This window comes from Planomonospora antibiotica (assembly GCF_014647955.1).
GTDB lineage: Bacteria > Actinomycetota > Actinomycetes > Streptosporangiales > Streptosporangiaceae > Planomonospora > Planomonospora parontospora.
On record NZ_BMQE01000052.1, the window covers coordinates 1 to 41,777 of the forward strand.

General features: G+C 73.2%; 38 protein-coding genes. 12 read left to right on the forward strand and 26 right to left on the reverse strand.

What is annotated here, in order from left to right; translation table 11 throughout:
- The 7 genes from IEZ06_RS30435 to wecB all read right to left on the reverse strand — a co-directional run.
- Positions 1-1,369 (reverse strand): methyl-accepting chemotaxis protein (locus tag IEZ06_RS30435; RefSeq protein WP_189240135.1); only part of this gene is annotated, 1,369 nt, incomplete at its 3' end.
- 256 nt (positions 1,370-1,625) lie between these two features.
- Positions 1,626-3,284 (reverse strand): methyl-accepting chemotaxis protein, encoded by a 1,659-nt coding sequence (locus tag IEZ06_RS30440; protein WP_229798926.1) that lies wholly within the window; start codon positions 3,282-3,284, stop codon positions 1,626-1,628.
- A gap of 107 nt (positions 3,285-3,391) precedes the next feature.
- Complete coding sequence (locus IEZ06_RS30445) at positions 3,392-3,754, reverse strand: hypothetical protein (protein ID WP_189240136.1); 363 nt, start codon at positions 3,752-3,754, stop codon at positions 3,392-3,394.
- Positions 3,741-4,379, reverse strand: a complete 639-nt coding sequence (locus IEZ06_RS30450) for a PilZ domain-containing protein (RefSeq protein WP_189240137.1) — start codon at positions 4,377-4,379, stop codon at positions 3,741-3,743. Before IEZ06_RS30450 ends, IEZ06_RS30445 begins: the two co-directional genes overlap by 14 nt.
- Positions 4,376-5,722, reverse strand: a complete 1,347-nt coding sequence (locus IEZ06_RS30455) for a hypothetical protein (protein WP_189240138.1) — start codon at positions 5,720-5,722, stop codon at positions 4,376-4,378. The genes IEZ06_RS30450 and IEZ06_RS30455 overlap by 4 nt, the downstream gene beginning before the upstream one ends.
- Positions 5,700-7,721 (reverse strand): flagellar biosynthesis protein FlhA, encoded by a 2,022-nt coding sequence (gene flhA / locus IEZ06_RS30460; protein WP_203872284.1) that lies wholly within the window; start codon positions 7,719-7,721, stop codon positions 5,700-5,702. Before flhA ends, IEZ06_RS30455 begins: the two co-directional genes overlap by 23 nt.
- 216 nt (positions 7,722-7,937) lie before the next feature.
- Positions 7,938-9,110, reverse strand: coding sequence for a non-hydrolyzing UDP-N-acetylglucosamine 2-epimerase (wecB, locus tag IEZ06_RS30465; RefSeq protein WP_189240140.1), 1,173 nt, complete (start codon positions 9,108-9,110; stop codon positions 7,938-7,940).
- Positions 9,111-9,302: 192 nt separating this feature from the next.
- Between wecB and IEZ06_RS30470 the strand changes: the two genes are divergently transcribed.
- From IEZ06_RS30470 to IEZ06_RS30485, 4 genes are all read left to right on the forward strand, one after another.
- Complete coding sequence (locus tag IEZ06_RS30470; protein WP_189240141.1) at positions 9,303-10,958, forward strand: histidine kinase N-terminal 7TM domain-containing diguanylate cyclase; 1,656 nt, start codon at positions 9,303-9,305, stop codon at positions 10,956-10,958.
- Positions 10,959-11,167: 209 nt separating this feature from the next.
- Positions 11,168-12,832, forward strand: a complete 1,665-nt coding sequence (locus tag IEZ06_RS30475) for a methyl-accepting chemotaxis protein (RefSeq protein ID WP_189240142.1) — start codon at positions 11,168-11,170, stop codon at positions 12,830-12,832.
- A gap of 47 nt (positions 12,833-12,879) precedes the next feature.
- Complete coding sequence (locus IEZ06_RS30480; protein ID WP_189240143.1) at positions 12,880-13,968, forward strand: sugar ABC transporter substrate-binding protein; 1,089 nt, start codon at positions 12,880-12,882, stop codon at positions 13,966-13,968.
- 449 nt (positions 13,969-14,417) lie between these two features.
- Complete coding sequence (locus IEZ06_RS30485; protein WP_189240144.1) at positions 14,418-15,302, forward strand: hypothetical protein; 885 nt, start codon at positions 14,418-14,420, stop codon at positions 15,300-15,302.
- Positions 15,303-15,374: 72 nt separating this feature from the next.
- Here IEZ06_RS30485 and IEZ06_RS30490 read toward each other — a convergent pair whose 3' ends face one another.
- Both IEZ06_RS30490 and IEZ06_RS30495 read right to left on the reverse strand, forming a co-directional pair.
- Positions 15,375-15,803, reverse strand: a complete 429-nt coding sequence (locus tag IEZ06_RS30490) for a hypothetical protein (protein ID WP_189240145.1) — start codon at positions 15,801-15,803, stop codon at positions 15,375-15,377.
- Positions 15,800-16,036: a hypothetical protein gene (locus IEZ06_RS30495; RefSeq protein WP_189240146.1), complete on the reverse strand. Its 237-nt coding sequence runs from the start codon at positions 16,034-16,036 to the stop codon at positions 15,800-15,802. Before IEZ06_RS30495 ends, IEZ06_RS30490 begins: the two co-directional genes overlap by 4 nt.
- Before the next feature lie 557 nt (positions 16,037-16,593).
- On the opposite strand from IEZ06_RS30495, the gene IEZ06_RS30500 reads away from it, so the two are divergent.
- Positions 16,594-16,965: a hypothetical protein gene (locus IEZ06_RS30500; protein ID WP_189240147.1), complete on the forward strand. Its 372-nt coding sequence runs from the start codon at positions 16,594-16,596 to the stop codon at positions 16,963-16,965.
- A gap of 128 nt (positions 16,966-17,093) precedes the next feature.
- On the opposite strand, the gene IEZ06_RS30505 is transcribed toward IEZ06_RS30500, so the two are convergent.
- From IEZ06_RS30505 to IEZ06_RS30530, 6 genes are read right to left on the reverse strand one after another with little or no spacing between them, the layout of a single operon-like run.
- On the reverse strand, positions 17,094-17,573 hold the full coding sequence (locus IEZ06_RS30505) for a hypothetical protein (protein WP_189240148.1): 480 nt from the start codon (positions 17,571-17,573) through the stop codon (positions 17,094-17,096).
- Between the two features lie 9 nt (positions 17,574-17,582).
- On the reverse strand, positions 17,583-17,945 hold the full coding sequence (locus IEZ06_RS30510) for a response regulator (RefSeq protein ID WP_068903974.1): 363 nt from the start codon (positions 17,943-17,945) through the stop codon (positions 17,583-17,585).
- 5 nt (positions 17,946-17,950) lie between these two features.
- Positions 17,951-18,424, reverse strand: a complete 474-nt coding sequence (locus IEZ06_RS30515) for a chemotaxis protein CheX (RefSeq protein ID WP_189240149.1) — start codon at positions 18,422-18,424, stop codon at positions 17,951-17,953.
- A complete protein-coding gene (locus tag IEZ06_RS30520) occupies positions 18,424-18,819 on the reverse strand; it encodes a response regulator (protein WP_196470351.1) in 396 nt (131 codons plus the stop codon). The genes IEZ06_RS30515 and IEZ06_RS30520 overlap by 1 nt, the downstream gene beginning before the upstream one ends.
- Positions 18,816-19,658: a CheR family methyltransferase gene (locus tag IEZ06_RS30525; RefSeq protein WP_189240150.1), complete on the reverse strand. Its 843-nt coding sequence runs from the start codon at positions 19,656-19,658 to the stop codon at positions 18,816-18,818. Before IEZ06_RS30525 ends, IEZ06_RS30520 begins: the two co-directional genes overlap by 4 nt.
- Before the next feature lie 4 nt (positions 19,659-19,662).
- Complete coding sequence (locus IEZ06_RS30530; RefSeq protein WP_189240151.1) at positions 19,663-20,757, reverse strand: protein-glutamate methylesterase/protein-glutamine glutaminase; 1,095 nt, start codon at positions 20,755-20,757, stop codon at positions 19,663-19,665.
- Between the two features lie 215 nt (positions 20,758-20,972).
- Between IEZ06_RS30530 and IEZ06_RS30535 the strand changes: the two genes are divergently transcribed.
- Positions 20,973-22,181 (forward strand): sensor histidine kinase, encoded by a 1,209-nt coding sequence (locus IEZ06_RS30535; protein ID WP_229798929.1) that lies wholly within the window; start codon positions 20,973-20,975, stop codon positions 22,179-22,181.
- On the opposite strand, the gene IEZ06_RS30540 is transcribed toward IEZ06_RS30535, so the two are convergent.
- From IEZ06_RS30540 to gsmA, 4 genes are all read right to left on the reverse strand, one after another.
- Entirely contained in the window at positions 22,118-23,482 is a 1,365-nt protein-coding gene (locus IEZ06_RS30540; protein WP_203872285.1) for an MFS transporter, read from the reverse strand. The genes IEZ06_RS30535 and IEZ06_RS30540 overlap by 64 nt on opposite strands.
- A gap of 353 nt (positions 23,483-23,835) precedes the next feature.
- Positions 23,836-26,280, reverse strand: coding sequence for a putative bifunctional diguanylate cyclase/phosphodiesterase (locus tag IEZ06_RS30545; protein ID WP_189240153.1), 2,445 nt, complete (start codon positions 26,278-26,280; stop codon positions 23,836-23,838).
- 164 nt (positions 26,281-26,444) lie between these two features.
- On the reverse strand, positions 26,445-28,892 hold the full coding sequence (locus tag IEZ06_RS30550; RefSeq protein WP_189240154.1) for a putative bifunctional diguanylate cyclase/phosphodiesterase: 2,448 nt from the start codon (positions 28,890-28,892) through the stop codon (positions 26,445-26,447).
- 196 nt (positions 28,893-29,088) lie between these two features.
- Entirely contained in the window at positions 29,089-30,255 is a 1,167-nt protein-coding gene (gsmA, locus tag IEZ06_RS37375) for a sporangiospore maturation cell wall hydrolase GsmA (protein WP_189240155.1), read from the reverse strand.
- Between the two features lie 210 nt (positions 30,256-30,465).
- On the opposite strand from gsmA, the gene IEZ06_RS30560 reads away from it, so the two are divergent.
- Together IEZ06_RS30560 and IEZ06_RS30565 are read left to right on the forward strand one after the other, a co-directional pair.
- Positions 30,466-31,599, forward strand: a complete 1,134-nt coding sequence (locus tag IEZ06_RS30560) for a sensor histidine kinase (protein WP_189240156.1) — start codon at positions 30,466-30,468, stop codon at positions 31,597-31,599.
- Positions 31,596-32,315 (forward strand): response regulator transcription factor, encoded by a 720-nt coding sequence (locus IEZ06_RS30565; protein WP_189240157.1) that lies wholly within the window; start codon positions 31,596-31,598, stop codon positions 32,313-32,315. The genes IEZ06_RS30560 and IEZ06_RS30565 overlap by 4 nt, the downstream gene beginning before the upstream one ends.
- 77 nt (positions 32,316-32,392) lie before the next feature.
- Here IEZ06_RS30565 and IEZ06_RS30570 read toward each other — a convergent pair whose 3' ends face one another.
- A complete protein-coding gene (locus tag IEZ06_RS30570; protein WP_189240158.1) occupies positions 32,393-32,803 on the reverse strand; it encodes a transcriptional regulator in 411 nt (136 codons plus the stop codon).
- Complete coding sequence (locus tag IEZ06_RS30575) at positions 32,800-33,033, reverse strand: hypothetical protein (RefSeq protein ID WP_189240159.1); 234 nt, start codon at positions 33,031-33,033, stop codon at positions 32,800-32,802. The genes IEZ06_RS30570 and IEZ06_RS30575 overlap by 4 nt, the downstream gene beginning before the upstream one ends.
- A gap of 250 nt (positions 33,034-33,283) precedes the next feature.
- On the opposite strand from IEZ06_RS30575, the gene IEZ06_RS30580 reads away from it, so the two are divergent.
- Positions 33,284-34,234 (forward strand): matrixin family metalloprotease, encoded by a 951-nt coding sequence (locus tag IEZ06_RS30580; protein WP_189240160.1) that lies wholly within the window; start codon positions 33,284-33,286, stop codon positions 34,232-34,234.
- Between the two features lie 90 nt (positions 34,235-34,324).
- Here IEZ06_RS30580 and IEZ06_RS30585 read toward each other — a convergent pair whose 3' ends face one another.
- The 5 genes from IEZ06_RS30585 to IEZ06_RS30605 are packed head-to-tail and all read right to left on the reverse strand — an operon-like array spanning position 34,325 to position 39,752.
- The gene (locus tag IEZ06_RS30585) at positions 34,325-36,433 is read right to left on the reverse strand and encodes an ATP-binding protein (protein ID WP_189240161.1); all 2,109 of its coding nucleotides are present in this window, start codon (positions 36,431-36,433) and stop codon (positions 34,325-34,327) included.
- Entirely contained in the window at positions 36,430-37,938 is a 1,509-nt protein-coding gene (locus tag IEZ06_RS30590) for a glycosyltransferase family 2 protein (RefSeq protein ID WP_203872289.1), read from the reverse strand. The genes IEZ06_RS30585 and IEZ06_RS30590 overlap by 4 nt, the downstream gene beginning before the upstream one ends.
- The gene (locus tag IEZ06_RS30595; RefSeq protein WP_189240162.1) at positions 37,935-39,029 is read right to left on the reverse strand and encodes a HEAT repeat domain-containing protein; all 1,095 of its coding nucleotides are present in this window, start codon (positions 39,027-39,029) and stop codon (positions 37,935-37,937) included. Before IEZ06_RS30595 ends, IEZ06_RS30590 begins: the two co-directional genes overlap by 4 nt.
- The gene (locus IEZ06_RS30600; RefSeq protein ID WP_068903944.1) at positions 39,026-39,400 is read right to left on the reverse strand and encodes a response regulator transcription factor; all 375 of its coding nucleotides are present in this window, start codon (positions 39,398-39,400) and stop codon (positions 39,026-39,028) included. The genes IEZ06_RS30595 and IEZ06_RS30600 overlap by 4 nt, the downstream gene beginning before the upstream one ends.
- A gap of 4 nt (positions 39,401-39,404) precedes the next feature.
- A complete protein-coding gene (locus IEZ06_RS30605) occupies positions 39,405-39,752 on the reverse strand; it encodes a response regulator (protein WP_189240163.1) in 348 nt (115 codons plus the stop codon).
- Between the two features lie 311 nt (positions 39,753-40,063).
- Between IEZ06_RS30605 and IEZ06_RS30610 the strand changes: the two genes are divergently transcribed.
- The 3 genes from IEZ06_RS30610 to IEZ06_RS30620 form a co-directional block, all read left to right on the forward strand.
- Complete coding sequence (locus IEZ06_RS30610; protein ID WP_068903941.1) at positions 40,064-40,258, forward strand: hypothetical protein; 195 nt, start codon at positions 40,064-40,066, stop codon at positions 40,256-40,258.
- Positions 40,259-40,271: 13 nt separating this feature from the next.
- On the forward strand, positions 40,272-40,766 hold the full coding sequence (locus tag IEZ06_RS30615) for an ATP-binding protein (protein ID WP_229798933.1): 495 nt from the start codon (positions 40,272-40,274) through the stop codon (positions 40,764-40,766).
- 110 nt (positions 40,767-40,876) lie between these two features.
- A partial coding sequence (locus tag IEZ06_RS30620) for a HAMP domain-containing protein (RefSeq protein WP_189240164.1) occupies positions 40,877-41,777 on the forward strand: 901 nt, incomplete at its 3' end.

The window sequence follows — 41,777 nt, forward strand, 5'->3', positions numbered from 1 at the left end:
CCGCGACCGCGCTCTCGGTGTCGGCCTGGATCGCCTCGACCCGCTTGGAGATGTCCTCGGTCGCCTTGGCCGTCTCCTGCGCCAGGTCCTTGACCTCACCGGCCACGACCGCGAAGCCCTTGCCCGCGTCGCCGGCGCGGGCGGCCTCGATGGTGGCGTTCAGCGCGAGCAGGTTGGTCTGCTCGGCGATGGACGTGATCGTCTTGATCACGGAGCCGATCTCCGCCGACGAGGCGCCGAGCTTGGCGACGGTCTCGTTGGTGGAGGTGGCCACCGTGACCGCCTTCGAGGCCACGGTGGCGCCCTCGTTGGCGTTGTGCGCGATCTCCCGGATGGAGGCGCCCATCTCCTCGCTGCCGGCCGAGACGGTCTGCACGTTCTGCGAGACCTGGGCCGCGGCGGCGGCGGCGCTGCCGGCCTGGGTGGAGGCCTCGTCCGCGCTGGCGGCGATGCGGTCGCTGACGCCCGACAGCTCGGTCGAGCTGGCGGCCAGCGTGTCGGCGCTGGTGGCCAGCTCCTCGATGGCCCGCCTCATCGAGCCGGTGGCCTGGTTGACCGCCACCGCCATCTCGCCGGTCTCGTCGCGGGAGGTCACCTCGACGGTCCGGGTCAGGTCGCCCTTCGCCATCAGATCCAGCACCCGCAGGACCGGCTGCAGCGAGCGCACCATCTGGCGGCCCACCAGCCTGGACAGGCCCAGCGCGAAGACCAGGCCGAGGCCGAGCAGCACCAGGACCGTGGTGCGGGCGCTGTCGTAGTCGGTGGCGCCGGCGGCGGCCATCCGGGTGGCGTGGTCCTGCTCCATCTTCTTCAGGTTGAGCATGGAGTTGTTGATCTGCCCGGACAGCTCGGGGTACCGGCCCATGTCGGCCTGGGTGTATCCGGCGGGCGGGGCCTCGCCCATCAGGCCGACGTTTCGCAGGACCTGGTAGTCCTTCCAGGCGTCCTGGAAGGAGGCGATGTTCTTCTGCACGTCCGCGGCGTCGGCCGGCGCGATGGCCTTGTACGCCTCGAACGCCGTCGTCGCCTGCTCGGTGAACTCCTTGACCATCGCGGTGTACTGCTGCTTCTCCCGCGCGTCAGCGGTCATGGCCAGCGGGACGCTCACTTCCTGCATGTTGGCGAGGGCGGTCCAGACGTCCCCGATCCGGGCGACCCTGTCGTTGCTCTGCGCCATGGTGCGCATGCTGTCGTTCATGTCCGCCAGCCGGATCAGCCCGGCCACGCCGATCATCCCGGCGATGGCGGTCATCAGGAGCATGGTGATGGTCACCTTGGTGCCGATGCGGCGATCGGCGAACCACCCCAGCAGCGGGTTGCGGCGCACGGTCACCACGGGCCGTGCGGTTTCGTTCAGGTGATCGGTCACGATCAGGTCCTTTCCAGCGCGAGACCGTGGGCTGCGGGGGCAGCGGAAGTCATAGGAGTTGCGTTCTCTCATCGGCATCCGGAGGCGGTCCATGAGGCGACGGACCGGCCCCGACCAAGGCGGACCGCCCCGCCGTACGGATGAGGGTCGCCCGCCGTAGAGGGGCTGGCGGAACGGAGGCGGCCCCGGTTCGCGTGAACCGGGGCCGCCGTGTCGATCCGGATCGGTCCGGCGCCGTCAGGGCACCGGACCGGTGTCAGTAGCGGAAGCCGGAGACCAGCTGGTGCAGCCGGGCCGACAGCCCGGCCAGCTCGGCCGCGGCCCGCTGGCTCTCGCTCACGCCCTCGGCCGTCACGTGCGCGGCGTCGGCCAGCACCGAGATGTTGGCCGCGATGTCCGCGCTGCCCTGCGCGGCCTCGGCCACGCTGCGGTTCATCTCCCCGGTGGTGGCGGTCTGCTCCTCCACCGCCGAGGCGATGGTCAGCTGGTAGTCGTTGATCTTGCCGATGATCTCGCTGATCTCGGCGATGGCCGCGACCGCGCTCTCGGTGTCGGCCTGGATCGCCTCGACCCGCTTGGAGATGTCCTCGGTGGCCTTGGCCGTCTCCTGTGCGAGGTCCTTGACCTCACCGGCCACGACCGCGAAGCCCTTGCCGGCGTCCCCGGCCCGCGCCGCCTCGATGGTGGCGTTCAGGGCGAGCAGGTTGGTCTGCTCGGCGATGGACGTGATCGTCTTGATGACCGAGCCGATCTCCGCCGACGAGGCGCCGAGCTTGGCGACGGTCTCGTTGGTGGAGGTGGCCACCGTGACCGCCTTCGAGGCCACGGTGGCGCCCTCGTTGGCGTTGTGCGCGATCTCCCGGATGGAGGCGCCCATCTCCTCGCTGCCGGCCGAGACGGTCTGCACGTTCTGCGAGACCTGGCCCGCGGCGGCGGCGACGTTGCCGGCCTGGGTGGAGGCCTCGTCCGCGCTGGCGGCGATGCGGTCGCTGACGCCCGACAGCTCGGTCGAGCTGGCGGCCAGCGTGTCGGCGCTGGTGGCCAGCGCCTCGATGGTCTGGCGCAGGGAGTCCCCGGCCTGGTTGACCGCCACGGCCATGGTGCCGACCTCGTCGCGGGAGGCCACCTCGGCCCGCTCGGTCAGGTCGCCCCTCGCCACCGCGTCCAGGACGTGGGAGACCGCGGCCAGCGGACGGACGATCAGCCGCGACACCACGAGCGCCAGCCCCAGCGCGAGCAGCAGGCCGCCGGCCAGCAGCGCCAGGATCAGGGTGCGGGCGCTGCCGTAGCCGTCCTCGGCCGCGGCGGTCACCGCCTCGGCGTCGGCCTCCTCGAACTCCGCCAGCTCCTCCATCGCGGTGTTCATCTGCGTGGAGGCCGCGACGAACTCGGTCACCACCTGGACGGTCTCGGTGGGCATGGCGAACCCGGCCGGAGGCTTCTCCCCCATGAAGGCGACGTCGCGGAGGGTCCGGTACTTCTCCCACGCCTCCTCGTAGCCGGTCAGGGTCTTCTGCCAGGCCGCGGAGGCGGGGGCGTCCTCCTTGTAGTCCGCGAACGCCTCGCCGACGTTCGCGGTGTACTCCTTCATCAGGTCCATCGCCTGAGCCTTGGTCGCGGGGTCGGTGATGGCGACGAAGCCCGTGGTGGCGTCGTACATGTTGGCCATCTGGCCGCGCAGCTCGGTGAGGTGGAGCACCCGGTGGACGTTGACCTGCTTCATCGACCTCAGGTCGTCGTTGAGGTCGCCCAGCCGGCTCAGCGCCACCGTGCTGACGCCGGCGCCCATGACGGCGACGACGCCCACGGAGGCGAGGATCTTGGTGCTGATGCGGCGGTCGGCGAACCACCCCAGCAGGCGGTTGCGGTTCGCGCTCACGACGGGGCGCGCGTTGTCTACGGACGTGCCGGTCACGTTCAGGTCCTTTCCAGTGCGAGACCGAGAGCTGCTGGGATTGCCGTCAGACAGCCATCTCGGTCTCCCATCGGCGGCCGGACCCGGGAGATGAGGGATCGCGGGCGTCAGCCCCGGCCGTCTCCCGCGGTCAGCGCCGCGACCGGCGCGGGCGGGAGCTCGCCCGCGGGGGCCGGGACCGCCGGCGGCGGCTCCGTCCTGTCGGCGGCGCGGCGGCCGGGCGAGTGCACCCGGTCGACCGACACGGTCATGGCGTCGTCCTTCTCACCGGTCTCGGACGCAGCATCGGTCCCGTAGGAGGCGACGACCCGGCGCAGGGTGCCGATCATGAGGGCGCTCACCACCACCGCGATCAGGTAGCGCGTCAGCGCCGTGGCGACGTCCAGGTCCTGCAGCACGAAGGCGCGCCACAGCGCCGGCGCGTCGAACAGCAGGGCCAGCAGCAGCGTCGGCAGGCTAGTCACCGGCATTGGCGGCCGCCGTCCTGCGCGCGCGGATCTGCATGTTCATCACGTACCGGCGGATGATCTGCGCCTGCGCCTCCGGCGGGTCGTAGATGACGACCGCCACGACGGTGTCGCTCCCGGCCTCCGAGACGGTCAGCACGTTGCCCGCCAGCGCCACGAGGTTGTCGTCCAGCACCATCTTGACCATCACGTCCTGCTCGGCCGAGAGCCCGGTCGCGGCCCCCTGGCAGCGCGCTCCGCGCTCGGAGATGTCGACGAACCGGCCGTGGAACACCTCCCGGCCGCTGGCGAGGTCGAGCAGCCGGACCGGCTCTCCTCCGGCCACCCGTACGGCGTTGCGGCGGCTGAAGTAGTCCACGGTGCCCTCGGCCTCGATGGCCCACAGGACGACCCGGTCGCGCACGGACGCGGTGAACGTGCCGGGCGCGGTGTACAGGCCGCGGGGGCCGGTCCAGCGCACGAACACCTCCTCGCCGGGTTCCGGCACGTCGATGTCCCCGGCGCCGCGCGGCGCGGCCACCATGAGGATCAGCCCGTCGGTGTCCTCCACCCGCGTGGGGTAGACCCTGCCGTCCTGCAGGGCGATCTCCACGAGGGAGTTGACGTCGGGCAAGCTAACGGATGTCACGACTGCTTCTCCTCCAGCCGCTCGCACAGCAGGGCGGCCCACGCCGGCGCGGTGCCGGGCCGGTCCGCGAGATAGGAAACGGGGATGTCCAGGTCCAGGACGCTCGCCGGGTCGCCCGTGGCGGCCACGGCGTTCACCGCGATGGCGTCCACCTTGCCGAGCGTGCGCAGGTGGCGCGCGGTGTCGGCGGTCTTGCGGGTCGCGTCGACGACCGCCCACACCGCGGTCGCGCCGAGCGCGTCGGCGACCGCGCGCGACCACTCGCCGTTGCCCTGCTCCGGGGTGGAGTCCACGACGACGACGTAGGGCACGTTGTCACGGTGGATCTTCCGCGCCCTCTGCTGGGCGGACCTCGGGCCGTTCAGCAGGCGCGTGTTGTGGATGCCGGTCCCGGCGGTGGAGCGGGCCGCCAGCAGGACCTGCGCGGGGCCCACGTTCAGCAGGCGGGCGGCCTTCTCGGCCACGTGCAGGGCGGCGTGCGCCTCGCCGACGATGACGAGCACGTCACCGGCGCCGCGCGGCGGGGCGGGCGCCTCGGCCAGTCCGGCCAGGGCTCGCTTCACCGCGGTGTACATGTCGGAGCCGACGGCCTGGCGCGCCATGCGCGCGGGCAGGCCCAGCTCGGTGAGCGCCTGCTCGAACGGCCGCTCCTGCTCGACGACGGGCGGCTGGAAGGCACGGGGCACGACCGCGCCGGACCGCTCCGGCCCGGCCGCCGGCGCCACCGCCGGCGGCTGGTAGGCGCGGGCCAGCAGGGCGCCGGTCCCGCCGGTGTCGCCGTCGCGCTGCAGGGAGGCGAGCATGTCGGCGAAGGCCCGGTTCTCGGTGCCCGTCTCGACGACGAAGTCCTCCGGCACGAGCGGCACGGCCGGCGCGGCCGGCGCGGCCGGCGCCGCGGGCGCGGCCGGTGCGGCGGCGTGCGTCGGGACGTGCGCCTGGGCGGGGACGGCCTGCGCCAGGTTGAGGGAGACGCTCGGAGCCGCCGCGGCGGGGCGCTGCGGCGCGGGCGCGGACGCGGACGCGGGGGAGCCGGTGCGGGAGCCGGTGAGGCTCAGCCTCCGCTCCTGCTCCTCCGCCTGGGCCAGCAGGGCCGTCATCGGGTCCGCGGCCGCGGCCGGTCCCGTGGGCGCCGCCGGGGGCGCGGGCGCCGGGGCGGCGGGACGCTCGGCCGGGTCGGGCACCTCGACCGTCAGCTCGTAGCGCTGGCGGGCGAAGAACCCGGCGAACCCGCCGGTGCGGACGCGGTCGGCCGACACGATGGAGACGCCCGGCCCGTGCTCATCGCGGACCTGGGACAGCAGCTCCTCGATGTCGGATCCCTCAAGCAGCAAGCGCTTCGGCATCGGTCACGACTCCCAGGGTTTCCACGCGGAACGGGCATTCCGCGATCTCGGCATAGGACAGGAGGGGCAGGCGGGGCGCGCCGAACTTCAGCAGGCGGCGCAGGGGCATCCGGAGCTGGGGCGAGCAGACCAGCACCGGGCTGACGCCCTGCTGCTCGGCGGCCTCGGAGAGCTGGGCGGCGTGGCCGATCACGGCCTCGGCGCGGGCGGTGTCGAGGATCAGCTGCACACCGCTCTCGGTGGGCCGCAGCGACTCCAGCAGCGCGTGCTCCAGCCGCGGGTCGAGCGTCAGCACCGGCAGCCCGCCGTCGGCGGCGTGCCGGGCGGCGATGGCCGGCCCCAGCGCGGAGCGGGCGGCCTCGTAGAGCGCGTCGGCGTCGGAGGTGTTCTTGCCCGCCAGGGACAGGGCCTCGAAGATGCGGACCAGGTCGCGGATGGAGACGCCCTCGTCGAGCAGCGACTGCAGGACCGTCTGGATCTGGCCCAGGCTGAGCAGCGACGGGGTGAGCTCCTCCACCACGATCGGGTGCGTGCGCCGTACGACCTCGACCAGGGCGCGGACGTCCTCGCGGCCCAGCAGGCGGCTGGCGTTGGCGCGGACGATCTCCGACAGGTGGGTGATGATGACGGAGGCGCGGTCGACGACGGTGGCGCCGGTGAGCTCCGCCTGGTGGCGCAGCTCGGCGGGGACCCACTTGCCCTCCAGGCCGAACACCGGCTCCTGGCCGGCCCGGCCGGGCAGGGCGTCCAGCCCGTCGCCGATGGCCAGCACGGTGCCGGGCGGGGCCTGGCCGCGGGCGACCTCCACGCCGTTGACGCGGACCACGTACGTCGACAGGGACAGGTCCAGGTCGTCGCGGGTGTGCACGGGCGGCATGATGACGCCGGTCTCCAGGGCGATCTTGCGGCGCAGCGCGCGGACCCGGTCGAGCAGGTCGCCGCCGGCGGCGTCGACCAGGTCGATGAGGTCGGGGGCCAGGGCCAGCTCGAGCGGGTCGACCCGGATCTCCCCCATGAGCGACTCGGGGGAGTCGGGCGCCGGTCCGGCGAGCGCGGCGGGGTTCTCCTCGTCCTCCTTCTCGGCCGGCGCGGCGGGCACCCGCTGGGCGAGGAACAGCACGGTGCCGCCGATGAGGAGGAAGGGCAGCTTGGGCAGGCCGGGGATCAGGGCCAGGGCCAGTGCGGCGCCGCCGCCGATCTGCAGGGCCCGCTTCTGTGCGCCGAGCTGGCCGGTCACCGTGCTGCCCATGTCGCCCTCGCCGCTGGCGCGGGCGACCATGAGGCCGGTGGCGACCGAGAGCAGCAGGGCCGGGATCTGGGAGACCAGGCCGTCGCCGATGCTGAGCAGGCTGTAGGTCTCGATGGCCTCGCCGGCCGGCATGCCCTTCTGCACCACGCCCACGGCGAAGCCGCCGACGAGGTTGATGAAGGTGATGATGATGGCGGCGATGGCGTCGCCCTTGACGAACTTCGAGCCGCCGTCCATCGAGCCGTAGAAGTCGGCCTCGGCGGTGACCTCGTGGCGGCGCTTGCGCGCCTCCGCCTCGTCGATCAGGCCGGCGTTGAGGTCGGCGTCGATGGCCATCTGCTTGCCGGGCATGGCGTCGAGGGTGAAGCGCGCGCCGACCTCGGCGACGCGCTCGGCGCCCTTGGTGATGACGATGAACTGGATGATGACCAGGATCGTGAAGATCACGATGCCGACGATGAGGGAGCCGCCGACGACGAAGTGGCCGAACGCCTCGATGACGTTGCCGGCGAACCCGTCGAGCAGGACCAGGCGGGTCGCGCTGATGTTCAGGGCCAGCCGGAACAGCGTCAGGACGAGCAGCAGCGCGGGGAAGGAGGAGAACTCCAGCGGCCGCTTCACGTTCATGCTCACCACGACCACGATCAGCGCGATGGTGATGTTCGCGGCGATGAGGAGGTCGAGCAGGACCGTCGGCAACGGGATGACCATCATCACGACGATCAGGACCACGCCGATCGGAACAGCCATCTGGCTGATTCCCCTGGGCAATGCGGTGCCCCCTCCGCTGCTCGCATGGAACGTCCGGCCGGTCTGCTCCGTGGCCGCGCACGCCGTCCTGGCGAACTCCCCCATCGGCCCCCGCCGTACGGTCCTGAGGATTTCCGCCCGTACGGCGGACGGAAAAAGGCAAACCCGAACAGCCGCGACGCCGGTGGGCGCGCCGCGGCTGGGCCGGGGAGAGGGTCAGGCGACGGCCAGGCCGCCCTCACCGGACTCGGTGGACCGCCCGGCGCCGGCCAGGTCGAGGGCGAGGCGGTTCACGACGCGCTCGGCCGCCCGCCCGTCCCCGAACGGGTTGACGGCGGTCGCCATCCGCTCGTACGCGGCGCGGTCGTCGAGCAGGCGGTGGGCGGCGCCGACGACGTCCGCCGGCTCGGTGCCCACCAGCAGCGCGACGCCGGCGTCCACCGCCTCGGGCCGCTCGGTCGTGGTGCGCAGCACCAGCACCGGCTTGCCCAGCGTCGGCGCCTCCTCCTGGACGCCGCCGGAGTCGGTCAGGACCAGGTCGCAGGCGGCGAGGGTGGTGGCGAAGTCGAAGTAGTCCAGCGGCTCGACCAGCTTGACGTGCGGCAGGCCGTCCAGGACGGGCAGCAGCGCCTCCCGCACGGCGGGGCTCTTGTGCAGCGGGAGCACGATCTCCACGTCGGGCCGTCCGGCCAGCTCCCCCAGGGCCTCGGCGATGCCGTGCATGGTGTCGCCCTGGTTCTCCCGGCGGTGCAGGGTCACCAGGACCCGCCGGCGGGAGGTGGCGAACGCCGACCGGCCCTCGCCGCGCTCCAGCACCCACAGCAGGTTGTCGATGACGGTGTTGCCGGTGACCTGGATGTCGCCCGCGGGCACGCCTTCGGCCCGCAGGTTCGCGGCCGAGCCCTCGGTGGGCGCGAAGTGCCAGCGCACCATGGGCGCCACCAGGCGGCGGTTGAGCTCCTCGGGGAAGGGGTTGCCGATGACGCCGGTGCGCAGCCCCGCCTCCACGTGCGCGACGGGCACGCCCTCGTAGAAGGCGGCCAGGGCGCCGGTCATCGCCGTCGTCGTGTCGCCCTGGACGACCACCACGTCGGGCTTGTCGTCGCGTACGGCCTCGCCCAGGCCGCTGATCAGGCGGGCCGTCAGGCCCGACAGCCGCTGCCGGTCGCGCATGACGGCCAGGTCGCGGCTGCTGTCCATGCGCAGGCGCTGCAGCATCTGGTCGAGCATCTCGCGGTGCTGGCCGGTGGAGATCACCGCGGGTTCGAACAGCGGGGACGCGCTCATCGCGCGCAGCACCGGGGCGAGTTTGATCGCCTCCGGCCGGGTTCCGAGGACGAGGGCCGCGCGGATGCGGTCCCCTCGATGGGGGAGATGGGTCGCGGGCATCGGCGGGGGACTCCTGACCTTCGGTGACGTATCGCGGAGACCCCTGGCCACGCGGGTGGCGGCCACGGGGATCCCGCGCCTCCGATCGGCCGGGAACGCGCCGGGCTTAGCCGGAACCCTCAGATCCGTCCGTGGCCGCGCCGATGGGGGATGCACGTCTGTCACGCGCCGGGATACCAGGAAGGTGGAGGAATGAGGGGAATGGAGGGAGTCGTCTTCGTCCTGCTCTTCTCGCTGTCCACGATGGTGGCCTGCGCCGTGGCGGTCATCGCCTGGCGCCGCCGGCGCTCGGCACCCGCGGTCGGCACGGTGGCGGTCGTCTCGGCGAGCACCGCGGTCTGGTCCGGCACGGCCGTGTTCGGCCGTCTGGTCCCGGTCCCGGAGCTGGTCGCGCTGACGGGGGCCGCCGCCATGATCGCGGTGTCCGTCATGACCTCGGCGTACCTGTGCCAGTCCCTGGCCGTGGCCGACCGCGGCTGGCGGCTCTCGCGCCGGATGGCGCTGTGGCTGTCGGTCGAACCCGCGCTCTTCGCGGTCGTGCTCCTGACCGACCCCTGGCACCGGCTGGTCATCGCCTCCACCGGGCTGGACGGCGCGGGGAACATCGTGGTCGGCTTCGGCCCGCTGTTCTGGGCGCACACCGCCTACGGCGCCGCCCTGGTCCTCGCCGCCACGGCGCGGCTGGCCCGCGCCTGGCTGCACGGCCCGCGCTCCCAGCGCCGGTTGCACGGGTTCGTGCTGTTCGGGAACGTCCCCTCCGCGCTGGGCGGCGCCGCCAGCCTGCTGGGGGTGACCGGAGCGGTCGAGGCGGCCCTCTTCCAGGCGGTGGCCCCGCTCGGGTTCTGCGTCAGCGCGGCCCTGACCTACTGGGCCCTGGCGCGGCTGTCGCTGCACGAGCTGGTGCCGGTGACGCGCACCCACCTCTTCGACATGATCAGCGACGTGGTCGTCACGGCCGACGGCTCCGGCCGCGTCCTGGACGTCAACCCGGCGGCCGCCCGGCTGGCGCGGCGGCTGACCCCGGACCTGCCCGACCGGCTGGTGGGACTCCCGATCACGGCGGTCCTGGGCGGCATGCCGGTCGCGGACCGCCTGGAGGACGGACTGGAGGTCAGCCTGACCGTCACCGACGCCCGGGACCGCACGGTGGACCTGGACATGCGGGTCAGCGCGCTGAACGACAGCCGGGGCGAGCCGGTGGGCTGGGCGGTCGTGGCCCGGGACGTGACCGCGCTCAACGACCAGCGGCGCGAGCTGCAGGAGACCAACGACCGCCTGCACGAGCAGGTCGCCACGATCGAGGCGCTCCGGGCGAACCTGGCCGAGCAGGCGGTGCGCGACACGCTGACCGGGCTGCACAACCGCCGGTTCCTGATGGAGTCGCTGCAGCGGCAGATGCGGCTGGCGGCGTCCGAGGGGACGCCGCTGAGCGTGGCGCTGCTGGACATCGACCACTTCAAGCAGATCAACGACCGCTACGGGCACGGGGCGGGCGACCAGGTGCTGGCCCGGTTCGCCAAGCTGGTGAGCGGGCGGATCCGGGCCGACGACGTGGTGGCCCGCTACGGCGGCGAGGAGTTCGTCATCGTGCTGCCCGGGGCCACCGGCGAGCAGGCCCTGGAACGGGTGGACGCGCTGCGCGCGTGGGTGGCGGCCGGGCGGATGCCTGCGGCGGGCCGGACGCTGACGGTGACGTTCAGCTCGGGGGTCGCGACGCTGACCGGCAAGCAGAGCCCCGAGGAACTGCTGCACGCCGCCGACGAGGCCCTGTACGAGGCCAAGCGGGCCGGCCGCAACCAGGTGAAGCTCGCCGTGGCGGAACCGGACCCGTCCGCCGCCGCCGCCTGAGCGCCCGGCCGCTCGTGCGGGCCGCCGCGTCCGCGGCGGGTGCCGGCGAGCCGCGGCGGATCACCCCGGGTCGCGGCGGGTCACGGGTCGTTGCCGATCCGCAACCGACCGTACATGAGAAAGGCTCAACTCACGCGCTCCGCGCCCGATGGGCCGACTGCCACCGGCATGGCCGGCGGCAGGGATCTTCTCGGAGGGACATCGCGCCGATGAACCACGCGTCAGGCGGGCGGACGCGGCAGGAGACCGCGCCGTCCGCGAAAATGCCGCGGCGCAGGGCCGTCCTGCGCACCGTGGCCAACCTGCCGATCTCACGGAAGCTGCTGCTGCTCGTGGCGCTGGGCTGCTCGGTCGCGACGGTCGTCGTCGCGGTCGGCCTGTCCGGGCTCGGCAGCGTCGACCAGCGCGTCGAGGAGATCTACCGCGGCAACCTGGAGCCGTCCGCGCAGCTCTCGAAGATCAACTCCGCGGCGCTGCAGGTCCAGAACAACATCGCCAACCTCGCCCTGTCCGACGGGCCGGTGGCCCGCAAGTCCTTCCTCGACGGGATCGAGAAGGCCGACGGGCGGCTGACCGAGGCGCTGGAGACCTACCGCACGTCGGTCAGCGAGGACGCCCAGCGCGAGCTGGTCGACCGGTTCGACATCTGGTGGACGGCCTACCGCGCCATCCTGGAGAACCGCCTGCTCCCGCTCGCCGACTCCGGCGCCGAGGCCGACTTCCAGCAGGCCTTCCTCGGCGACGGGCAGACCACCAGCGCCAACGCGATGGCGGCCCTGGAGGAGCTGCTGCAGTACGAGCAGACCAGCGGCGCCGCCGCGGCGGCCGCGGCGCACTCCGCGCACGACACCGCGCGCAACCTCATGCTCGCCGCCCTCGTGGCCGGCCTGCTCGTCGCGCTCGCGCTCAGCCGCTACATCTCCGGCCTGATCGTCAAGCCGCTCCGGCGGATGCACAAGGTCCTCCAGGCGCTGGCCGGGGGCGACCTCACCGCCCAGGTCGAGACCGCGCAGCGCGACGAGGTGGGCGAGATGGCCGAGGCCCTGGCGGTCGCGACCGCCAGCACCCGCGACGCCGTCCGCGCGCTCGGCGAGAACTCCGAGGCGCTGGCCGCAGCCGCCGAGGAGCTCGCGGCGATCAGCTCGCAGATGGGCGCCAGCGCCGGTGAGGCCTCCGGCCGCGCCGAGGGCGTCGCCGACGCCGCCAACCAGGTCAGCGCGCACGTGGCGGCGGTCGCCGCCGGCGCCGAGGAGATGGGCGCGTCGATCCAGGAGATCTCCCGCAACACCGCCGAGGCCGCCCACGTGGCCACCCGCGCGGTGAACATCGCCAGGTCGGCGAACGACACGATCGCCAAGCTCGGCGCCTCCAGCGCGGAGATCGGCGACGTCGTCAAGACCATCACCTCGATCGCCCAGCAGACCAACCTGCTCGCGCTCAACGCCACCATCGAGGCCGCCCGCGCCGGCGAGTTCGGCAAGGGCTTCGCCGTCGTGGCGCAGGAGGTCAAGGACCTCGCCCAGGAGACCGCGAAGGCCACCGAGGACATCGGCCGCCGGGTGCAGACCATCCAGGCCGACACCGGCGCGGCGGTCTCCGCCATCAGCGAGATCACCGATGTCATCGCCCAGGTCAGCGAATACCAGGAGACCGTGGCCGCCGCCATCGAGGAGCAGGCCGCGACGACCCGGACGATGAGCCGCAGCGTCGCCGACGCCGCGGCCGGGTCCAGCGGCATCGCCGCGAACATCGACGGCGTCGCCGACGCCACCGGCATGGCCGGCCAGGGCGTGGCCAGCACCACCGAGGCCGTCAGCGAGCTGGCGGGCATGGCCGCCCGGATGCGCACGCTCGTGTCGCGCTTCACCTACTGATCCGGCCGGCGAGCGGTTCCCCAGGCCTCGAACGGAGACGACAGACAATGCGCAAGTACCGACGTGTGACGGCCGCGGCGGCCGCGGCCCTGGCCGGGACGATCCTGACCGGCTGCGGCGTCCTGCCGGGGGCCGGCGGCGACGAGCCCGCCGCGGCGAAAGCGGCCGGACGGGTGGCCCTGCTGCTGCCCGAACGCGCCGCGAGCCGCTACGACGCGGCGGACGCGCCGTACTTCTCGCAGCGGCTCAAGCAGCTCTGCCCCGGCTGCGAGATCGACTACCGCAACGCCGGGCAGGACGCCGACGGGCAGCTGGCCCAGGCCGAGGAGGCCCTGGAGGAGGGCGCCGAGGTGCTGGTGCTCACGCCGGTCGACAGCGCCGCGGCCGCGGAGATCGTGAAGAAGGCGCACGACCGCGACGTGCCGGTCATCTCCTACGACCGCCTGGTGCTCGGCACCGACGTCGACTACTACGTCTCCTTCGACAACGCGAAGGTCGGCCGGCTGCAGGCCGAGTCGCTGCTGTCGGCGCTCGGTGGCAAGGCGGGCAGCGGCGAGATCCTGTGGATCAACGGCTCCCCGACCGACAACAACGCCACCCTGTTCAAGCAGGGCGCGCACGCCACGCTCGACGGCAAGGTCCGCATCGCGGCGGAGTTCGACACCCCCGAGTGGAACCCGGACAACGCCGAGGCCTGGACCGCCCGCACCCTGCCGTCCCTGCGCGGGCGCGACCTGGTCGGGGTCTACGCGGCCAACGACGGTACGGCGGGCGGTGCCATCGCGGCGATGCGGGCGGCCGGGCTGCCGGCCGTGCCCGTCACCGGGCAGGACGCCGAGATCGCCGCGCTGCAGCGCATCCTCGTCGGACGGCAGCACATGACCGTCTACAAGGCGGTGCGGATGGAGGCGGAGAAGACCGCCGAGCTGGCGTTCGCGCTGCTGCGCGGCGAGGAGCCCAAGGCCGGCGCCACGGTGGACAACGGCGCCGGAGCGGTGCCGTCGATCCTGCTCGACCCGGTCACCGTCACCAAGGAGACCATCAAGGAGACCGTGGTCAAGGACGGCTACGTCACGCCGGGCGCGCTGTGCGCCGGCGCCTACGCCGACGCCTGCTCGGCGGCCGGCATCGGCTGACCCGCCCACCCGGGGCCGGCCGGACGCCGGCCTTCGCGCCCGGCCAGCCGGTCACCCGGTCGCCTGACCGGCCGGTCACCGGGCCGGTCGGCCGGGCGCGGAGGCCGGCGGAGCCCTGCGGAGACGTACGGGGATCCGCGCCTGCCCGGCTCCCGGCCGGGCAGGCGCCGCCGGTCTGGGGCCGGACCCCGGGCCGGAGCCTGACCGGAGTCCTTCCCCGCAGGCGGTCCGCGGCCCGCCCATCCGGAGAAAAGATGACGACTCAATTGCATAAATCATTGATCGTCACGCTATTTACCTCTTCACACACTTTGCCGGATCCGCTGGACCGGTGTCAGGCCCGACCGGCGGTCCTGTCGGCGCCCCGTCGGCCCTCGCGGCCCCCGTCGTCCCGCCGAGGCGGGAGCCCCGGGTGGCGTCCGCCCGCTTCCGTCAATACAGTATTGACGGTGCCCACCAGAACGGTCCGGACGGTGCCGGAGGCCGAGGCGGCCCGCCGCGTCGAGGAGATCATCGAGCGCCGGGTCCGGTGCGGCGACCCCGACCGGGAGAAGCTGGGTGACGAGCCGGTGGAGCTGGTCGCCTACCTCGTCGCCCACCGGCGGGTGTCCGCCGAGGTGCTCCGGCGCGACGTGCTGGACGCCCTGGTCCTGCTGGAGTACGCCCGGCGCGCGGTGCCGGTCCTGCCCGGCCGCCTGGACCGGCTCGAGCACCGGGTCCTGACCCTCGGGATCGAGGCCGGGCTGAGCCTGGGAGAGCTGGCGGCCCCTCTGGGCCTGCGCTCACGCCAGGCCGTGCAGCACCGCCTGCTGCGCCACGCGGCCGCCGAGCGCGGAGCGTCCCGCAGCGAGGTCGCCGAGCGGGCCGCCCGCCGCGCCGAGGCCCGCGAGCGGGCGTGGCTGGACCGCCACGGCGCCGACCTGCTCTCCTGCGCCGGGCGGCTCCTCGCCCACCGCGACCTGCTGGCCGGCGCCGCCGCGGCCGGGGACCCCGGCTCCGAAGCCGTGAACACCGCCTTCGACGCCTCCCCGGCCGGGGCACCCGCCTCCGAGGCCGGCGCCGAGATCGCAGAGGCCTTCGACGAGCTCGCCGAGTCGCTCTCCCGCGTGCCCGCCGGGCCCCGGGACCCCCACCACGCCGCGCGGTACGTCACCCGGACCCGGCACCTGGCCGCCCGGCTCCGCCTGCTCCTGGCCGACCTCGCCGCCGCCGGAGCCGCCGCGGCGGTCCCCGCCGGCCACCCGGTCCACGCCCTGCTGGCCCGGACCGCCCGCCTGGCCGCCGCCCACCAGTCCGCCGCCGCTCCGCCCCCACCGGCCCGTTCCCGCCCATGAGCCACGGGCGACGTGCCCAGCCGGACACCGGTGGCCGCCCGCGGCCGGTCCGCAGGCGGGTGAGGAGGGGCCTCAGCGCCAGCCGGTGGGAACGCCCGGGACCGCTTTGCGGTAGACCTCCGGGTGCTCGGTGATGATCGTCCAGTCGTACAGCGGGTCGGGCTGGTTGCGGCGCTCGACGGCGGCCCACAGGGCGTGACCGACCGACAGGTCGTCCACTCCCGCCAGCTGGCAGACCGTGCCGATGTCGCGGGCGGTGACCCGGCCGACCTCGTCGAACATCTCGGGCTCACCGAGCACGGAGACCAGGCCGATCAGGCGGTCGCGGGCCGGGCCCGGTACGGCCTCCCGGTAGGCCTGCGCCAGGACCAGGGACGGGATCACGATCGGGCGTTCGGCCTCCAGCGCCGCGCCGATCATGGCGGCGGTGTAGACGTCGCCGGACAGGTGCAGCCGGACGGTGCTGGCGTCCAGGACCAGTCCGGGGCCCAGAACGCTCACGCGGACTCGGGCAGCTGCAGGAACGAGCGGATGCGCGCCATGGCGGCCCGGTCCTCCTCGCTCTCGTCGAGCCGCGGCCTGCCGCCGATGCTGGCGTAGTAGGCGCGCATCCTCAGATCCTTGTCCACCCGGGCGCGCACGGCCTCCAGGACGTAGGCCGAGAGGTTGCCGCCGGCCAGCTCGCGCACGTGCGCCTCGAGGTCTTCGGGCATCGCCACGCTGATTCGGTTCATACGCCAAGCATACGATCTGCATACCGATCGCGCCGGGTTTCCAGGAGGGCGTCCGGCGGCGTGCGGGCGTCTCCGGTCATCGTGCCCCGATGACCGGAGACGCCCTTCCCGATGTGAGCACGGTACTGTCCCGCAGCGACCATCTCACATCAGATGTGTCTATCAGTGCCCATGTGTGCACAGCAAGTGACCATATGAGCAAGATGGACAAACGTCGCCCGGCGCGTTACCTGAGAGTAATCGCCATACCGGGACAGAACGCCCGGGCGGTACCGCCCGGCGGGGGCGGCAGAACGTCGCTCATCCCCTTGCCGCACTGATTTCAGCCGGTCAGAGCCCACCTGATGACACCTGCGCAGCAATGAGCGATTAGGCAACGCTCGCGATCTTAAGTCGCTTTTAGTATCTACTACATTACTCTCCGTGTTTGAGAAGAGAGTGGCGGGTATGGGGCGTTTGGGTCCAACGACAGCCGGCCGCCGGACGGCCGGGTGGCGCGGGATCCGACGTGAGATCCGGTCCAGAAGAGGGCCGGACCGAGAAAGGAACCCACTTTCATGAGCAAGACACTGTCTCGCATCGTGTTCACGGGAGCCGCGGCGGCCGCGCTCGTGCTCTCCGCCTCGTCCGCGGCCCTGGCGGGCGGCGGCGGCGGCGGCTACGGCTGCGGCACCGGCTGCGGTGGCGGCGGCAACACCTTCTACCAGAACAACCGCTCGGTGGCCGGCCCGTACGGAGCCTCCAACGCCAACATCAACACCGGAACCGGCGGCGGCGGCTACGGCGGCGGCTACGGCGGCGGCTGCGGCTACAACCCGTGCGGTGGCGGCGGCTACGGCGGCCACGGCGGCTCCTTCTACAACGCCAACCAGTCGGTGGCCGGCCCGCAGGGCGCCGCCAGCAACAACGTCAACAGCGCCGCCCGCTAAGGCCGCTGAGACGATAGTGGATCACTCTCTGTAAACATGGGTGAGGCCCCGCCCGGCACTGCCGGGCGGGGCCTCTTGGCGCTTCCCGCGGCCTCCCGCCGATCGCGGCGGAACGGCCGGCCGGACGCTCAGCCGGCCAGGGAGAGCCAGAACTTTCCCGAGCCGTATCCGGCGATGTCGACCTTCAGATCCAGCCGGGCCCCGAGGGCCAGCAGGCGGCTGGTGGCGTCCGCTGGGGCCGCCTCACCGGGCATGTACGCCTCGTACAGCTTCAGGTGCGGCAGGTCCTGCTGGTTGAGCAGGCCCGTCAGGATGTTGCAGATCTCCCGGACGTTGTCGGACAGCATCGGGGTCAGCTCACCGTCCTCGATGGACGCCTCGGCGCCGCCCACCGGGATGAGACCGATGGCCGCCCCGGCGAAGGAGGCCAGCTTGAGGTCGAAACCGACCACCGCCGTCAGCTTCCGCGAGTTGTCGACGTACAGGGCCACGACCGCCTTGCGCAGGTTCTCGGCGACGGCGGGGTCGGTGATGCCCACCGTGACGCCGCGACCGAGCATGTCCTCGAACAGGTCCTTTATGGCTTTTGGCGCCGGAAGTGTCGACATGAAGGGCCTCTACCCCAGGATCGGGCCGAGTACGTCGGCGAACGTCTCCGCGGTGAACGGCTTGGTGATGAGGAACAGCGCCCCGGCCTGCTCGGCCATCTGCTTCATCTCGTCGGTGCCTTCCGAGGTGACGAAGCCGAACGGCACGTTCACGCCGCCCGCGCGCAGCGCGCGCAGCACCTCGATGCCCGTCATCTCGGGCATGTTCCAGTCCGACAGGACCAGGTCGGGCTTCTCGGAGATCGTCAGGTCGTGGGCCTGGCGCCCGTCGGCCGCCTCCACGAGGTCGTGACCGCTGAAACCGGCCTGGCGGAGGGTGCGCGTGACGATCTGGCGCATGACGCGGCTGTCGTCGGCGATGAGGATCTTCATGGTGCCTAGGCTCCTTCCCCGGCGGACTTGCTGGTCCACACGCTGATCGCGATCTTCTCCTCCTGCCAGCTGCCCTGCAGGCGGCAGACCTCCACCGCCGCGGGCCAGCGGGTGTTGCCCGCGGACTCCCCCGTCACCACGTGCGGCAGGGAGAGCAGGGACCCGTCGGGCAGCAGGCTCTTGACGTTCCCCCCGATGACGTTGACCAGCTCGCCGACGGCGTCGGCGATGTCGTCAGGGGTGACCTCGTCGTCCCCCATGCCGAGCAGGGCCGCGCTGGACAGCTCGGCGGCCCGCTCGGAGAAGGTCATGACGACGTGCCCCTCCCAGGCGCCCGTCACCGAGACGGCCGCGATCACGTGGGGTGACGGCGGGGCGTCGGGCGACGGGAGGAAGGGATTGACTCCCTCGGGGTCGAGATAGGACAGCCAGACCTGCTCGGTGATGGCGTGCAGGTCGTCGGTGGTCGGAGCGCTCATTACACGATTCCACTCGGTACGAGGCCCAGCAGGGCCAGCTTCTCGGCGATGGCCTCAGGCGTGAACGGCTTGATGACGTACTCGTGCGCCCCGGCCGCGAGCGCCCGGACGATCTGCCCGTGCTCGCTCTCCGTGGTCACCATCATCAGCGTCATCTGCCGGTAACGCTCCTGCGAGCGGACCGCCGTGACGAACTCCAGTCCGTTCATCACCGGCATGTTCCAGTCGATGAGCGCCACCTGCGGCATCGGATCCACCGTCTCCAGCAGATCAAGTGCTTCCTTTCCGTTTCCGGCCTCGTGTACCTCGAAGCCCAGCTGCGTGACGATGCGACGCAGAATGAGCCTCATCGCCCGGCTGTCATCGATGATCATTGCCGTGGGCACGATGATCACCCCTTCCTTGTCGCGCCGACCGGCGCAGTCGTGGCGGCGCGCGGCCGGTAGGCCGACGCGCGTCCGGCGACGACGCGTTCGAACCCGTCGTCGATGCCGATGGTGGTTTCGGCGGCGCCGAGGAACAGCCAGCCGTCGGGGCGCATCAGGCTGCGGATCCGCCGCAGCACCGAGCGCTTGGTCTCGAGGTCGAAGTAGATCAGGACGTTGCGCAGGAACACCACGTCGAAGGGGGCCATCTGCGGCAGCGGCGCCGCCAGGTTCACCTTCTGGAAGGAGATGTTGCGGCGCAGCGCCTCGGCCACCTGCCACTCCGTGCCGACCCGGTCGAAGTACCGCACCAGCATGGGCACGGGCAGACCGCGGTTGACCTCCAGCTGGCTGTAGCGGCCGGCCTTGGCCCGCTCGATCATCTCCGTGGAGATGTCCGTCGCGACGATCTCGTACTTGCCGGCCCGTACGGACTCCTCCAGCAGCATGGCCAGGCTGTACGGCTCCTGCCCGCTGGAGCAGGCGGCCGACCAGATCCGCAGCTTGTGCTGGGGACCGCGGCGCTCCGCCAGATCCGGGACCACGCTGTCGGTGAACGCGGTGAACGGTTCGCGGTCACGCAGCCACGAGGTCTCGTTGGTGGTCAGCGCGTCGACGATCTGGTCGGCGAGCACGCGCTCGCGCTGCGCCCGTGCGACGAACTCCGACACCGAGACGGTGCCCGTCCGCCTGGCGAGCGGCAGCAGCCGCGCCTCCACCAGGTATTCCTTACCCGATTCGAGGACGATCGCCGCCTCGCGCCGGACGAGCCCGCTCACGAAGGCGAACTCATGTTGGGTCAGAGCCATCGGGTCATCCTCGGGACCTGGCCATGCGGCCGCCGGCCACACGACTGATTAGATGCTGGGAAATCTCGTGCAGGGGAAGGATCGAATGGGCCAGGCCTGCTCCGGCCACGGCGCCGGGCATCCCCCAGACGACCGAGGTCGCCTCGTCCTGGGCGACGATCTCGGCGCCCTTGGAGACCAGGACCTCGCTGCCGCGCTTGCCGTCCTGGCCCATGCCCGTCAGGATCAGGCCCAGGGTCGAGCCTCCGTACGCCTTGGCGACGGAGCGGAACAGGACGTCCACGGCCGGGCGGCAGAAGTTCTCCGGCGGCCCCTGCTGCAGGTGGGTGACGACCCCGGCGCCCCGCCGCGCCACCTCCAGGTGATAGTCGCCGGGGGCGATGTAGACCGTCCCCGGCGCGAGCGTCATCTCGCCCTGGGCCTCGACGACCTTCAGCGGGGAGGACCGGTCGAGCCGCTCGGCGAACATCTTGGTGAAGACCTGGGGCATGTGCTGCACCACGACGACCGGCACGGGGAACGTCGCGGGAAGCGCGTTGACCACCTTCGCCAGGGCGTCGGGCCCGCCGGTCGAGCAGCCCACCGCGACGATGTCGGGCGTACCGGTACCGGCGCCGGCGCCGGCGCCGCCCGCGGTGCGGGGAGGCGGCGGCGCGAGGCGCGGAGCCGGTCTGACCGCTCCGCGCGGCGGCGCGCCCGTCCTGCAGAGGGCGTGGATGCGCGGGATGATCTGCTCGCGCACGCTCTTGATGGACTCCGAGACGCTGCCGACGTTGGCCGGCTTCGTCACGTAGTCGCTGGCGCCCGATGCCAGGGCCTCCAGGGTGGCCGACGCTCCGACCGAGGTCAGCGTGCTGAACATGATGACCGGGAGCCGGGGGTGGACCTTGCGGATCTCCTTGATCGTGGTCAGTCCGTCCATGACCGGCATCTCGATGTCGAGCGTGACGATGTCCGGCTTCAACATGTCGATCTTGGAGAGGGCGACCTTGCCGTTGGGAGCGGTGCCCACCACCTGGATGCCGGGATCCGCGCTCAACGCGTCGACGATCAGGCGCCGGACGACGACCGAGTCGTCGACCACGAGAACCGATACCACGCGAGGCCTCCTGTGTAAGAAGCGGGACACGTCTCACCGCCCGCCCGTCGGGTTTCCTATCGACAGGCGGGGCAATGGGCTGAGGATTCACCGTGCTTCCTCGGCGCCGGATACGGCCGCTCCGGGGCCACCTCCTCCGCGGTGACGTTCAGGTAGCGAGATACTACGAATAGTTATCATCCGAGAGGGCCGGGGTGCGAGGCGGGGGCGTGGCGATGCGGGCGAGGTCCCGGTGGGGGTCCCTGTGGGGCGAGGGGCCCGAGGTCGCCGCGCGCCAGGCCGCCCTGCTGTACGCGCTGGCCGGGACCCTGGTGCTGGTGCTGGCCGTGACGGGCCTGTTCGCCCGGACCGGCACCTCCTCCAGGGCGACCACGCTGCTCACGATCGCCGCCGCCGACCTGGTCTGCGCGGCGCTCGCCTGGTTCCTGCCCTGGGCCCGTTTCGGCCCCCGCTCGCCGTACGTGCTCTGCGTGCCCGCGCTGGCGATCCAGGCCTGGGCCACCTGGACGTTCGCCGGGCTCGTCGCCGGGACCGGGCCCTTCCTGATGCTGCTGTTCGCCTGGGCGGGGCTGCACCTGCCGGTCCGGGCCGTACTGGCGCTGGCGGTTCCGGCGACCCTGGCCTACCTGATGCCGCTGCTCGCTGTAGACAGCGGGCCCGCCGCGGTCTACAGCACCATGCTGCTCATCCCGGCGGTCGTGGCGGTGGGGGTGATCATCTCCCGGCAGGCCGCGCACCAGCGCCGGGCCAACGAGCGGTTGCGGCGGGCCGAGCAGTGGCGCGCCGCCCTGACCTCGACCCTGGCCCACGACGTCCGCTCCCCGCTGACCTCGGTGCGGTTCGCCCTGGAGTCCGTCCGCGACGAGGCCGGCGACCTGCCGCCGGAGGAACGGCGGGCGCTCGTCGCCGTGGCGCTGCGGCAGGCGGCCCGGATCCGGCGGCTGGCCGACGGGCTGCTGGACGCCGACCGGGTCGACTCCGAGGGGGGCCTCCGGCTCGACCTGCGGCGGGTCCCGCTGCGCGAGACGGTCCAGGAGGTCGTGGACGACCTCGGCGCGCCGGTCGAGGTCGACGTCGGAGAGGACCTGACCGTGCCGGCCGACCCGCAGCGGCTGGAGCAGATCCTCCTCAACCTGCTCACCAACGCGGTCCGCCACGGCGCGCCGCCGGTGGCGGTGAGCGCCGGGCGGGCCGGGGGAACGGTCCTCGTCCACGTGCGCGACCACGGCCCCGGGGTCCCCCAGCAGCGGCGGGACGCGCTGTTCTCCCGGTTCGGCGCCACCGGCGACGACCCGCAGTCGGTCGGTCTCGGCCTGTGGATCACCCGTGAGCTGGCCCGCGCGCACGGCGGGGACGTGCGCTACACCGACACGGGGGAGGGCGCGTGCTTCACCGTCATCCTGCCCTCGGGCGATCCGCCCTGAGGGTCCTGCGGCGGCCGCGGTGCTCCCCGGTGTTCGGGCACCGGCGCCTCCGACGCCCTCCGGAGCGCGCGGGCCGGTGCCGCCGGGATCCCCCGGTGCCCCAGCGCGCGGGCCAGCGCCACGGCGGCGAGGACCGTCACCACCGAGGTGACCACGCCCGCCAGGACGAGGGCCGCCCGCGGGCCCGCGGTGTCGCTGAGCATCCCCAGCAGCGGGCCGCCGACCGCGCCGGAGGCCGCCCCGACCATCGACTGCGCGGCCAGCACGCGGCCCCGCATCTGCGCGGCGGTGCCGAGCTGCGCGCGGGTGCTGACCGTGGTGTCGAGGACCACCGCGCCGGCCGCGATCGGCAGCAGCACGACCGCGAAGGAGAGCAGGCCCGGCATGACGCCGCTGAACGCCTGCCCCACGCTGGTGAGGCCCGCGGCCGCGAACAGGATCGGGAACGTCAGCTGCGGCCGCGACGCCGCGTACAGGCCGCCGGCGACGGCGCCGACGGCGAAGACGACCGACAGGACCCCGTACCCGGCGGCGCCCGCGCCCAGCGGGCCGTTGCTCATCGCGGCCATGGTGACCTGGTAGTTGCGGCCCAGGGCGCCCAGCACGAAGGCCATGCCGAGCAGGACGAGCAGCCACCGGGTGCCCCCGATGTAGCGGAGCCCGGCGGCGATCCCGGCCTCCTGCGCCCCGGCGCGCGGCAGGGGGTGCAGCTCGCCGCGGCGCATGGCGGCGATCGCCGCCATCACCACCGCGAAGCTCAGCGCGTTGAGCGTGAAGAGGGCGCCGGTGCCGGCGACGGGGATGAGGACGCCGGCGGCGCCCATGCCGAGGATGCGCCCGCCGGAGCTGATCACCGAGCCGAGGGCCAGGGCGTTGGGCAGGTCGTCGGGGCCGACCACCTCCGCGCCGAAGCGCCCCAGGGCGGGGCCGTCCAGGGCGGAGACCACGCCGCCGAGGAGCGCGACCGCGTAGACGGGCCACACGCCGTCCGCGCCGCCGAAGGCGATCCCGGCCAGCACCGCGGCGAGCAGCCCGTGCAGGGCCTGGGTCGTCAGCAGCAGCGGGCGCGCGGGCAGGCGGTCGGCCAGGGAGCCCCCGGCGAAGGCGAGCAGCACGGTGGGCAGCGACTGCAGGAAGAGGCCGAACCCCAGGCTGGTGGCCGAACCCGTGATGGACAGCAGCAGCCAGTTGACGCCCAGCACCTGCATCCAGGTCCCGGAGACCGACAGGAAGTCCGCGCCCGCCCACAGGCGGTAGTTCCGGTGCCGCAGGGCACGCAGCATTTCTGGGGTTCGGGGCACGGTGACGCTTCCTCGGTCGGATCCTCGCGGAGAGAGGGCTCGTCGCATGCGCCCCGCCCCGTCACAGCGGGGTGGGGCGGCCCTGGGCCCGGTGGCGCGGTGCCGTACGGCACGGCGCCCCGGATCCGGAGCGGTCCGTCCTCCGCAGAGCCGATCGGCAGGCGGGGACGGAGCCTGAGGAGCTGAAAGGTTGCGGCGTCAACAATTGACGGGCCGCGTCCCGGCGGGAACGCGGCCCGCAGCCGACCGGGCCCCGGTCCGCGGCCGGCCGGGCGCGCGGTCCTTCAGCCGACCGGGCCCTCAGCCCGCAGCCGACCGGGGTCCGGTCCCTCAACCGACCGGGGTCCGGTCCCTCAGCCGGCCAGCAGGCCGCCGACGCGGCCGGACCGGTCGAGGCCGGTGCCGCCCGCCAGGAGGCGGTCCAGGTCCTGCGCCGGCAGGGGCTTGCTGAACAGGTAGCCCTGGCCCAGCGGGCAGCGCATGTCGCGCAGGAACTCCTCCTGCTCGACGGTCTCCACCTTCTCCGCCACGGCGGGCAGGTCCAGGCTCTCGCACAGGCCGATGATCGCCCGGGTCAGGGCGTGCCGCTGGCGGGAGGCGGTGTCGGTGCCGGCCTCGTACCCGGTGAAGGCACCGTCGATCTTGACCACGTCGACCGGCAGGTGCTGCAGGTAGGCCAGGGAGGAGTAGCCGGTGCCGAAGTCGTCGATGGCGACCCGCACGCCGTAGGTGCGCAGCTCCGACAGGTACTCGATCACCCGGGCGGTCTCCTGCTGGCCGGTGGCCAGCAGCGCCGTCTCGGTGATCTCCAGGATGAGCGCCTCGCCGGGCAGGCCGCTGTCGGCCAGGGCCTCCAGCACCGTCTCGACGAACCCGGGACGGTGCAGCTGGTGCCCGGAGACGTTGACGTTGACGGCGATGCCGTACCGCTCGTGCCAGCGGCGGGCGTCGAAGCAGGCGCGGCGGAGCACCTGCACCCCGATCGGCACGATCAGGCCGGTCTCCTCGGCCGTCGGGATGAACGCGTCCGGCGGCACGATCCCCTCGGGGGAGTGCCAGCGCAGCAGCGCCTCCACGGCGTGCACCTCACCGGTCCGCAGGTCCACGACCGGCTGGTAGTTCAGGACGAACTCGTCCCCGTCCAGGGCCCGGCGCAGTCCCTCGGCGATGCGGACCCGGTCGAGCCGCTCCACGCGCAGGCCCTGGTGGAACACGCTGATCTGGTTCCGGCCGGCCGCCTTGGCCGCGTACAGCGCCAGGTCGGCGTCGCGCAGGGCCTCCTGCGCGTCGGCGGACTCGGCGATCATGTACAGGCCGACGCTGGTGGTCACGTGCAGGGCGTACCCGCCCACGGTGAAGACCTCGGCGACCGCCTCCACGACCCGCTCGGCGATCTCCCCGGCCTCGGCCGCGGTGACGTCCTCCAGCAGGACGGCGAACTCGTCGCCGCCGAACCGGGCGAGCGTGTCGGCCTCCCGCACGATCTCCCGCAGGCGGCGGGCCGCCTGGATGAGCAGCTGGTCGCCGACCGGGTGGCCGTAGCCGTCGTTGACGTGCTTGAACCCGTCCAGGTCCAGCAGGAGCAGGGCGTGCCGGGCCGACGCCGAGCGCCGGGCGGTGGCCTGCTCCAGGCGGTCGTTGAACAGCGCCCGGTTGGCCAGCCCGGTCAGCGGGTCGTGCATCGCCCGGTGGCTGATCAGCTCCTGCAGCGCGCTCTGCTCCGCCGCCGCCCGCGACAGCTCCGCGGCCTGCTCGTCCAGCAGGAGCGCACGCCGCTGCGCCGCGCTGGTGCCCACGACCAGCCGGATGATCAGGAAGGCGGACAGGCCGGTCAGCAGCGCCAGCGGGACCGCGATGTCGGCGCGGGTCAGCGTCACCGGGCCGGGCCCGAGGCTGATCAGGAAGGAGACCGGTCCCGCGCAGGCGATGCCCAGGAAGACGCCGCCCCGCATGACGGTCAGGGCGTTGCTGGGCAGGGCGTCCTGGGCGCCGGTCATCGACGGGTGCAGCGCGGCCGTGCCCATGAGGACGAGCCAGAGCAGCCAGGCCGTACTCCCCACGACCTCGGCGCCGGAGCCGTCCAGCAGCGAGATGCCGGGGTTCCCGTCGCCCACGAGCGTCGTGGTGTACACCGCGTCGGCGACGAGCAGGGCGGTGAACCCCTGGCTGAGCAGCACGTAGGAGATGCTCTGGTTGCCGTAGCGGAACCAGAGCCGCGCCCCCATGAAGACGATGACCATGTCCAGGCCCAGGTAGAGCAGGGCCGTCAGGTGGTCGGCGTCGCCCAGGCTGCCGACGCCGAGGTACGGGTTGAAGATCAGCGTCCAGTACAGGAACGCGATCCCCATCACGATGACCACCGCGTCCAGCGTCACCCCGCCGTTGCCGGCCCGGTCCGGGCCGCGCTGCAGCCGGCCCAGGCCGAGCGCGACCAGCGGGTACATCGGCACGTAGAGCAGGTCGACCCAGCGGGGGACCGCGGCGGCGTCGCCGGCGGCCACGTACCAGCCGGTCCACAGCAGGTCGGACACGGCCCAGACCGCCACCCCCGCCGTCATCAGCCACCAGGCCGGGGCCGCGGGCGGGCGGTGCCGCCGGATCCCGGCGACCATCGCCGCGACCGCGGCGAGCGGGACGGCCTCCCACAGCAGCTCGCCCACCCAGCCCGGCGTGACGACCACGACCGCGGCCGTCACGCACCCGAGCAGGGCGAAGAGCAGCCAGGAGGGGGGACGGAGGGGTCCCCGTCCCCGCCGGTGGCGCGTGGCGCGCCTCGGGGAGGAGGCGTCTGGCTGCATCGTCTTCTCCTGGCGTGCGACGGTGGGACGGGCGGTGCTGCGGGTGCCGGGGAGGGGCGCTCCGGGCAGGGGCCCTTCCCCCATCGGTACGCGCGGGGGTGATCTGAGCCCCTCGCGGTGATCGTCTTACGCCCGCCGTACGGCGGGCGGTGTACGGTGTGCGGTCAGCCGGCCAGGCGCCCGCCGCCGATCGGGTCCGCGGCGCTCCCGGGACCCGCGGAGCCCCCGGTGTCGGCCCCGGTGCCGCCGCCGGCCAGGAACCGGTCCAGCGTGGCCGCCGGCACGGGCCTGCTGAACAGGTAGCCCTGGCCCAGCGGGCAGCGCATGTCGCGCAGGAACTCCTCCTGCTCGGCGGTCTCCACCTTCTCCGCCACGGCGGGCAGGTCCAGGCTCTCGCACAGGCCGAGGATCGCCCGGGTGAAGGCGTGCCGCTGGCGGGAGGCGGCGTCGGTGCCGGAGGCGAGCGTGGTGAAGGCGCCGTCGATCTTGACCACGTCGACCGGGAGGCGGTGCAGGTAGGACAGGGAGGAGTAGCCGGTGCCGAAGTCGTCGATGGCGACCCGCACGCCGTGGCCGCGCAGCTGGAACAGGTACTCGATGGCCTGGTCGCTCCGCTGCATCCCGGTGTCCAGCAGGGCCGTCTCGGTGATCTCCAGGATGAGGGCCTCGCCGGGCAGGCCGCTGTCGGCCAGGGCGTCCAGCACCGTGGCGACGAAGTCCGGCCGGCGCAGCTGGACCGCCGAGACGTTGACGTTGACGGCGATGCCGTACCGCTCGTGCCAGCGGCGGGCGTCGAAGCAGGCGCGGCGGAGCACGTGCGTGCCGATCGGCACGATCAGGCCGGTCTCCTCGGCCGTCGGGATGAACGCGTCCGGCGGCACGATCCCCTCGGGGCTCCGCCAGCGCAGCAGCGCCTCCACGGCGTGGACGCCGCCGGTCTCGAGGTTCACGACCGGCTGGTAGTCGACGGAGAAGGCGTCCTGCTCGAGCGCCCGGCGCAGCCCCTCGGCGATGCGGGCCTGGTCGAGCCGCTCCACGCGCAGGCCCTGGTGGAACACGCTGATCTGGTTCTTGCCGGCCGCCTTGGCCGCGTACAGCGCCAGGTCGGCGTCGCGCAGCACGTCGGCCGCCGGGACCGACTCGGCGATCATGTACAGGCCGACGCTGGTGGTCACGTGCAGGGCGTATTCGCCCACCGTGTAGGCCTCCGCGACCACGTCGACGACGCGCTCGGCGATCTCCCCGGCCTCGGCCGCGGTGACGTCCTCCAGCAGGACGGCGAACTCGTCGCCGCCCAGCCGGGCGAGCGTGTCGGCCTCCCGGAGGGTCTCCCGCAGGCGGCGGGCCGCCTGGATGAGCAGCTGGTCGCCGACCGGGTGGCCGTAGCCGTCGTTGACGTGCTTGAACCCGTCCAGGTCCAGCAGGAGCAGGGCGTGCCGGGCCGACGGGGCGCGGCGCGCGGTGGCCTGCTCCAGGCGGTCGTTGAACAGCGCCCGGTTGGCCAGCCCGGTCAGCGGGTCGTGCATCGCCCGGTGGCTGATCAGCTCCTGCAGCGCGCCCTGCTCCTCCAGCGCCCGCGACAGCTCCGTGGCCTGCTCGTCCAGCTGGATCGCGCGCCGCTGCGCCGCGCGCGCGTTGGTGATCAGCCGGATGATCAGGAATCCCATCAGGGCGGCGAAGATGACCAGCGGTGCGGCGAAGTCGAGGGGGTCCATCGGCGCGCCGGCCGGGACGGTGACGACGAGGGAGAAGGGGCCCGCGCAGGCCATCACCAGGAAGGCGACGCCCCGTGCGACCGTCAGGTGGCCGTCGGAGGCGGTCCGGCGCCCGTCGGCCGCGGACGGGTGCAGCGCCGCGGTGCCCATGAGGACGAACCAGAGCAGCCAGCCTCCGTTCCCCAGGAGGTCGTAGTCCCAGCTCTGGCCGACCTGCAGGTCGAGGGCGTACAGCACGTCGTTGGCGAACATCCCGGCGAAGCCCAGGGCGAGCATCGCGTAGGACCGGTTGCGCAGGCCGTGGGTGAACCAGAGCCGCATGACCATGAACTGCACGAACAGGTCGGCGGCCGGGTAGGTGGCCGCCATGAGGATGTTCCGGTCCGACGGGTCCTGGATGCCCCCGTAGGGGTTGAAGGCCACCGTCCAGTACACGAAGGCCGCCCCCAGCAGGATCACCATGGCGTCGAGCGTCACGCCGCCGTCCCTGGAGCGGATCGCGTTGCCCGGCAGCCTGCCCAGCCCGGCGAAGAACAGCGGATACGACAGGAGGTAGGACACCTCCAGCCAGATCGGGGCCGGGTGGCCGACGCCGCCGGCCGTCAGGAACCAGCCGGTCCACAGCAGGTCCGCGCCCACCCAGGCGACCAGCCCCGCGGCCAGCAGCCGCCACGCCGCCGGGGCGGCCGGGCGGCGCAGGCGCGTCCCGGCGACCATCGCGATCACCGCGGCGACCGACACGGCCGACCGGACGGCCACGTCGTCGGCCTCACCGGGCAGCAGGACGCTCACGGCGCTCACCAGGAGGCCCGTCCCGAGGAAGAGCAGCCAGAGGGGCGGCCGGGCCGTCCTCCGGCCGCGGGTGACGTGCCTCGTGGGGGAGGCGTCTGGCTGCATCGTCTTCTCCTGGGGCGGGGCGGCGGGCGGCCGCGGCGGTGCGGTCCGGTCGCGGGGCGGCGGGCGGCTGCCCGGTGCCGGCCGGTCGCGGGGCGGCGGACCGGCCGGTCGGCGGTCGTGGCGGTGCGGGCCGGGGGCGCGCACGAGGCCGGTCAGCGGTCGTGGCGGTACAGGTCGTAGGCGCGCACGGGACCGGTCAGCGGTCGTAGCGGTACAGGTCGTGGGTGCCCATGAGGCCGATCAGCTTTCCGGGGTAGGCCGGGTCGGTCGCGTATCCGGCCTTCGCGATCTCCCGGGCGAACCGGTCGGGGTTCTGCGAGTGGGCGAACGCGGCCCGGTAGCGGCTGTTGGAGGCGAGGAAGTCGCCGTGGTCGGCGAACGAGTCCGCCGCCGTGCGGTACGTCCGGAAGGACGCCGTGGTCTTCCCGCAGCCGCCGGAGCCGCACTCGGTGGTCGGGTAGTCGCGGCAGCCCGCCGCACGGCCGTCAGGGCCGCCGAAGCACTTGATGCCGAAGTAGTTGCGGTCCCTGGTGGCCAGCTTGCTGCGGCCCCAGCCCGACTCCAGGATCGCCTGGGCCAGGGTTACCGAGGCGGGCACGCCGGTCGCCCGCATGCTCTGCCGGGCGGCGGGACCGACCTGGCGGATGAACTCCGCCGGGGTGCCGGGGACGACGACGGGAGCGGGTGCGGCGCCGGCGGCGGGAGCCGCCGCGACCGGCGCGGGAGCGGGGGACGGGGAGGGGACCGGAGCGGGGGCCAGGGAGGGGGCCAGGGAGGGGGAGGGCGCCGGGACCGCGGCCTGGACGGGAGCCGCGGCGGGGGCCGCGGCCGGTACGGGGACCCCGGCGGCCGGGAGCGCCGGCGCGCACCGGCCGACGGGCGCGGGGCGCACGACGTGGGCGTCGGGGACGTAGCCGCCCCCGTCCACGCGCAGCCAGGAGCCGGTGGTCCTGACCGTGCCGCGGGTCCACTCCCCGGAGACGCGGCACTCGACGGCGAAGCGGGCGCCGTCGGCGATGCCGCGCAGCGAGGAGGCGGCGGCGGCGGGCTCGCTCCGTACGGCGAGCGCGGCGCCGCCGGTGCGCGCCTCGACCAGGAGGGTGCCGGCGGGGGCGGCGGACCCGGTCGGCGTCGCGGTGGCGGCGGGGGTCGCGGTGGGCGCGGGGGCACCGGCCGGTACGGTCCCGGCGGAGAGGAAGCCGATCTCGGTCACGGCGGGCCGGACGGGGGACGGCGGCAGCCCGGAGGGGGCCGCGTGAGCCGTGCCGCTGAGCGGCCCGACACCCGTGACCAGGCATGACAGTACTGCGGCGCCGGTGATGAGCGCTCGGCTCAGCCTGCGTCGCGAGGTCGGCTCCAACATAGGACCGACGGTCGGCGACGCGGGATGCGCCTTCGGGTGCGCGCCGGGTGCAGGTCCGTTGCCGGCGGCGCCGGACCGCCCGCCCCGTCCGGATCAAACCTCCGTCGCGACCAGCCGAGCAGGGTTGATAACGTTCTGTTTGGGATGAATTGCTATTAGTGACGAATCCCTGGGCCCTTGGGGGAGGGCCCGACTGCCGAGGGGGGACACGTGGGGGGCAGCATGCTGAACAGCGGTGGTCGTCTCGACCACACGGCTTCGCACCCGGCGGACGACGCGTCCGGCGCCGTGGACGACGTGGACGACGCGGCCGCCGTGGACACCACCCGGGCGATCCTCGGTCTCCTCGACGAGCGGCTGCGCGGTTCCGACGACGCCGGCGGGGCGAACGCGGACACCACGCTGCTCGCCGGGATCCGGAGCGTACCCGGTGTGCTGAGCGCCGAGCTGCGGCCGGCCGACGCCACCCCGCCGGCGAACGGAGAGCGCCTGTGGCCCGCGGGGCCCGGCCGGATGCTCGCCGTGACGCTGGCCGCGGGGTTCGAGGAGCACGGCGTCCCCGAGGCGCTCTCCTGCCTGGCCGCCGCGCTGGACGCCTCCTGGCGCCGGGACGCCGAGACCCGCTCCGGCGGCCCCTCCGACGCGGCGACGCTCGCCGCGGCGAAGACGGAGTTCATCTCCACCGTCGTCCACGACCTGGCCACCCCGATCACGCCGATCCTCGCCTACGCGGGCCTGCTCGCCGACCCCGAGACCGGGCCGCTCACCGGCGACCAGAGCGAGTTCGTGAAGGTCATCGAACGCAACGCCATGCGCCTGTCGGAGCTCCTCAACGACCTGCCGCTGCTGGCCGACCCCGCCACGACCGAGCCGGAGCTGCGGCCCGAGCGCGTCGACCCGATGGAGATGGTCCGCGACATCGTCGCCCAGTTCCGCCCCGGCGCCCTGCACGCCGGCGTCTCCCTGCGCTACCACGCCCGGCCGGGCCCGGCGCTGAGCTGCAACACCGTCCGCGTCCGCCGCATGCTCGACATCCTGCTGACGGCGGCGATCACCCGGGCGGGCCCCGGGGACGCCGTCGAGGTCGAGCTCCGGCCCACGGTCGACGGATGGCGGGTCGAGATCGGCTGCGTCGCCGCGGACGGGGAGGCGAGCCTCACCGACCAGGCCGGCCGGGGCGAGGACCCGGCGGGGGAGAAGGCGTGGCCGAGGCTCGGCATGGCCCGCGCGATCGTCGGCATGCACGGCGGCACGCTGCAGCTCATCGAGAACGGGACGAGACGGTCAGAGGTGAGAGTGGAACTTCCATGGGAACCCGTCCGCGACCGGCGGGGTGAGCGATGAGCCGCCTCCTGGTCGTCGAGGACGACGCCGACACGCTCACCGCCATCCAGGTGCTCCTGGGCCACGGCGGGCACGAGGTGATCCCCGCGACGGACGGCCGCAGCGGCCTGCGCCTGCTGCACCAGCACAAGCCGGACGCCCTGATCCTCGACATCGGCCTGCCCATCATGGACGGCTGGCAGGTCCTGGAGCGGGTCCGGGACATCAGCGACCTGCCGATCCTGATCCTCACCGGCCGCGGCCAGGAGCGGGAGAAGGTGCGGGGCCTGCGCGCCGGAGCCGACGACTACCTCGTCAAGCCGTTCTCCCGGGCCGAGCTCACCGCCCGCGTCGAGGCGCTGCTGCGCCGCGCCGGCACGGCCTCCTGGGCCGAGGACGTCTACGACGACGGGGTCATCCGGGTGGAGCCCGCGACCCGGACGGTCTTCGTCGAGAACCAGGAGATCCACCTGACCCCGACCGAGTTCCGCCTGCTCAACACGCTCGTACGGCACGCCGGCAACGTGCTGAGCTCCTCCCAGCTGCTCTCCCTGGTGTGGGACGACCCCACGGGACTCAGCCCGGAGCGGGTGAAGTTCGCCATCCTGCGCCTGCGCCGCCGCCTCAGCCCCGACACCTCCAACTCGCCCATCGAGGCGGTCCGCGGCGTCGGCTACCGCTACCGCCCCCCGGCCCAGCACCAGAACGGCAAGGACACCCTCTCGGTCCGCCGCTGACCCGGCCTGCGTCCGGGCTGGACCCGGACACACTGGGACGGACCGCGACAGGGCCCAGATGAGGGTTGACCGGCTTGTCAGGCGTCGACGTGCCGCTTCGGGCGCTCGTCGAGCAGCTTCCCCACCGCCTGGTGACTCACTCCGAGCAGGGCGCCGATCTCCCTGTGGGCGTATCCGCGCTCTCTGAGACGTCGGGCCGTGGAACGGGTGCGGACGGTCGCCTCGTCCCGCAGGCGGTCGGCGTCACGGCGGACCTGACGCGTGCTGATCAGCTCGTCGGCCAGCGACTCGTCGTCGGGGGTTATCTCGATATCGCCTACGTCACCTGGATCCACGTCCAAGTGCAGGGCCAGCAGGTCGCGGACCATGTGCTCCGCCCTGTCCAGGCGGCGGGCCTGGGTGTAAGCCGGACGGTGGAGGCCGGGACCCTCGACGGTCAGCGCCCACCAGCCGCCGGACCTCTGCGCGGTAACGCGGTATGCGTTCACTCGCCCTCCCCCTCCGGCTTCGCCGCCTCGTCGAGCATCTCCTCCCAGGAACGGAGGATGCTCCTGGCGGTCAGCTCGTTGATCTCGTTATGCCGCGGCACGATGACCGCCTCACCTCCGACATACCACTTGTCATGAGCGGCGCCGTTCACATCAGGCGTCTTGGAGAACTCGAAGCCGAACTTCTTCGCCAGACGCGCCATTCGATTGAGGAGGTCATTGCGCTTCACCACTCTAGGCAACCGCCTTGCCATGTTCAAGGCAACCAGGTTGCCACATTATGGCGATCAATGGCATTTCAGCCGTTGACGTCCGTCCCGCCCGATCGCAGACAGGGGTCGGAAACCCAAGAATCGTGCGTTCTGCTCATATTTGACCTTTTTCTGTCGATCGTTCGGCGAGGAGCGCCGTACCGGCCGTTCCTGTCCCGACCGGCGGCCTTCCCCCGCGCGGCGGGCCGAACGCGTCAGGAGTCCCCAGGTGAGAGGCCGCGCCGGTCAGGTGATGCCGGCGGTTTTCGCGCTGGCCACAGCATTCGTCGTGCTCGTGGTGTCGGTGCTGTCCACCGTGGCCGAGCTGCGCCCCCGCGCGGCGGCGCCCGTGCCCGGGACCGGGCCGGCGGCGACGGGGGCTCCGGCCGCCGGAACCGGGCCGGAGGACGCGCCCGGCGACGGGCCGGACGGGCCGGACGGGCTCCAGGTGACGATGGACGTGCTGTACGCCGGTGGACCGGCCGCCGAGGCGGCGGAGGCAGCCGAGGGGACGGCCGGCGGGACGGTCCCGGGCGGCGTCCCGAGCGCGGCCAAGGTGTCGCGGGCCGCCGCCTCCACCTCCCGTGCCCAGTGCCGCGACACCGCGTACGCACTGGCCGGATGGCGCGTCAAGGGGACCGCCGGCTGGTACTACAACCCCTCCGGCGCGCCCTCCGCGGTCTCCCGCACGGCCCTGTCGGCGATCGCCTCGGCGGCCCGCTCCCTGGTCGGCGCGAGCAACCAGTGCGGCCTGCCCGCCCCGTTCAAGGCGGGCCAGAAGTACCTCGGCGCCACGAAGCGGACGGCCGCCGTCTCCACCTCCTCGCGCACGTCATGCGGGACGGAGGACGGCCACAGCGTCGTCGCCTGGAAGCGGCTCGGCTCCACCGCGCTCGCGGTCACCTGCACGTGGACGCGGTCCGGCCAGGTCGTCTCCTCCGACATCGTGATCAACACCAGGTACCGATGGCACACCAGCCGGCCGAGCCGCTGCACCTCCTCCTTCGACCTGGCCTCGGTGCTGACCCACGAGTGGGGCCACGCGTTCGGGCTCACCCACGTGTCGCCGTCGAAGCACGGCACCCAGGTCATGGCCTCGACGATCCCGGCGTGCTCCTCGGTGCGGACCCTGGGCGCGGGCGACCACCGCGCCATGCGCAGGCTGTACGGCATGCGCTGACCGCCCGTACGACGGGCCGCCCGCCGTACGCACGAGACGGTGCGCCGGTGTCCGCGCGGCACGGCGCGCCCGCCGTACGCGGAAACGCGGTCAGGCCCCCTCGCCCGCCTCGGCGGGCTCACCGGCGGTCCCGCCGGCCCCGGCCCCTCCGCTCCCGCCGCCGTCGCTCCCGTCGCCCGCGGCGGTGAGCCGGGTGGCGCACGTCTGGATCCGCATCGTCACCGTCGTGCCCTCCCCCTCCTGCGACTGCAGGTCGAAGGTGCCCGAGTGGTTCGCGACGATGCTGCGCACGATGGACAGCCCCAGCCCCGTGCCGGGGATCGACAGCTCGGTGGCGTTGGAGGCGCGGAAGAAGCGGGTGGACAGCCGCTGCATCTCGTCCGCCGGGATGCCGATGCCGGTGTCGGAGACCCGCACCACCCCGTAGCCGTCCTCCGCGGTGACCAGCACCTCCACCCGCCCGCCCGCCGGGGTGAACTTGACGGCGTTGGACAGCAGGTTAACCATGGCGCGGTCGAGCTGGTTCGGATCCCCGTCGATCATGAGCGAGCCGGTGGGGCAGTCCAGGTCCAGCTCGACCGCGGCCTTGGCCGCGGCGGGCCGCATGGAGGTGACCGCGCCCTCCACGACGGCGCACAGGTCGGTGCGCTGCTTGACGGTGCGGAAGGCGCCCGACTCGATGCGCGACAGGGTCAGCAGGTCCTCGATGAGCAGCCGCAGCCGGGTGGTGTTGCGCTCGATGGCGTCGAGCATGCGGTCCTGGGCGGGGTTGATGTCCCCGGCGTCCTCGTCGCGCAGGATCTCCAGGTAGCCGGCGATGCTGGTCAGCGGCGAGCGGAGCTCGTGGGAGACGGTGGACATGAAGTCGGTCTTGGCCGCGTCCAGCGCGCGCAGCTCCTCCACCAGCTCCCGCTCGCGGCCGTACAGGCGGGCCTGGTCCAGGCCGCGCCCCAGATCGGTCCCGACGCTCTTGACCGCCTCGATCTCCTCGGTCTGCCACGGCCCGCAGGAGTTGTCCCGGGTGAGCAGGATCGTGCCGAGCAGCTGCCCGCCCGCGCCGAAGGGCACGAAGAGGTACTGCCGGTCGCCGAGCAGCCGCAACGCCCGGACGGCCGTCTCGGGCACGTAGGAGGGCGGCTCCAGGGTGGACCCGCTGGAGGCCGCGCCCTGCAGGTAGAGCCGCTCGGCCTGGTCGGAGGGGACGGGCAGCATGGCCGTGCCCTGGTCGACGAGCCGGCCGCCCGCCCACTCCAGCTCGGCGGGGCCGATCGTGCCGTCCCGGACGAGCTGGATGAACACCTGGTCGGCGGGGAGCCGGGCGCCCAGCAGCGAGGCCGCCTCGCGGACCACCGCGTCGGCGTCGAGGGTCTGGCGGATGCGGGCGGCGGTCTCGTAGGCCACCTCGGCCAGGCGGGCGCGCTCCCGCTCCGCGCGGCGCAGCCGGTCGCTCTCCTCGGCGAGCAGGTTGATGGCCGAGCCCAGCTGGCGGATCTCGGTCGGCCCGCCCACGTCGGGCACCCGGGTCTCGTGCTCCCCGGCGGTCAGCCGCCGCAGGGTCTCGCCCATGGCCCCCAGCGGCGGCACCAGCGCCCGGTAGGTGCGCACGGCGACGACCAGGGCCAGCACGACGGCGGCGAGCGCGAAGACGACCACCCCGGCCAGGCCCCAGAGGCGCTCGCGCATGCTCTCCTCGTACAGGACCTCGGTCCGGCGCCCCAAGTGGGTCTCCAGCGCGTCGCTCGCTCTCAGGATCGCCTCGTAGCGCGTCCGGCTGTTCTCGGCGTACTCGGGGACCTCGGGCTCGCCCGGCCGCAGCCGCTCGGCCTGGGCGGCGTAGGCGAACCAGTCGACGACCTTGCGCTCCAGGTCGCCGACCAGCCTGCGCTCCTCGGGCTGGTCGGCCTGGCTGACCAGGGCGTCCAGGAACGGCCGGTAGGAGTTGCGGGCCTGCAGGTAGGTGGTCTTGGGCTGCTCGAAGAGCAGGTGGTTGCGGAGCCCGCGGGTGGCGTCGCCCATGGTCGAGCGGAGCTTGAAGTTGTTCAGCCGGAGCGGGACGTTGTACTCGACGAGCCGGTCGAGGGCGGCGCCGTGCCGCTGCGACTCGACCGCCGCGACGACCCCGGACAGCAGGACGAGGGAGACGAGCAGCACGAAGGTGTGGCGCAGGGCGTTACCCACACTGCGGTTCAGCCACTTCATCGCTTTCTTCCTCCCGTGGGCCCGCCCTGGGCGGAGAACCCCTCCCGCGTCATTACCCCCCACACCTGCTGTGTACGGCGCAGCGCCGCAAAGATCCCCTGCACCCCCCACCAGGCGTTGAACTGGCGGTATCCGAAGTTCTCGGCCAGCGCGGCCAGCGCGGCGGCGCCCAGGTCCCGCCAGCGGGTGTAGCGGTGGAAGGCGTACTCCTCCACGGCCAGCGCCACGAAGGCGACCAGCAGCGAGTAGCCGTACGAGGCGAGCATGACGACGGCGGCGAAGGGGATGTCCACGGCGCCGACCAGCACGCCGAGCGGGACCAGGACCAGGCCGCTCAGGCTCACCAGCGGCGCGCAGAGCTCGAAGACCACGTAGTACGGCAGGGCCAGCAGCCCGATCCGCCCGTAGCGGGGGTTGCCGAACATCCTCCGGTGCTTCCACGCCAGCTCGGCCAGCCCGCGCGACCAGCGGCGCCGCTGCCGGGCCAGCACCGCGAGCGAGGACGGCGCCTCGGTCCAGGAGACCGGCTCGGAGACGAACACGATCCGGTAGTCGCGGTCGCGGTCCCTCATGTACCGGTGCAGCCGTGTGACGAGCTCGGCGTCCTCGCCGATCGAGTCGGGGTCCAGCCCGCCGATCTCGACCACGACGTCGCGCCGGAACAGGCCGAACGCCCCGGAGATGATCAGCAGGCCGCCGAGCCGCGACCAGCCGGTGCGGCCCAGCAGGAAGGCCCGCAGGTACTCGATCACCTGGATGCGGACCAGCCAGGAGCGCGGCATGCGCACCTTCGTGACCCGCCCGGCGACCACCTCGCAGCCGTTGGCGATCCGGATCACCCCGCCGGTGGCGACGACGCGCAGCGGGTCGTCGGCGAAGGGCTTGGCCACCGAGAGCAGGGACCCGGGGTCCAGCAGGGAGTCGGCGTCGACCATGCAGACCAGCGGGTGCTGGGCGAAGTTGATGCCCACGTTGAGCGCGTCGGCCCGGCCGCTGTTGGCCTTGCGGACCACCAGCAGGGACGTCGAGCCGGTCGCGGGGACGTGGGTGGACAGCACCCGGCCGCGCGTCGGGATGTCGTCGGGCAGCACCCGCTCCACCTCGACCAGGTCGTACTCCTCGCGCAGCCGGTCGAACGTGCCGTCGCGGGAGCCGTCGTCGACCACGACGATCTCGAAGTTCGGGTAGCGCAGCGAGAGCATCGCGCGCACGGCCTCCACGATGCCCGCCTCCTCGTTGTACGCGGGCATGATCACGGTGATGGCCGGGTTGAGCGGGTTGGCGTAGATGTCGTCGTAGCCGGTGAAGGCGAGGCGCCGGTGGTAGTGGACGGAGTCCCAGGCCGCCAGCGCGATGAGCACCAGGTAGCTGGTGTTGACGCAGACGAAGTAGACCATCACCGCGCCGCTGCAGGCGGCCAGCAGCCACCGCACGCCGCCCGCGAGCGCGTCCAGGACGGCGGGCACGTCCGCTGCGCCCGAGGCGGCGAGCGCAGCCGCGCTCATGTCGCCGGAGCCGGCCTCGGCAGGCGGCCCTCGGCGAGGGCCAGGACGGCCAGGGCCTCCCGGGCGTGGCCGGCCGCCCGCACGCCCAGCGTGCCGTCGGCGACCTCATGCAGCGCCGCCTCGGCCGGCGGGCCGAGGCGGGTCAGGGACATGGCGGCGTTGTGCGCGACCCGGTAGTGGTAGTCGGGCAGGAGCGCGCGCAGCGCCGGCACCGCGCCGGCGGCGCCGATGTCGCCCAGCGCGCTCGCCGCCTCCGCCCGCACCGCCTGCGGGTGGGCCAGCCCGGTGGCGTCGGTGAGGGCGGCCAGGCATGCCGGGGTGCCCAGCCGGCCGAGCGAGCGCGCGGCCCGCGTCCGCACGTCGACGGACGGGTCCACGGACAGGACGCGGACCAGCGCCGCGACCGAGCCGACGGAGCCGATGAGGCCGAGCACCTCCGCGGCGATGGCGCGGACCGCCGGGTCGGGGTGCGAGAGCGCCCTGTCCAGCGCCGGCCGGGCGGCCGGGCCGATCCGGATCAGCGACTGGGCGACCAGGTCGAAGGGGACCCGGCCGCCACCGGACAGGCACTCCAGGAGCGGCCCCGCCGCTTCGGGGGCGCCCACCTGCCCCAGGGCCCGCGCGGCGACGGCCCGCACCTCGGGGTTGCGGTCCGACAGCAGGCGGACCAGGGCGGGGACGGCCTCGGCGTGGTGCATGAGCCCCAGCACGTGCGCGGCGGCGGCCCGCCGTACCGCGCCGCGCCGGGTCAGGTCGCGCAGGGCGTCGCGGGCGATGCCGCGCTCCTCGAACAGCCGTACCAGCGCCGCGTGGGCGTGGCCGCTGACCTTGCCGAGCAGCGAGGTCGCGCTGGGCTGGACCGCTCTCCAGCGGCGCCGGTCCAGCGCGGCCAGCCGCCGCAGCGGCTCGTCGATGTCGGCGTCGCCGCCGGTGAGCTCCAGCAGGTAGGGGCGGGCCTCGGCGGCCAGCCGCGCGTCGCGCCGGTCCCGGCGGCGGCGCACGACGCGGCCCGTGACGATCACCGCCCCGAGCATGCTCACCGCGTACAGCAGCAGCGCCAGCGTGACGGAGACCAGGTCGACCGTGCTCAAGCCCGCGTCCTGGTCAGGACGGACTGGACGCGCTCGGCGAGCACGCGCGGGCTGAACGGTTTGACGATGTAGTCGTCGGCGCCGGCGGTCAGCCCGTTCTCCACGTCGCTCTCCTGGGCGCGGGCGGTCAGGAGGATGATCGGCAGCTCCGCCGTCTGCGCGTCCCTGCGCAGTTCGCGGCAGACGTCGATGCCCGACATGCCGGGCATCATGACGTCCAGCAGGACGATGTCGGGGTCCTGCTCGTGGGCCATCCGCAGCGCCGACCGGCCGTCACCCACCGGAATGACGGTGTGGCCGCTCTGCTCCAGCTTGAAAACGACGAGGTCGCGGATGTCGGCGTCGTCCTCGGCGATGAGAATCGTGGCCATCGCGTCAGTTCACCTCCCATAGTGAGTCCACGGCTTTCTTGACGTCTGCGCGCCGGAACGGCTTGGGGAGTACGGCGTCGGCGTTGATGTCGAGGAGGTCCTCGGCGTCGAGGACCGAGGTGACGACGATCCTGCAGTCGCGGGTTCGCGGGTCGCTCTGCAGGGTCCGGGCCACCTCCCTGCCGTCGACTCCGGGAAGACGGATGTCGAGGACGACCAGATCCGGAGGATCGCTGACCGCCAGGAGCAGTCCGATCTCGCCGTTCGCGGCGGTCCGGACCTGGCATCCCAGGCCGTTGAGGTGACGTTGCAGGAGATCGCGGACGTCCTCCTCGTCCTCGATCACAAGCACGCGAGGCTGCACCAGCGTCCACCACCCGATCTCTGCCCCCTGTCCGGACGGTCGCACGCGGCCGTCCGGCACGAGGTGCGAACCGGACCCCCCTGCCCGGACACCTCATGTCGGAATGTTACCAACCGAATTCATTACGTGGTGATGGGCGGCCCGGTGGAGATCGCTCCCGAAAAGCACCCGACCGGCAACTTCAGTCGGCTCCTCCCCTGCCGAATGTCGGAGTGGCGACCCATTCCCGGACGGGAGGCGGGGGACCGGCGTCAAGGGATTGACGAAGAGATTTCTCAACGGATTGAGGAGACACGGCGATGCCGGACTTCGATGTGATCGTCCAGAAGGTCGATTCTCGCTGGATACGAGAGCTGCGCGTGTTCGCGCTGCAGTACGAGGAGGAGCGCCACCAGGTGCGCTCCTCGTGGATCCCCGCCTCGGTGGACGACGAGACGTGGTTCGAGCTGTATCTGACGGCGACGAGCGTGGAACAGGACATCGCGCTCATCTGACCGCGTGACGACCATGCCTGAGAACAACGATTCCGCCCGGGCCGCACCGCCGCCCGGCGACACCGCCCCCATCGCCGTCGCGGACCCCCGCCCGGACGGCTCCTGCGCCATGACGCTCCTGATGCGCCGCCGCTTCGCGGGCCTGCCCGACCAGATACGGCAGGCCCGCCGGTTCGTGGCGCTGGCGGCCGCCGGCCGCGCCGCCGCGGAGCAGGCCGTCCTGATGACCTCCGAGCTCGCCACCAACGCCGTCCAGCACACCCGCAGCGGCGCCGGCGGCTTCTTCGAGGTCAGCGTCTACCTGCGCGGCCCCTTCCTGCGGGTGGAGGTCGCCGACGGCGGGAGCGCGCTGCAGGCTCCCCGGGTGCGCCCGCTCGACCCCGAGGCCGAGCAGCTCCCCGGCGGCCGCGGCCTGGCCATCGTGGAGCTGTGCGCCGCCCGCTGGGGCCAGTCCGGCGACGGCGGCCCGGGGCGCGTGGTCTGGTTCGAACTGCCCCAGGACGGCTGAGCCCGGCCGGGTGGCGGACCCGCGGCGGCTCCCGGAGCCCGCCGGAATCCGCCGGTCACCCCATCGCCGCCGGAGCGCGGCACCCATTCGATCGTGAGGAAGAAACCGCCATGTCGCATCTGGACAATCTGGGGGTCGGCAGGCGGCTCGGCCTGTCGTTCACCCTGGTCTCGCTGCTCATCGCCCTGTCCGTCGGCGTCGGCCAGTGGGCGCTGCACCGCCAGGCCGACCTCACCGTGCGGATGGACCGGCTGGAGCAGGTCGAGGACGACATCCAGACCTTCGCCTACCACGTCGCCGACCTCACCGGCTGGCAGGGCCTCGTGGCCGCCGACGCCGGCACCGCCATGGGCGGCAAGGCCGCCACCGCGGCCGACTCGATGAACCGCGAGGGGGAGCTCTACGCCAAGAAGTCCCTGTACGAGACCCTGGAGAACACCCGGGTCGAGTACCTGACCCCGGCCGAGCGGGCGCGGTTCGACAAGCTGGAGCCCGCCTGGGACCAGTTCTTCGTCGAGGACGACAAGGTCATGGCACTGCTCGCCCAGGACACGGTCGAGAGCCGCACCGCCGCCATGGAGAACATCAACGGCGGTCCCGCCAGCGACGCGTGGGCCACCGGCCTCGAGATCACCCAGGCCCTGCAGAAGTCGCTCAGCGACCGCATCGCCGCGCTGGAGAAGGAGGCCGTGCAGATCGACGGCACCAGCCAGAAGGTGCTGTGGGGCACGCTGGCGGCCGCGCTGCTGCTGGCCGCGGTGCTCAGCGTCCGGGTGACCCGCTCGGTGGTGCGCCCGCTGACCGTCGTGATGGACGCCCTGGGCCGGGTGGCCCGCGGCGACCTGACCGTCCGCCTGGGCATGACCCGCCGCGACGAGCTCGGCCGCCTCGGCCGCGCGCTGGACGACACCACCGAGTCCCTGCGCACCACCGTCTCCACCGTCGTCGCCCACAGCGACGCGCTGGCGACCTCCTCCGCGCACCTGTCGCAGGTCTCCGAGCGCATCGCCG

What these genes read in the sequence shown, in the direction of transcription:
- IEZ06_RS30445 (WP_189240136.1), bottom strand. Translation starts at nt 3,754, where the DNA reads ATGCCGGTGACTAGCCTGCCGACGCTGCTGCTGGCCCTGCTGTTCGAC.
- IEZ06_RS30455 (WP_189240138.1), bottom strand. Translation starts at nt 5,722, where the DNA reads ATGCCGAAGCGCTTGCTGCTTGAGGGATCCGACATCGAGGAGCTGCTG.
- flhA (WP_203872284.1), bottom strand. Translation starts at nt 7,721, where the DNA reads ATGGCTGTTCCGATCGGCGTGGTCCTGATCGTCGTGATGATGGTCATC.
- wecB (WP_189240140.1), bottom strand. Translation starts at nt 9,110, where the DNA reads ATGCCCGCGACCCATCTCCCCCATCGAGGGGACCGCATCCGCGCGGCC.
- IEZ06_RS30470 (WP_189240141.1), top strand. Translation starts at nt 9,303, where the DNA reads ATGAGGGGAATGGAGGGAGTCGTCTTCGTCCTGCTCTTCTCGCTGTCC.
- IEZ06_RS30475 (WP_189240142.1), top strand. Translation starts at nt 11,168, where the DNA reads ATGAACCACGCGTCAGGCGGGCGGACGCGGCAGGAGACCGCGCCGTCC.
- IEZ06_RS30480 (WP_189240143.1), top strand. Translation starts at nt 12,880, where the DNA reads ATGCGCAAGTACCGACGTGTGACGGCCGCGGCGGCCGCGGCCCTGGCC.
- IEZ06_RS30495 (WP_189240146.1), bottom strand. Translation starts at nt 16,036, where the DNA reads ATGAACCGAATCAGCGTGGCGATGCCCGAAGACCTCGAGGCGCACGTG.
- IEZ06_RS30500 (WP_189240147.1), top strand. Translation starts at nt 16,594, where the DNA reads ATGAGCAAGACACTGTCTCGCATCGTGTTCACGGGAGCCGCGGCGGCC.
- IEZ06_RS30505 (WP_189240148.1), bottom strand. Translation starts at nt 17,573, where the DNA reads ATGTCGACACTTCCGGCGCCAAAAGCCATAAAGGACCTGTTCGAGGAC.
- IEZ06_RS30510 (WP_068903974.1), bottom strand. Translation starts at nt 17,945, where the DNA reads ATGAAGATCCTCATCGCCGACGACAGCCGCGTCATGCGCCAGATCGTC.
- IEZ06_RS30515 (WP_189240149.1), bottom strand. Translation starts at nt 18,424, where the DNA reads ATGAGCGCTCCGACCACCGACGACCTGCACGCCATCACCGAGCAGGTC.
- IEZ06_RS30525 (WP_189240150.1), bottom strand. Translation starts at nt 19,658, where the DNA reads ATGGCTCTGACCCAACATGAGTTCGCCTTCGTGAGCGGGCTCGTCCGG.
- IEZ06_RS30535 (WP_229798929.1), top strand. Translation starts at nt 20,973, where the DNA reads ATGCGGGCGAGGTCCCGGTGGGGGTCCCTGTGGGGCGAGGGGCCCGAG.
- IEZ06_RS30545 (WP_189240153.1), bottom strand. Translation starts at nt 26,280, where the DNA reads ATGCAGCCAGACGCCTCCTCCCCGAGGCGCGCCACGCGCCACCGGCGG.
- IEZ06_RS30550 (WP_189240154.1), bottom strand. Translation starts at nt 28,892, where the DNA reads ATGCAGCCAGACGCCTCCCCCACGAGGCACGTCACCCGCGGCCGGAGG.
- gsmA (WP_189240155.1), bottom strand. Translation starts at nt 30,255, where the DNA reads ATGTTGGAGCCGACCTCGCGACGCAGGCTGAGCCGAGCGCTCATCACC.
- IEZ06_RS30565 (WP_189240157.1), top strand. Translation starts at nt 31,596, where the DNA reads ATGAGCCGCCTCCTGGTCGTCGAGGACGACGCCGACACGCTCACCGCC.
- IEZ06_RS30585 (WP_189240161.1), bottom strand. Translation starts at nt 36,433, where the DNA reads ATGAAGTGGCTGAACCGCAGTGTGGGTAACGCCCTGCGCCACACCTTC.
- IEZ06_RS30590 (WP_203872289.1), bottom strand. Translation starts at nt 37,938, where the DNA reads ATGAGCGCGGCTGCGCTCGCCGCCTCGGGCGCAGCGGACGTGCCCGCC.
- IEZ06_RS30600 (WP_068903944.1), bottom strand. Translation starts at nt 39,400, where the DNA reads ATGGCCACGATTCTCATCGCCGAGGACGACGCCGACATCCGCGACCTC.
- IEZ06_RS30610 (WP_068903941.1), top strand. Translation starts at nt 40,064, where the DNA reads ATGCCGGACTTCGATGTGATCGTCCAGAAGGTCGATTCTCGCTGGATA.
- IEZ06_RS30615 (WP_229798933.1), top strand. Translation starts at nt 40,272, where the DNA reads ATGCCTGAGAACAACGATTCCGCCCGGGCCGCACCGCCGCCCGGCGAC.